General features: G+C 46.6%; 53 protein-coding genes (2 of these 53 running past the window's edge). 26 read left to right on the plus strand and 27 right to left on the minus strand.

Going from position 1 to position 57671, the window contains the following annotated elements; translation table 11 throughout:
* The 11 genes from ileS to AC1RR2_RS09650 all read left to right on the plus strand — a co-directional run.
* On the plus strand, window positions 1–2483 hold the 3' portion of the coding sequence (gene ileS / locus AC1RR2_RS09600; RefSeq protein ID WP_493222031.1) for an isoleucine--tRNA ligase. The gene continues 397 nt to the left of window position 1, outside the view; 2483 of the gene's 2880 nt are visible here — the last part of the coding sequence; the start codon falls outside the window, past its left edge; the stop codon is at window positions 2481–2483.
* A 534-nt stretch (window positions 2484–3017) separates the two neighbouring features.
* Window positions 3018–3536, plus strand: coding sequence for a signal peptidase II (gene lspA, locus AC1RR2_RS09605; RefSeq protein ID WP_493222032.1), 519 nt, complete (start codon window positions 3018–3020; stop codon window positions 3534–3536).
* A 140-nt stretch (window positions 3537–3676) separates the two neighbouring features.
* Window positions 3677–4879, plus strand: coding sequence for a bifunctional phosphopantothenoylcysteine decarboxylase/phosphopantothenate--cysteine ligase CoaBC (gene coaBC / locus AC1RR2_RS09610; protein ID WP_493222033.1), 1203 nt, complete (start codon window positions 3677–3679; stop codon window positions 4877–4879).
* A gap of 91 nt (window positions 4880–4970) precedes the next feature.
* Window positions 4971–5420, plus strand: a complete 450-nt coding sequence (dut, locus tag AC1RR2_RS09615) for a dUTP diphosphatase (RefSeq protein ID WP_423054608.1) — start codon at window positions 4971–4973, stop codon at window positions 5418–5420.
* Window positions 5421–5542: 122 nt separating this feature from the next.
* Window positions 5543–5752, plus strand: coding sequence for a DUF4177 domain-containing protein (locus tag AC1RR2_RS09620; RefSeq protein ID WP_493222034.1), 210 nt, complete (start codon window positions 5543–5545; stop codon window positions 5750–5752).
* Window positions 5753–6384: 632 nt separating this feature from the next.
* A complete protein-coding gene (asnS, locus tag AC1RR2_RS09625; protein WP_493222035.1) occupies window positions 6385–7785 on the plus strand; it encodes an asparagine--tRNA ligase in 1401 nt (466 codons plus the stop codon).
* A gap of 124 nt (window positions 7786–7909) precedes the next feature.
* Window positions 7910–9052: a hypothetical protein gene (locus tag AC1RR2_RS09630; protein ID WP_493222036.1), complete on the plus strand. Its 1143-nt coding sequence runs from the start codon at window positions 7910–7912 to the stop codon at window positions 9050–9052.
* A gap of 262 nt (window positions 9053–9314) precedes the next feature.
* Window positions 9315–9995: a hypothetical protein gene (locus tag AC1RR2_RS09635; protein WP_493222037.1), complete on the plus strand. Its 681-nt coding sequence runs from the start codon at window positions 9315–9317 to the stop codon at window positions 9993–9995.
* 546 nt (window positions 9996–10541) lie between these two features.
* Window positions 10542–11423 (plus strand): BPSS1187 family protein, encoded by an 882-nt coding sequence (locus tag AC1RR2_RS09640; protein ID WP_493222038.1) that lies wholly within the window; start codon window positions 10542–10544, stop codon window positions 11421–11423.
* A gap of 318 nt (window positions 11424–11741) precedes the next feature.
* Complete coding sequence (locus AC1RR2_RS09645) at window positions 11742–12290, plus strand: peptide deformylase (RefSeq protein WP_493222039.1); 549 nt, start codon at window positions 11742–11744, stop codon at window positions 12288–12290.
* Window positions 12291–12799: 509 nt separating this feature from the next.
* Window positions 12800–13606 carry a thioesterase family protein gene (locus tag AC1RR2_RS09650; protein ID WP_493222040.1) on the plus strand — a complete coding sequence of 269 codons (807 nt, stop codon included), beginning with the start codon at window positions 12800–12802 and terminating at the stop codon, window positions 13604–13606.
* Between the two features lie 179 nt (window positions 13607–13785).
* Here AC1RR2_RS09650 and AC1RR2_RS09655 read toward each other — a convergent pair whose 3' ends face one another.
* Window positions 13786–15231 (minus strand): TPM domain-containing protein, encoded by a 1446-nt coding sequence (locus tag AC1RR2_RS09655; protein WP_493222041.1) that lies wholly within the window; start codon window positions 15229–15231, stop codon window positions 13786–13788.
* Entirely contained in the window at window positions 15228–15779 is a 552-nt protein-coding gene (locus AC1RR2_RS09660; protein ID WP_493222042.1) for a hypothetical protein, read from the minus strand. Before AC1RR2_RS09660 ends, AC1RR2_RS09655 begins: the two co-directional genes overlap by 4 nt.
* Before the next feature lie 306 nt (window positions 15780–16085).
* On the opposite strand from AC1RR2_RS09660, the gene AC1RR2_RS09665 reads away from it, so the two are divergent.
* From AC1RR2_RS09665 to AC1RR2_RS09685, 5 genes are all read left to right on the plus strand, one after another.
* Window positions 16086–16652, plus strand: a complete 567-nt coding sequence (locus AC1RR2_RS09665; protein WP_493222043.1) for a hypothetical protein — start codon at window positions 16086–16088, stop codon at window positions 16650–16652.
* A 438-nt stretch (window positions 16653–17090) separates the two neighbouring features.
* Complete coding sequence (locus AC1RR2_RS09670; protein ID WP_493222044.1) at window positions 17091–18158, plus strand: serine hydrolase domain-containing protein; 1068 nt, start codon at window positions 17091–17093, stop codon at window positions 18156–18158.
* 156 nt (window positions 18159–18314) lie between these two features.
* Window positions 18315–18536 (plus strand): hypothetical protein, encoded by a 222-nt coding sequence (locus AC1RR2_RS09675; RefSeq protein WP_493222045.1) that lies wholly within the window; start codon window positions 18315–18317, stop codon window positions 18534–18536.
* A 356-nt stretch (window positions 18537–18892) separates the two neighbouring features.
* Window positions 18893–19384 carry a hypothetical protein gene (locus tag AC1RR2_RS09680; protein ID WP_493222046.1) on the plus strand — a complete coding sequence of 164 codons (492 nt, stop codon included), beginning with the start codon at window positions 18893–18895 and terminating at the stop codon, window positions 19382–19384.
* Window positions 19385–19804: 420 nt separating this feature from the next.
* Window positions 19805–20287 carry a DUF1579 domain-containing protein gene (locus AC1RR2_RS09685; protein WP_493222047.1) on the plus strand — a complete coding sequence of 161 codons (483 nt, stop codon included), beginning with the start codon at window positions 19805–19807 and terminating at the stop codon, window positions 20285–20287.
* A 168-nt stretch (window positions 20288–20455) separates the two neighbouring features.
* On the opposite strand, the gene AC1RR2_RS09690 is transcribed toward AC1RR2_RS09685, so the two are convergent.
* On the minus strand, window positions 20456–20776 hold the full coding sequence (locus tag AC1RR2_RS09690; RefSeq protein ID WP_493222048.1) for a hypothetical protein: 321 nt from the start codon (window positions 20774–20776) through the stop codon (window positions 20456–20458).
* A gap of 301 nt (window positions 20777–21077) precedes the next feature.
* Here AC1RR2_RS09690 and AC1RR2_RS09695 point away from each other — a divergent pair, with 301 nt between their 5' ends.
* The 4 genes from AC1RR2_RS09695 (at window position 21078) to AC1RR2_RS09710 (ending at window position 25091) form a co-directional block, all read left to right on the plus strand.
* Window positions 21078–21671 carry an HD domain-containing protein gene (locus AC1RR2_RS09695; protein ID WP_493222049.1) on the plus strand — a complete coding sequence of 198 codons (594 nt, stop codon included), beginning with the start codon at window positions 21078–21080 and terminating at the stop codon, window positions 21669–21671.
* A gap of 280 nt (window positions 21672–21951) precedes the next feature.
* A complete protein-coding gene (locus tag AC1RR2_RS09700; protein WP_493222050.1) occupies window positions 21952–22701 on the plus strand; it encodes a substrate-binding periplasmic protein in 750 nt (249 codons plus the stop codon).
* Window positions 22702–23013: 312 nt separating this feature from the next.
* Complete coding sequence (locus AC1RR2_RS09705) at window positions 23014–23646, plus strand: hypothetical protein (RefSeq protein ID WP_493222051.1); 633 nt, start codon at window positions 23014–23016, stop codon at window positions 23644–23646.
* A gap of 32 nt (window positions 23647–23678) precedes the next feature.
* On the plus strand, window positions 23679–25091 hold the full coding sequence (locus AC1RR2_RS09710; RefSeq protein WP_493222052.1) for an SEL1-like repeat protein: 1413 nt from the start codon (window positions 23679–23681) through the stop codon (window positions 25089–25091).
* A 55-nt stretch (window positions 25092–25146) separates the two neighbouring features.
* Here AC1RR2_RS09710 and gcvA read toward each other — a convergent pair whose 3' ends face one another.
* On the minus strand, window positions 25147–26034 hold the full coding sequence (gene gcvA, locus AC1RR2_RS09715) for a transcriptional regulator GcvA (protein ID WP_493222053.1): 888 nt from the start codon (window positions 26032–26034) through the stop codon (window positions 25147–25149).
* Between the two features lie 125 nt (window positions 26035–26159).
* Between gcvA and AC1RR2_RS09720 the strand changes: the two genes are divergently transcribed.
* Both AC1RR2_RS09720 and AC1RR2_RS09725 read left to right on the plus strand, forming a co-directional pair.
* Complete coding sequence (locus tag AC1RR2_RS09720; protein WP_493222054.1) at window positions 26160–27059, plus strand: DMT family transporter; 900 nt, start codon at window positions 26160–26162, stop codon at window positions 27057–27059.
* A 226-nt stretch (window positions 27060–27285) separates the two neighbouring features.
* Window positions 27286–27693 carry an SRPBCC family protein gene (locus AC1RR2_RS09725; RefSeq protein WP_493222055.1) on the plus strand — a complete coding sequence of 136 codons (408 nt, stop codon included), beginning with the start codon at window positions 27286–27288 and terminating at the stop codon, window positions 27691–27693.
* Between the two features lie 221 nt (window positions 27694–27914).
* Here AC1RR2_RS09725 and AC1RR2_RS09730 read toward each other — a convergent pair whose 3' ends face one another.
* Both AC1RR2_RS09730 and AC1RR2_RS09735 read right to left on the minus strand, forming a co-directional pair.
* A complete protein-coding gene (locus tag AC1RR2_RS09730; protein ID WP_493222056.1) occupies window positions 27915–29336 on the minus strand; it encodes a M56 family metallopeptidase in 1422 nt (473 codons plus the stop codon).
* A complete protein-coding gene (locus AC1RR2_RS09735; RefSeq protein ID WP_493222057.1) occupies window positions 29333–29704 on the minus strand; it encodes a BlaI/MecI/CopY family transcriptional regulator in 372 nt (123 codons plus the stop codon). The genes AC1RR2_RS09730 and AC1RR2_RS09735 overlap by 4 nt, the downstream gene beginning before the upstream one ends.
* A gap of 359 nt (window positions 29705–30063) precedes the next feature.
* Between AC1RR2_RS09735 and AC1RR2_RS09740 the strand changes: the two genes are divergently transcribed.
* On the plus strand, window positions 30064–30987 hold the full coding sequence (locus AC1RR2_RS09740; protein ID WP_493222058.1) for a class I SAM-dependent methyltransferase: 924 nt from the start codon (window positions 30064–30066) through the stop codon (window positions 30985–30987).
* A gap of 43 nt (window positions 30988–31030) precedes the next feature.
* Here the strand turns inward: AC1RR2_RS09740 and AC1RR2_RS09745 are convergent, their stop codons facing one another.
* Both AC1RR2_RS09745 and AC1RR2_RS09750 read right to left on the minus strand, forming a co-directional pair.
* Window positions 31031–31810, minus strand: a complete 780-nt coding sequence (locus AC1RR2_RS09745) for a transporter substrate-binding domain-containing protein (RefSeq protein ID WP_493222059.1) — start codon at window positions 31808–31810, stop codon at window positions 31031–31033.
* 42 nt (window positions 31811–31852) lie between these two features.
* Window positions 31853–33196 carry a sensor histidine kinase gene (locus tag AC1RR2_RS09750; RefSeq protein WP_493222060.1) on the minus strand — a complete coding sequence of 448 codons (1344 nt, stop codon included), beginning with the start codon at window positions 33194–33196 and terminating at the stop codon, window positions 31853–31855.
* Window positions 33197–33501: 305 nt separating this feature from the next.
* Between AC1RR2_RS09750 and AC1RR2_RS09755 the strand changes: the two genes are divergently transcribed.
* The gene (locus AC1RR2_RS09755) at window positions 33502–33903 is read left to right on the plus strand and encodes a hypothetical protein (RefSeq protein WP_493222061.1); all 402 of its coding nucleotides are present in this window, start codon (window positions 33502–33504) and stop codon (window positions 33901–33903) included.
* 143 nt (window positions 33904–34046) lie between these two features.
* Here AC1RR2_RS09755 and AC1RR2_RS09760 read toward each other — a convergent pair whose 3' ends face one another.
* The 4 genes from AC1RR2_RS09760 to AC1RR2_RS09775 form a co-directional block, all read right to left on the minus strand.
* The gene (locus tag AC1RR2_RS09760) at window positions 34047–35747 is read right to left on the minus strand and encodes an MFS transporter (protein WP_493222062.1); all 1701 of its coding nucleotides are present in this window, start codon (window positions 35745–35747) and stop codon (window positions 34047–34049) included.
* Window positions 35748–36634: 887 nt separating this feature from the next.
* On the minus strand, window positions 36635–37576 hold the full coding sequence (gene lhpI / locus AC1RR2_RS09765; RefSeq protein ID WP_493222063.1) for a bifunctional Delta(1)-pyrroline-2-carboxylate/Delta(1)-piperideine-2-carboxylate reductase: 942 nt from the start codon (window positions 37574–37576) through the stop codon (window positions 36635–36637).
* Window positions 37577–37594: 18 nt separating this feature from the next.
* Window positions 37595–38701 (minus strand): M24 family metallopeptidase, encoded by a 1107-nt coding sequence (locus tag AC1RR2_RS09770; protein WP_493222064.1) that lies wholly within the window; start codon window positions 38699–38701, stop codon window positions 37595–37597.
* 5 nt (window positions 38702–38706) lie between these two features.
* Window positions 38707–39750: a proline racemase family protein gene (locus AC1RR2_RS09775; RefSeq protein ID WP_493222065.1), complete on the minus strand. Its 1044-nt coding sequence runs from the start codon at window positions 39748–39750 to the stop codon at window positions 38707–38709.
* Between the two features lie 281 nt (window positions 39751–40031).
* Between AC1RR2_RS09775 and AC1RR2_RS09780 the strand changes: the two genes are divergently transcribed.
* The gene (locus AC1RR2_RS09780; RefSeq protein WP_493222066.1) at window positions 40032–40973 is read left to right on the plus strand and encodes a collagenase; all 942 of its coding nucleotides are present in this window, start codon (window positions 40032–40034) and stop codon (window positions 40971–40973) included.
* A gap of 104 nt (window positions 40974–41077) precedes the next feature.
* On the opposite strand, the gene AC1RR2_RS09785 is transcribed toward AC1RR2_RS09780, so the two are convergent.
* The 8 genes from AC1RR2_RS09785 to AC1RR2_RS09820 all read right to left on the minus strand — a co-directional run bounded on the left by AC1RR2_RS09785 (window position 41078) and on the right by AC1RR2_RS09820 (window position 47233).
* Complete coding sequence (locus AC1RR2_RS09785; RefSeq protein ID WP_493222067.1) at window positions 41078–41431, minus strand: YggL 50S ribosome-binding family protein; 354 nt, start codon at window positions 41429–41431, stop codon at window positions 41078–41080.
* A 190-nt stretch (window positions 41432–41621) separates the two neighbouring features.
* Window positions 41622–42866 (minus strand): NAD(P)/FAD-dependent oxidoreductase, encoded by a 1245-nt coding sequence (locus AC1RR2_RS09790; RefSeq protein WP_493222091.1) that lies wholly within the window; start codon window positions 42864–42866, stop codon window positions 41622–41624.
* 75 nt (window positions 42867–42941) lie between these two features.
* Entirely contained in the window at window positions 42942–43904 is a 963-nt protein-coding gene (pip, locus tag AC1RR2_RS09795; protein WP_493222068.1) for a prolyl aminopeptidase, read from the minus strand.
* A 14-nt stretch (window positions 43905–43918) separates the two neighbouring features.
* Window positions 43919–44305 (minus strand): fluoride efflux transporter CrcB, encoded by a 387-nt coding sequence (gene crcB / locus AC1RR2_RS09800; protein ID WP_493222069.1) that lies wholly within the window; start codon window positions 44303–44305, stop codon window positions 43919–43921.
* A gap of 1 nt (window position 44306) precedes the next feature.
* Window positions 44307–44774: a molybdenum cofactor biosynthesis protein MoaE gene (locus AC1RR2_RS09805; RefSeq protein ID WP_493222070.1), complete on the minus strand. Its 468-nt coding sequence runs from the start codon at window positions 44772–44774 to the stop codon at window positions 44307–44309.
* Window positions 44775–44782: 8 nt separating this feature from the next.
* Window positions 44783–45040, minus strand: coding sequence for a MoaD/ThiS family protein (locus tag AC1RR2_RS09810; protein ID WP_493222071.1), 258 nt, complete (start codon window positions 45038–45040; stop codon window positions 44783–44785).
* Between the two features lie 13 nt (window positions 45041–45053).
* Window positions 45054–46298, minus strand: a complete 1245-nt coding sequence (locus AC1RR2_RS09815) for a molybdopterin molybdotransferase MoeA (RefSeq protein ID WP_493222072.1) — start codon at window positions 46296–46298, stop codon at window positions 45054–45056.
* Between the two features lie 26 nt (window positions 46299–46324).
* Window positions 46325–47233 carry a PhzF family phenazine biosynthesis protein gene (locus tag AC1RR2_RS09820; protein ID WP_493222073.1) on the minus strand — a complete coding sequence of 303 codons (909 nt, stop codon included), beginning with the start codon at window positions 47231–47233 and terminating at the stop codon, window positions 46325–46327.
* A 151-nt stretch (window positions 47234–47384) separates the two neighbouring features.
* Here AC1RR2_RS09820 and AC1RR2_RS09825 point away from each other — a divergent pair, with 151 nt between their 5' ends.
* Window positions 47385–47588 (plus strand): hypothetical protein, encoded by a 204-nt coding sequence (locus AC1RR2_RS09825; protein ID WP_314862833.1) that lies wholly within the window; start codon window positions 47385–47387, stop codon window positions 47586–47588.
* A 341-nt stretch (window positions 47589–47929) separates the two neighbouring features.
* Here AC1RR2_RS09825 and AC1RR2_RS09830 read toward each other — a convergent pair whose 3' ends face one another.
* The 7 genes from AC1RR2_RS09830 to AC1RR2_RS09860 all read right to left on the minus strand — a co-directional run.
* The gene (locus AC1RR2_RS09830; protein ID WP_493222074.1) at window positions 47930–49312 is read right to left on the minus strand and encodes a NarK family nitrate/nitrite MFS transporter; all 1383 of its coding nucleotides are present in this window, start codon (window positions 49310–49312) and stop codon (window positions 47930–47932) included.
* 672 nt (window positions 49313–49984) lie between these two features.
* The gene (locus AC1RR2_RS09835; protein WP_493222075.1) at window positions 49985–50752 is read right to left on the minus strand and encodes a Crp/Fnr family transcriptional regulator; all 768 of its coding nucleotides are present in this window, start codon (window positions 50750–50752) and stop codon (window positions 49985–49987) included.
* A gap of 416 nt (window positions 50753–51168) precedes the next feature.
* Window positions 51169–51816, minus strand: coding sequence for a response regulator (locus AC1RR2_RS09840; protein ID WP_493222076.1), 648 nt, complete (start codon window positions 51814–51816; stop codon window positions 51169–51171).
* Between the two features lie 28 nt (window positions 51817–51844).
* Window positions 51845–53785, minus strand: a complete 1941-nt coding sequence (locus AC1RR2_RS09845) for a type IV pili methyl-accepting chemotaxis transducer N-terminal domain-containing protein (RefSeq protein WP_493222077.1) — start codon at window positions 53783–53785, stop codon at window positions 51845–51847.
* Between the two features lie 32 nt (window positions 53786–53817).
* A complete protein-coding gene (locus tag AC1RR2_RS09850) occupies window positions 53818–54546 on the minus strand; it encodes a carbonic anhydrase (RefSeq protein ID WP_493222078.1) in 729 nt (242 codons plus the stop codon).
* A gap of 20 nt (window positions 54547–54566) precedes the next feature.
* The gene (gene moaA / locus AC1RR2_RS09855; protein WP_493222079.1) at window positions 54567–55583 is read right to left on the minus strand and encodes a GTP 3',8-cyclase MoaA; all 1017 of its coding nucleotides are present in this window, start codon (window positions 55581–55583) and stop codon (window positions 54567–54569) included.
* A 191-nt stretch (window positions 55584–55774) separates the two neighbouring features.
* On the minus strand, window positions 55775–57671 hold the 3' portion of the coding sequence (locus tag AC1RR2_RS09860) for a two-component regulator propeller domain-containing protein (protein ID WP_493222080.1). Its footprint extends 2192 nt past the window's final position; only the last 1897 of its 4089 coding nucleotides appear in the window; the start codon falls outside the window, past its right edge; it ends in the stop codon at window positions 55775–55777.

Below are 57671 nucleotides of genomic sequence, written 5' to 3' on the forward strand. Positions count from 1 at the left end.
AAAAAGCGCGCGCGTACGCCGAAGTACAAATCGAGCGCCAAAAAGCCGACTTCATCCGTTTGGGTGTCTTGGGTGAATGGGATAATCCTTACAAAACCATGGCCTTCGGCAACGAAGCCGATGAAATCCGCGCGCTCGGCAAGTTATTTGAAAAAGGCTATGTGTATCGTGGCTTAAAGCCAGTGAACTGGTGTTTCGATTGCGGCTCTGCTTTGGCAGAAGCAGAAGTTGAATACGAAAACAAACGTGATCCATCCATCGATGTCGGCTTCCCTTTCGCTGAGCACGATAAATTGGCCAAAGCTTTTGGCTTGGACAAGTTGCCATTAGAAAAAGGCTACTGCGTGATCTGGACCACGACCCCGTGGACCATTCCATCCAATCAAGCTTTAAACATGCATCCAGAGATCACTTACGCTTTGATCAAAACCGAGCGTGATGGCGAGCCTTGCCTGATTTTGATGGCAAAAGACTTGATCGAAACTGCCTTCACCAATTGGGGCATGCAAGCGGAAATCATCGCCACTTGCCTCGGTGAAGTGCTGTCTGAAATCAAATTCAAACATCCTTTGGCGGCGATGCACGAAGGCTATGATCGCTTTTCACCTGTGTATTTGGGCGACTACGTCAGCACAGAAACCGGTACCGGCGTGGTTCACTCTGCACCATCTTACGGTATCGAAGATTTCCAGTCCTGCAAAGCGCATGGCATGAAAGATGACGACATGCTCAACCCTGTGATGGGTGATGGCCGTTATGCGTCATGGTTGCCGTTCTTCGCTGGCATGACAATCTGGGAAGCGTCGAAACCGATCTGCGACAAATTGCGCGAAGCCGGTACTTTGTTCTCACTGAAAATGTTTGACCACAGCTACATGCATTGCTGGCGTCATAAGACACCGATCATCTATCGCGCGACTTCACAGTGGTTTGCGAGTATGGATAACACACCCGCCGATGGCGGTGCCAGCTTGCGTGAAACCGCATTGAAAGCGATTGACGAAACTGCCTTCTTCCCGGGATGGGGCAAAGCGCGTTTGCACGGCATGATCGCGAATCGCCCTGACTGGACTTTGTCACGTCAGCGTCAATGGGGCGTGCCTATGGCATTTTTCTTGAACAAAGAAACTGGTCAAATTCATCCACGTACACCAGAGTTATTAGAGTTGGTTGCCAAACGCGTAGCAGCAGAAGGCATAGAAGCCTGGCAAAAAATTACCGTAGAAGAAATGCTCGGTGACGAAGCGCCAATGTACGAAAAGAATCGCGACACGTTGGATGTGTGGTTCGATTCTGGTACGACCCATTTCACGGTCTTGCGCGGCTCGCATAAAACGCAATCGGCCTACCCTGCGGATTTGTATTTAGAAGGTTCAGATCAACATCGTGGCTGGTTCCATTCGTCTTTGTTGACGGCCTCCATGCTCGACGGTCATGCACCTTACAAAGCCTTGCTCACGCACGGTTTCGTGGTCGATGGCGAAGGCAAAAAGATGTCCAAGTCTTTGGGCAACACCTTAGCGCCGCAAAAGATTTTTGATACTTTAGGTGCGGACATCTTGCGCTTGTGGGTGGCGTCTTCTGACTATTCTGGAGAGATCTCTATCTCTGACGAAATCTTAAAACGCGTCACAGAATCGTATCGCCGCATGCGCAATACTTTGCGCTTCCTGTTGGCAAACACCTCAGATTTCGATTTCAGTAAAGATGCGGTTGCCGTCAATGAATTGATGGAGATCGATCAATACGCGATTGCGCACACTGCAGCTTTGCAAAAAGAAGTATTGGCGCATTACGAGGCGTATGAATTCCACCCTGTCATCAGCAAATTACAATCTTTCTGCTCAGAAGATCTCGGTGGTTTCTACCTCGATATTTTGAAAGACCGCTTATACACCAGCGGCACGACCTCATTCGCACGTCGCTCAGCACAAACAGCGATCTGGCACATCACGCAAAGCTTGCTACGCTTGATGGCACCAACCTTGTCTTTCACCGCAGAAGAAGCTTGGCAAAGTTTTGCCAGCGCAGAGGCCTTTGCTGGTAGCGACGAAACCATCTTCACGCAAACTTATTACGAGTTGCCAGCGATTGCCAACAGCGAAACACTGGAAGCCAAGTACGCAAGTTTGCGTGCCGTACGTGCAGATGTGACTAAGCAATTAGAAGAAGTCCGTGTCTCTGGCGCGATTGGTTCTTCCTTGCAAGCCGAAGTGGTGATCAAAGCCAGTGGCGATAAATTTGGTGTGTTGAGTAGCTTAGAAGACGACTTGAAATTTGCCTTGATCACTTCTGCAGCGAGCGTGGAACAAGTAGCTACAGAAGCAGATGAAACCGTAGTCGTCAGTGCATCAAAATATCAAAAATGCGAACGCTGCTGGCACTATCGTGCAGATGTCGGTGTGAATCCCGAGCATCCAACTTTGTGCGGTCGTTGCAATAGCAATTTGTTTGGTGCGGGTGAAACTCGTAAATACGCGTAATGTAAGACTGTAGGGCGGGTGAAACCCCATAGGCGCTAACCAAATTCTAAAACCACTAACCACAGAGGCTCAGAGACACAGAGAAAGCACAGAGGAAATGTCTAGCTGAAGAAAATTGGATAATATTAGCCTTCTCCTGCCTTTCTCTGCGCCTCTGGTGCGCAGCATGCTGCTTACCTGTGTTGAGAGGTTTTGGTTTTGACTTTCTGATTTTGGTTAGCGCCTATGGGGTGAAACCCGCGCTGCTCAAGTGCTCAATGGCTTGGCGGCGCGGGTTACACCCGCCCTACAAAAAATCCGTTGTCATTCCTACGCAGGCAGGAGTGACGACAAAAATCCCCTCTCCCGCAAGCGGGAGAGGGTTAGGGTGAGGGAGTTTCAGAAACTGCAAAGTCTAAAATGAGTCAATCAGTGAAATTAATTACATAAAAAAACGATGCCTCAATTGACTTTATCCGAATCTGAATCACCCTCAACCCCAACCCTTCTCCCGCCTGCGGGAGAAGGGAGTTAACAACGAAAGCTGTCAAACCTATGGCCACGAAAAAAACCAATACTTTCTCAAGCAAACCCAAATCCTCAGGTGGATTATTCGGCATTTGGCTAGGCCTCGCCGCCATCGTCATTTTGCTAGACCAAGTCACTAAGATCACGATAGAGAAAGCCTTTCACTACGCTGAACTATATCCAATAACCTCGTTCTTCAATTTAACTTTGGTCTACAACAAAGGCGCGGCTTTTAGCTTTCTCGCCAATGAAGGCGGCTGGCAACGTTACCTCTTCACAGCGATTGGTGTGGTCGCTTCCATCGTGATCACCGTGTTACTCAAAAAGCACGCCACGCAAAAGCTATTTTGCTGGTCACTCGCCCTCATCATGGGCGGCGCGATCGGCAATGTAATTGATCGCTTGTTGTATGGTCACGTCATCGACTTTTTAGATTTCCATTACAAAGACGTCTATCACTTCGCAGCATTCAACTTAGCCGATAGCGCGATCTGCCTGGGTGCAGCTTTGTTTATTCTCGATGAATTACGAAGAGTGAAGAAATAAGAAACTCAAAACCCCTCAACACTGAGACGCAGAGACGCTGAGGAAAAACAATGAGGAAAAGCAATTTCTCTTTTTTAAGGTTTCACTCTGCGTCTCAGCGCCTCGGCGTTGAGGGGTTTTAAAAATCAAAAGGACAAATGATGACATCCCGACTCGCTGGTAAAAAAATCGTCCTCGGCCTGACAGGTGGCGTGGCCTGCTACAAGGTCGCCGATTTATGCCGTTCTTTAGGCAAACTTGGCGCGACTGTACAAGTCGTCATGACACAAAGCGCCACGCAATTCATTACGCCAGTCACGATGCAAGCCTTGTCGGGCAATACTGTCTACACCGATCAATGGGATGCGCGTATTGCGAACAACATGCCGCATATTGATCTCACCCGCGACGCCGATGCCATCTTGATCGCGCCATGCAGCACCAATTTTATCTACAAATTAGCGCATGGTGCTTGCGACGATTTACTCTCAACACTGTGCATCGCCCGCCCTGCACACTTACCTTTGTACATCGCTCCGGCAATGAATGTAGAAATGTGGAGCAATGCCGCCACACAACGCAACGTCGCACAAGTCAAACAAGACGGCATACAAGTCTTTGGCCCTGCGGCAGGCGAACAAGCTTGTGGCGAAGTCGGCATGGGCCGCATGTTAGAACCTGCGCAAATTTTGGCAGAACTCGAAGCGGCATTTCAAAAAAAATCCTTAGCTGGCAAGCGCGTGTTAATCACGGCGGGGCCAACCTTCGAACCTATCGACCCCGTGCGCGGCATTACGAATTTATCGTCTGGCAAAATGGGCTATGCGATCGCCCAAGCCGCTTGGGAAGCGGGTGCCCACGTGACATTAGTCTCTGGCCCAACGGCTCTAGAAGCACCCTACGGCGTACAGCGCCAGCAAGTACAAACCGCACAGCAAATGCACGATGCGGTGATGGCACAGGTCAACACCCAAGACATCTTCATCGCAGTGGCAGCCGTTGCCGATTGGCGCGTTGCGAATGCCAGTGATCAAAAAATCAAAAAGACCAGCGACAGCGATACGCCACAACTGCTATTCGCGCAAAATCCCGACATCCTCGCCAGCGTCGCCGCACTAGCAAAAGCGCCCTACTGCGTCGGCTTCGCAGCGGAATCAGAAAACCTACTCGAATACGGCGCCGCCAAACGCATCAAGAAAAACATCCCACTCTTAGTCGGCAATATCGGACACCAAACCTTTGGCAAAGACGAAAATGAGTTGGTGTTATTTGATGTGAATGGACATCAGGCTTTGCCTAAGGCGGATAAGCAGACTTTGGCGAATCAGTTGGTGGCTGAGATTGCGAAACGAATCAAGACCTAAACCTTTTGCCGCAGAGGCGCGGAGTACGCAGAGTTTTTATTAGATTTACTCTGCGCCTTCTGCGTACTCTGTGGCTAACAATAAATTAAATATGAAAAACATAGACCTAAAAATCCTAGACCCTCGCATGAAAGACCAACTTCCCGCCTACGGTACACCGGGCAGTGCTGGCCTTGATCTGCGTGCGTGCATAGACGAAGCAATCACCATACAACCAGGTGAAACCGTCTTGATCCCAACCGGCTTGGCGATCCATATTGGTGATCCAGGCTACGCAGCCATGATTTTGCCACGCAGCGGTATGGGTCACAAAAACGGCATCGTACTTGGCAACTTAGTTGGCTTGATCGATTCCGATTACCAAGGTCAACTCATGATCTCGACGTGGAATCGTGGACAAAATGCATTCACCTTAAATCCGATGGAACGCTTAGCACAACTGATCATCGTCCCAGTGCTACAAGTCGGCTTTAACATCGTTGACGAGTTTGGCGATAGTGAGCGCGGTGAAGGTGGTTTTGGTAGCACAGGCAAACATTAATCTGATTGTTTAAGAGATTTTGTAGGGCGGGTGAGACCCGCGCCGCCAGCCTGTCAAGGATTTGAGCAGAGCGGGTTGCACCGATCCCACGAGGCTGAAGAAAAGAACTCGGAGAATTCAATATGAAAGAATACAAAACAGTTAATCTGGAATTTAGAAACGGCTTTTTTACAAAGCACGATCCAGACATACAAACCGCACTCAATGACAATGCACGTGAGGGTTGGGAGCTACGGCAAATTTTAGAACCCGCAAAACCTTTTGGAGAAACGAGTAAATTTATTTTGGTTCTCGAAAGAGACATGGATCACTATCTGCAGTCACGTAGTTAAGAGACAAATAATGGAGGACAGTTTTTGTAGGGCGGGTGAAACCCGCGCCGCCAGACACTCAAACACCTGAGCAGCGCGGGTTGCACCCGCCTTACGATACTGGATCGACAAACTTATGAAGATACAGACAGCACTCAAAATTACGCTAGGTGTATTTCTTGCGCCTATTTTTTTATGTGTAATTTATAAATTCCTCATAGATCAATCAATTGGTCCCGTGGTATTTTTTTACAGTCTAGTTGGCGCAATTACAGTAGGGGTCGTTTTGAGTATTTCACTTTCGAATAAGTACAAGCAAAACCTCGCTTTGATCGGCATCATTCTTGCTCCCATAACGTGGATCATACTTATCAACTACTTTATGGTGATCACATACGTATTTGGAATTAAAGACTATGGAGAAATTTGACTTTCCAAATTACACCAAGCGCCAAAGAGAAATTTAATGCATTCAGTATCAGAAGTAAGCAACACACTAGCCCCACTCAATACGAACTGAGGCAAATCACACACCAACAAAATTGGTTTTAACGGCGCAAACGGCTATCATATGCGCCACTAGAGAATTTCGAGAAATAGCATTACGGAATGCCTTTTCAAAAATCCTCGTCGAAATATTGGAGAAATAAAACATGGCAACTTTCAGCGTTAAAGACGTCCTCAACGGCAAAGCCCCAAGTGACACTAGCGTCACCGTCCAAGGATGGGTTCGTACCCGCCGCGATTCTAAAGCCGGCGTATCCTTCCTGGCATTAACCGACGGCTCTTGCTTCGGCACTTTGCAAATCGTGGTACCCAATACTTTGGGCAATTACGACAGCGAAGTTTTGCATCTGACAGCAGGCGCATCTTTTTCAGCAACCGGCATGGTCGTGCCATCGCAAGGCGGCGGTCAAAGTTTTGAAATGCAGGCAGAAAGCGTGCAAGTATTTGGCTTGGTCGAAGATCCAGACACTTACCCAATTCAACCAAAACCACACAGCATGGAATTCTTACGTGAGAACGCCCACTTACGCGCACGTACTAACATCATGGGCGCTGTGGCTCGTACTCGTCACTCGATTGCACAAGCGATTCACCGCTTCTTCCATGAGCAAGATTTTTACTGGGTTAACACCCCTATCTTGACCGCATCTGATTGCGAAGGTGCAGGCGAAATGTTCCGCGTTTCCACATTGGATATGATGAACTTTCCTAAGACACCAGAAGGCAAGCCAGATTTCAGCAAAGACTTCTTCGGCAAAGAGACCTTCCTCACCGTGTCTGGTCAGTTGAACGTAGAAACCTATTGCATGGCCTTGTCCAAGGTCTACACTTTCGGCCCCACCTTCCGCGCAGAAAACTCCAACACCAGCCGCCACTTAGCGGAATTCTGGATGATAGAACCTGAAGTTGCCTTCGCTGATCTCAAACAAAATGCCGACCTCGCAGAAGCGATGTTGAAATATGTCTTCACCGCCGTCTTGAACGAACGTGGCGACGACATGGCCTTCTTTGAAGAGCGCGTAGAAAAAGGCGTGATCGCCAAATTAGAAAACATGATCGCCAAACCTTTCGTGCGTATGGACTACACCGAAGCGGTCAGCATCTTGCAAAACTGCGGTCAGAAATTTGAATACCCAGTCGCATGGGGCACCGATCTGCAATCCGAACACGAACGCTACCTCGCCGAAAAACACGTAGGCGGCCCTGTGGTTCTGCAAAACTATCCTAAGGACATCAAGTCCTTCTACATGCGCATGAATGACGACGGCAAAACAGTCGCTGCGATGGACATCTTGGCCCCAGGCATAGGCGAAATCATCGGCGGCTCACAACGTGAAGAACGTTTAGATGTGTTAGACGCACGCATGGAAGAAGTCGGCCTCGCGAAAGAACCGTACTACTGGTACCGAGACCTGCGCCGCTATGGCACCGTGCCACATGCCGGTTTTGGTTTAGGTTTTGAACGTGCTGTTTCTTACATCACTGGTGTGGGTAATGTGCGGGATGTGATTCCGTTTCCGCGTACGCCGGGGAATGTGCGGTTCTGATTTTTGTTGGATGAAGAAGGCGGCTTGTTGGTCGCCTTTTTTTGATTTAAGTGAATGGAAGTATTTTTTTCATCCAACGTTAAACTTCAATTTTCTCACATTACGCCACATTGGGTCTTAGAGCATGCCAATTCAGATCGAAACCATAAGACGCATTGCACTCGCACGCCACCTCTTCGAACTCGCCGAGGGAAGTTTGCGCTCCAAGAACGACCTTCATCTGTTCTCTGCGGTTAACCTTGCACAAGACTCAGTTGAAATCTTTCTAGTGGCTTTAGCAGACCACGTTCAAGTTACGTTTAGCAAGGACACTAAATTCGATCAGTACTTTGTACTCATCGACAAAATGATTGATCCCAAAAAGTTACCATTCAAGACCGCCATGTTACGGCTAAATGCCCTTCGCGTTAATTCTAAGCACCAAGGTATACAGCCTGAGCGCGGGGAGTGTCAACGACTCCTAGACAATGCCCGGGAATTCCTAGATGAAGCCACATTGGCCAATCTTGGTGCGCCATTTTCAACAATTAGTGCCATTGATTTACTTGAGGATGGCGAATGCAAACAAAACTTAGAAGATGCTAAACAAGCACTTGAATCGGAAGACTACGAAACGTGCGTAATTTCCTGTCGAAAGGCCGTGTACCTTGAGATCGAGAGACACTACGACATATCTGCCTATAAAGACGAAGAGCCGCGTGGACTTCTTTCCGGATCAACTAGTGCCCCATATTACGCACGAAGCATGAAATACATAGCGGAGAACGTCAATCAGCCAACAGATTTTATCGTATTAGACCACGCAGCAGTTGACCGTGATCTGCTCATTAGCGGTGCCGCACCAACTGATTTTTGGAACGTTTGGCGGCTTACACCTGCACTATTCAGAAGCAAATCTGGGAAATGGTACGTAAAGCGGGAGTTTTCGAAAATTCAAACTACTGAGTTGAAAGAGATTAGCGAGTACGTCTTCAACACTTCTCTTGACATCATTTTAACCAGACAAACCAACCGTCGTGCAACACGGTGGAAACAGTCCGGCAACTTTTATGTCGATCTGGTTATTCCTGGAGCCTCTCTGCACATCAAAGCCGATAGGAACTCCCCCATCAATAAAACTCTTCCGCTCCAACTGACACGGGTTGACACTGATTACGAAGTTGAAGGACTTAACGAAGACGGCACTTACTACCATATTTGCCACTTCGATGAAAAGGATTTTTACTTCGGATTTATACATTACGATGATGTTCATGGCGTGACATAAGCCATGTAGGGTGGGCACGCTTTTTGTGCCCACGCGAATCGCTTCGTATACCGGCTAAAACCTCGCTTTCCTTTTTATCTTTTTCACCTTTTTCAACCGTAACGCGTGGGCACGATGAAGCTGTGCCCACTTGCCTCAATCTACTGCTTTGTGGCACATTGCTACGTATCAAAGCAAATTTTACTAGCTTCTAAAAACCTCACAGATATCGGCCTTGATTGGCTGATTCTTGGAGTGTCATACAGCTTCATTAGGCCACTATATGATTCACGCCATCATCACATCAATTGCACTACTCGCTCTTGCCACAAGTGCTATCGGACAAGAAGAGAAATCCCGCCCATCCCCAAGCTTACCATCGACTGGAAAATCCGTGGACGCGTTCGTTCCTAAGGGCTGGGAAATCGAAAGGAGGTCAGACGGCGACCTTAATCAAGATGGGCAATCCGATACTGCTTTCGTATTACGGCAATCTGACCCTTCGAACATAACCAACGACAGAAATGAAAATCCACGTATGTTGGTTATCGCGTTCGCGAACAAAAAACAGGGCTACGAACTACTCCTTAAAAACGAAGTGCTAATCCCAGCTAATGACAACCCAAACATAGAAGATCCATTAGGAAGTATAGAAATCCACAATGGGAACCTGCTCGTAACTTTTCATTATTGGAGCAGCGTCGGATCTTGGACCACGGGCAATGCCACACTCACCTTTCGGTTTCGCGACGGCTGTTTTCGCCTAATCGGTTATGACGCAAACTCACTGCATAGAGCTACTCTAGAAGAGTCAAGCACGAGCGTTAACTACTTGACAGGAAAAAAGATATATTCAGTTAGAGATGAGAACGACCGTAGAAGAAAAAAAACGACTAAGCTTCAGCTGAAGCCGCTGAAATGCATAAACGATATTCCAGATGGCATGGGCTATTATGATGATTAACGCTGGTAAGAGCGTCCGGTCAAATAAGTCAGTCATGTAGGGTGGGCACGCTTTTTGTGCCCACGCGGATTGCTTGGAATACTGGCTAAAACCTCGCTTTCCTTTTTATCTTTTTCACCTTTTTCAACCGTAACGCGTGAGCACGATGAAGCTGTGCCCACCCTAGGAACCCAAGGCACAATCTATTCGCAAGGCGTCAATAGCCGCAGGCGTATTGCGCCGTATGGCGGTTGATCATGGCGAACAATTATTTTCTTTGGTTTTTTTGATTTGAAATAAATTGCTTCGCTGTTGATCGGTCGACTTTCGGACGGTGCAATACGCCTTTGGCTATTGCACCCTACTTACGGCGCGAATATTTTCCTTTGTCGCTTCAACGAAATAACTTGGCAAGGTACAATCTCGATTTTTCACATCCAACAACGGTAACGCGTGGGCACGACGAAACCGTCCCCTCCCTACCCGAGTAGATGTTTTGCGCAAAGCCCCATCCCGACGCCTGTTCATCATTCAACTAATTACAAATTCTTGGAAGAGACCTTCACAATGAAGAATTTAATAGCAGGCTTGATCTTCGTGATCATGAACTACGCTCAAGCTGAAGTGGTGCGCGTGGATGTGCGACCTTCAACGACTGCGCCTGAGATCAAGGCGGCGGATGCGCCGCATATTGTTCTGCTTGATTCTAGCAGCGTGGGGAGCGATCTTTTGTTATGGATGCCTGGTACTTTGGGGCGTCCGCATCTTGGTACGCAATTGGATTTTCCGCAGTTTGCGGCACAGCAGGGCTATCGTGTCATTATTTTATCTTACATCACTGATCAGGCTGTATCGGGCATTTGTGTTGGTAAGAACCTGCGTGGCAACCGATCTTGTGCGGAAGATTTTCGGCGCAAACGTATTTTTGGTGATCAAGGATTTTCGCTTATCGATGACCAATCACAAGATGCGATTCAGTACCGATTGACGCAGCTTTTGCGATATTTAAAAGACACACGCCACGATGAACATTGGGATCAATATCTCAACGCCGATGGCAGTCCGCGTTGGGAGCGCATCGCAGTCGGCGGTCAATCGCAAGGCGGTGGACATGCCGCATTTATCGCCAAAACCAAGCCTGTGGCGCGAGTTATCATGTTGTCGGGAGGCTGGGATATGAGCGCCCCCGGTGAGATTGCAGACTGGTATGCCAAGCCCAAAGCAACACAGCCCGAGCGCTGGTTTGCCACCTACCATGTTGAAGAGCCCACTGCAAATGTGATGGCAGAAATTTACCGTACTTTGCGAATTCCAGCGGCGAATGTGGGTGTCTTAGATAAGCCTGTTCGTGGTGGTAAAGCGCATGGTGAGGGATTGACTAATTCTGCCTATCAATCATGGTGGAAATTTGCACTTGGGCGTGCCAGCTCGGCCTCAGAATCACCTTGAGCCATCTTCGTGAAGTAACAGCATTCGCGCCGTACTCGGGACAAACCAAGTTGAGTAGCGCCACAAATGTCATTCTTAATTTTTATCCGAAAAAAGGGGCGATTCTTGACATGCCACATTTTAAGCCACGTAGCGAATTGGGTAATAAGCGCTTAGAATCTTTTGCACTCTCGTTTTTTTCACAATCAACGAACATAAGGCGTAGGCTCGATGAAGCGGTGCCGCCCCTACCAATAAGCTGGAATCGGTAGGCCGCCGCTAGAAGCTCAGCTTCTTTCGGTGCCGTCTATTTCGCACATTTACTTTAGGAAACCCAACATGAGTGATCGAGTTCTTTCCCTAGAAGATCCGCGGCTTAGAATTATTTGTGCACCTATCCAAGACATCACAAATCCCGAATTCATCCGAGAGAACGAAAGACTTAAAGTCGCCCTAAATGCCTTTCGGGCAGAACGTGGCTTTGGTCGAGGTATTGCCGCGCCTCAGATTGGCATCCTCAAGCGCTTCATTGCTGTCAATTTCGGTGAGGGCACCTACTCTATGATTAATCCTGTAATCACATGGCGCAGCCAAGAAACCTTCACGCTTTGGGACGATTGCATGTGTTTCCCAGATCTCATGGTGAAAGTGCGCCGCAGCCTCTCCATCTCCATCACATTTATTAATGAACAAGGGCAATCGACGGTGTTGGAAAAAGTGAGTCAAGCTGAGTCTGAGCTATTCCAACATGAGCTCGATCACCTTGATGGCGTCTTGGCCACCGATCTTGCATTGGATTCTCAAAGCATTATCAATCGTTCTGCCTACGAGGCAGACCCAAGCTATTTCCATAGCCAAGTAGATTACGTTATCCAACCCACTATCTGAACCTAGCGAGCCCTCAATTAAAGGGCACGATGAAGCTGTGCCCACCCTGCGAATTACCCTATGAATTCGCAACAATTTTGCGCACCATGTAAGCCATGTGGGGGCTCTCAATTTTGCGGGAATCAACCCGGTAAGGCGCAATCTTTTCGTAAGGCGTCAATAGCCGAAGGCGTATTGCGCCGTATGTCGATTGATCATGGCGAACAATTTTGTCCTTACATCATTTAATCGATAAATTAATTTTTTTGCCGTCGATCGCTCGCCCGTCGGACGGTGCAATACGCATTTGGCTATTGCACCCTACTTACGGCTCACCTTTTTTTTAACCGTAACGCGTGGGCACGATGAAGCTGTGCTCACCCTACAAATTATCCTATGAATTTGCAACAATTTCGCGAACCAGATAAGCCATATGGGCGTGCCCAATTTTATGGGAATCCATTCCGCCTACAAAAGTTTGATAAACTTAATCCAAGATAGATAGTTTGAAATGACTAAGAGAGATTTTGATGAGTTTTGAAACCATGTTAGTACAAGCCGAGCAATCTTCGCTCGTGCAGATGGAGTCGGGTTGGGGACAAGGTCGCGCCATTTTTGGTGGACTCTTGGGTGCTCTGGTTGTCGCGCATATGCAAGCACGCCTGACCGGTGATACCAAACTGCGTGCTCTGACCATTTCATTTGTTGCGCCTGTCGAGGTGGGTGAAATTGAATTTAAATGTGAGGTGCTACGCGCAGGGAAATCGGTCACACAAATGCAATGCCATTTACTGCAACAAGCTAAGGTCGTAGTAAGCGCGCTTGCCAGTTTCGGTGTCGCACGTAGCTCGCAAGTCGTCGTCGCGAGTGAGACCGCTCCCGATTTTGGCGACATCAGCGATGGCTTGCCCTTCCCTTATCTGGAAGGAATCATCCCCGAATTTACCCGTAAGATCGACTTTCTTTATAAGCATTGTGATCTGCCGTTCAGCGCTTCGTTCAAGTCACATATCAATGGCTGGATGCGTTGGAACGAATGTGCTGAGGTGAGCGCTGCATGTGCGCCGCTGCTGAGTTTGATCGCACTCATAGACGCTTGGCCACCAGCGATTCTACAAATGCTTGACCGCCCCACCCCCGCCAGTAGCTTAACTTGGACTTTAGAATTTCCCAGCATAGACGAGACAACGATATCGCAACAAGCGAATCCATGGTGGCAATACCGGGCACACACCGATGCCGCACACAAGGGCTACGGCCACATCGCAGCCGAAGTCTGGAATGAACATGGCCAACTAGTCGCGATTAGCCGCCAGACAGTAACGGTGTTTGCTTAAGCTGAGACCTCTGCACAACCGTAGCGAGCGGTTGAAGTTTGAGTTGAGAAGCGCACCTGTGCTAGAGCACAGCGAGCATCGCAAACTCAAAATTCGGCCGCGCAGTAGGTTGTGCAGATGTCTCAAGCTTGGAGTGATGCTTAGATTGGCAAATAATGAAATACGCGGTACCGCGTATTTCATCCATAGTTTTTCTTAAACCAAGCGTAATAGTGCTTGAGCAGCGCATCCTCAGGTGTGTTTTTGAGCAAAGCCAGATAGTGTTTTTCTTCAGCGTCGATATCCGTGGTGTTGGCGTAGATGTCGATTAAGCGCCAGTGCAACTCGTTTTTTTGCGGCGCCAGCGACAAGGCTTTTTCATACATCTCCGCCGCAGCTTGTATCCAATACATATCGAACTGAAGAATTTCTGCCACATCTTGATAGGCTTGCGCATCCTGTGGATGCTGTTGAATGCGCGCTTCGGCAGCTTGTAAGCGATGTTTGACGGTGCTGTTAGCGCTGCTCGCATCACTATTCAATTTTGGTGGAACGATACGATCGTAATACACCGAAGTCTGATCGCGCCTAGCGAATGCAAAAAGTCCAGAATCAAATTTTGGGTGACTACTGCCATCTTCATATAGATGAAAATAAGCCCAAGCTTTTGCTTCATCGATCAGCCACAATCCATCCGCATTTTTACGCATGAGTATCGGTTGCACTGGCGAATTAATAGGAAATTTCACTACCGCCAAATCTTCTTTTTGCAGAATCTGATACGGCATCGATTTTTGATAGTAACGATACATACGTTGCAAATAAGCGGCCGTATGAGGTTTATTCATACGAAAAAACTGACTGCCCTCACTCAATAGAGGTAAGCGGGGTGAGCCTATGCCCAAGCGCAATGAATCGAGATAGCGTTGCAATACGACATTGAGCGATTGATCAGGCTGCATGCTGTGCTCAAGTTCGGCCGACAAAGCAGGCACTGCCGCTTGCACTTGCTCCAGGGTCTCGGCGTAATGACGTCCAACGATACCAGCACCGCCAGAAAAGTGCTGACTCATCGATGCTAGGGGTGACAGGCTGGGAATCGCCATATCATGCACTTGGCCGCTCTTTTGAAAATCCAAATAATCAATGCCCATAGTCACGATGATTTCTGTCAAAAAATCACGCTTGGCAAATGGTGCGGACGAAAGCATAAAAGTACGTGCGGCTTGCTCTAGTCGACGGCATAAGGCATCAGGAAACACGCCTTCCAATTGATAACTGACTTCTATCTTGAATAGATGCTCTTGCTCTGACCAAATCAAGAGCAAAGCCGCTTGCTTGGCAGATCCTAGTGTGGCAAAGCGTTGCGCCGCTTGCTGCTCGATACTCAGTCCTGTGGGTAAATGATCTTGCAAAATCAATCCCAAGCGAATTTGTGTACGTTCTTGAAAAAAACGTAGCGAACTACGCAATGCCCTATCGTATTGATGATCACTAGAGGTATTGATCAAGCCATCTGCCGGAAACGTGGAACCCGAATTCGCTTGCGTTGACGATGACAAGTAAGTCGTCTTGAACATGACAAATCCTAGCGCCGCAACACCCAAGACTATGAGCAGCAGTCTACGCTGGCCGAAACGTATCATAGAAAATCCAATGCGCACAGGTAGTCAAAAAATGCTTGTCGGTTTCTGGCGTTTTCTTGAGGATATTGTTTCAACAAATCGGCGTAGGCTTGATGCAATTTTTGACTAGCCTGATGCGCTTCATTACTTAAACTCCAAGCTTGCCGACCGATTTCTTGTTGCTTACGCACATAGAATCGTTGATGATCTTGCACAGCCGCCACGATCAAATTACGTGCTGCAGTTAATTCGCTAGGAATCACCAGATCCTGCAGGCCTTTGATTAAGAACGTATACCTTTGTACAAAATAATCGAGACGCGCTTTATCACCGGCTTGAAACGCACGCATCGCTTCTACCTTTAACACGACGCCTTGATCGCTCAAGGCAAACAAGCGCTTAAGCCCATCTTTTTGTTGGCTTGTCAGTTTGGACTGCTCGACATTAAACACAGTACGTGCATGCGGAATCGCGGCGTAGGCTTGTTCTGTGGTCAAATTTTGCGCATGGCCAATTTGCCATAGACAGATCAAAGCGCAGGTGAGCATCAATCGTTGAACCATCATCATAAGCACCCCTTCTTGAACTGAATATTCGTAAAAAAACCGCTACGCCACACAGACTTAGCTAAGCATTCCAATGTAAACCATTCGGCATCATAGCGCTTACTTACACTCGACACTCACAAATTAAATTTTGAAACTTTCTAATATTTTCTGTATAGAATATTATCTTAAAAAGAAATTTCTTTTTAGCTCAAAATTGCGGCGACCTCCCTATCTACAATAGAGCACCAAACTATTCGCTGCCGATTCGTTGAACATGTCAAATTAACGCTTTTAAGCCAAATAAAGCACAAATTAGAAAGAATCTAAATGAATACCCTCTCTAAGATCGGAATATTAGTTTTTACTTTGTTTTCTTATGTTATCTGCCCACCTATCACTTTGGCCTCGCCAAATACTCAAGCGACAAAAAAACAAACACAAAGACCTGTCGCAGCTTGCGCAAGTGATAGTGCGCCCTACCGCGATTTAGATTTTTTAATCGGTGAGTGGGAATTCTTCACTCAAGATGGAAAAAAAATTGCAGATCAAAGCTATAGTAGTCGGGGTCAAGCATGCTTGATACTTGAAGACTGGAAAGAGCTATCAGGCGCTACTGGCACAGGAATGAATTTTGTTGATCCATCCACGGGAAAATGGCGTCAAGTTTGGATGAGCGGGAGCTTTCATATTGATTACTCGGGTGGATTGAGTGAGGATGGCAGCTTTGTTTTGGAGGGACGTATATATCCCAATAGTGGTGATCCAGCATCCGCATTTAAGGGAGTTTATTCTAAGCAGGCCGATGGGTCGGTGACGAAGGAATTTCTCATATTTGACGAGAAGTCCAAGAAGTGGCAGCGATTTTTTATCGGTGTCGCGCGCCGCAAGAGTTAGTCTATTATTGTAAAAGGTTTTCAGAGCCTTAAGATGCAAGCTTTCTGTAAGTTGCCAATCTCCGCAGCCGTATTGCGCCGTATGACGCTTAATCAGGGCGAACAATTACTTAGATTACTTAGATTGATCGCCAAGTAAATTTCTTTGCTGTTGATCAAACGAGTGTCGGATCGGGTAATGCGTCTTTGAGCCACACCCAACATTAATCCGAAATAACGCGTTCTTGTGACCATGCGGATAATGAGCATCGCAAATCACTATAGGTCCATCAACGATTCGCGTGATTTCCCTTGATTACAATTTATCGCAGATAAGAAAAGATGCATTCTTGTCGATTTCAAAATAAAATAATCAGCTAAAGGCGAGCAAAATTTTCAAGCCTGATCAAGATCGCTGAACCATCTTTAGCACACCGAGGCAAACTAAAAAGGAGATTGCATGAAGCCGATATTTTGGATAATTAGCTTACTCAGTACGCTGATCACCACACAGGTTGCTCACGCCGATACGATTGATGAGCTAGTGCTAAGTGAAATGCAAAGGCAGCAGATTCCAGGTGTCAGCATCGCTATCGTGCATAAGGGAAAAATTATCAAAGAAGAAGGCTATGGTTACGCAAATCTCGAGCATCAAGTCAAAGTCAGCCCGCACACTATTTTTCAATCAGGCTCCGTCGGCAAACAATTCACTGCGGCACTGATCCTTTTATTGGCACGCGATGCGAAGCTCAACTTGCATGATACGATCGACAAGTATCTCGATAAGCTTCCGAGTGAATGGAAAAATATCACGATCCACCAGTTGCTCACGCACACGTCGGGCTTAGATGATCCTTATCGCATACTGGATTTCAGAAAGAACTATACCGACCAAGCCCTCATCGAACTAGAAGCCACGGTTCCCATGTTGTTCAAACCAGGTGAAAAGTGGTTGTATTCAAATATGGGTTATCACATGCTGGGTTTTATTGCGAATAAAGTTGGTGGCCAATTTTATGGCGATCAGTTGCGGCAGCGCATTTTTGAACCACTAGGGATGAAAACGCGCATCATCGATGAACGTACGATCATCCTCCACCGTTCCGCTGGCTATGATCTGGTTGATGGCGAATGGAAAAATCAAGCCTGGGTGTCTCCAGCATTGAATCGAACTGCAGATGGAAGCCTGTATTTGACAGCGCATGATTTGGCGCTGTGGGATCTCGCGCTTTACCAAGATTTTCCTTTGAGTGCCCAGGAGAAAAATCTCAGTTGGACGCCTGTTAAGCTAAACAATGGGTCTAATTCTCCCTATGGTTATGGATGGTTTTTGTCCGAAACCAATGGCCACAAAAACATTGAGCATGGCGGTGCCTGGCAAGGATTCACGACGCAAATTAGCAGATATGTCGATAACCAACTAAGCGTGGTTGTGCTGACCAATCGATCAAAGGTAAATCCAAAGCGGATTGCCGATTTGATCGCTGGAGAAATCGTGCCGGCACTCAAGCAAAATTTAAAACCCTAAATCAATTGACTCTCGTCAGAAAATCAGCCATGTGGGCACGATGATGCCGTGCCCACTCTACACACCAGTGAAATACGATAAATAGTCATTAAAAATTCGCAAACTAGCTTATGATCAGTTCTCCACAAATACCATACGACAAAAAGGAACGGAATCATGAATGCACTCAAAATACTCGGCATCATTTTAATTATTGGCGGAATAGTTGGTTCAGCTTTTGGCGGATTCAGCTATACAAAAGATACTACTGCCATCAAGCTCGGTTCGATTGAACTGTCTGTCAAAGAGAAACAAACAGTCAATATGCCACTTTGGGCAGGAATAGCATCCATAGTCGCCGGTGCCGCCCTGCTTCTATTTGCCAGCAAAGGTCGATAGTAAAAAAGCGGCAAACGATTAAATCTGGACGCAGCTAGTTTAGCTTCGTTGCACGTACACTTTTTTCCCAAACGATGATCAATAAGGAAGATGGTTAAATTTTTTAAGTACCTGATGGCGCCTAGCCAATAAATCATTCCATCGATTATTAAATTTATTCAAGAATTAATTCCTACTTTTTATACACAGACATGCAGATACTCGATCTCCCTGTATTTTTTTTGGGTTATATGGCAATCTGGATTTCATTCTGTCTGAGCGGCCTACTCGTTCTATGGATTGAACGAAAATACTTGTTTCACAAATGGCGCGATTATTATGCGTTTCTGTGCATACCGTGGAAGCTTTCGATATTCGTGCCAGCATTTCTCTTTGTCAGCTTTGCTGGATCCTATACCAATGATGAGACTTGGGATGTAGTAAGCGGATCTGGAATGTCGCTACTTACCTTCGCGACGGCACCGTGGTCGGTTGGTTTAATCTACCAAGTCTTCAATGGCAAACGGCCTTTACGCTACTTAATTATTGCCCTTGCTTTACTCTTTTTTTCAAGTAGCTGGTTTTATGATGCCTATCTCCTGTGGCGCGACGGTAGCTATACAAGGCGGTGGTTTGGCAATTTGACCCTGTCTCCTATCATCTATTTGGCCGCTGGCTTATTGTGGAATCTTGAAGCCAAGAGTCGCCCTAACTATACCGATCGCCAGCATGTTTATTTTTCATTTGTTCGCAACGATTGGCCAAGCCGCCCAATAAATACGCAATTTTCTCCGCTGTTTCCAGCGATACTACCGCTGGTTCTGATTGCTGTTTTTGTGCTCGTCGCTTTTGTACGTTGGCATTTTTAAAAACGATAAGCGTTTATGGCGCCCTCAATTCAAAACGCGCAATGAGAATCAGGTCGCTTCTTGATAGGAAAAATCTTCGGCCACGTAAGTTAGGCAGGTTCTTTGTGCCCATGTGGATTGGATAACTCCCAACTAAGACCCTCTAACGACTATGAAAAAAGAATGCACTCTCGATTTTCACATTTAATAATGTAACGCGTGGCCACGATGAAGCCTTGCCAACCCTACCGATTCGCATCCAATTTTTGTGAGGAAATAAGCTCTTACGTCCAAGCTCCAAGCGGGTTTAAAAAGGCTTGAAACAAATTGCATTTATTTTTGCATTCGGCTATCTTTTGACTACAAAAAATCAAAGCGAGCACTTTCCTAAAACGTCTATCCTAAGCATCGTTCGTTCATCACCACTAAAGGAGTGAAATCATGCAGATCCCTGAACCACAAACTGAACATCTTTGGCTACAACAACTCGTCGGCGAGTGGACTTTCGAATCCGAATGCCTCATGGGGCCAGATCAGCCTCCTATGAAAACGACAGGAACAGAGGTGGTTAAGCCATTGGGCAATTTGTGGACTATCGGTGAGGGAACTAGTGATTCACCCGAGGGTGGGCCATGGAATTCGGTTATGACACTGGGCTACGACCCGCACACACAACGCTTTGTCGGAACCTTTATCGCATCCGTGATGACGCATTTATGGCCCTATATAGGCACACTCGATGCGTCGGCGAAAATTCTTACCCTTGACTCCGAAGGCCCGAGCTTCGCTGGTGATGGCACGATGTCGAAATATCAGGATATTATCGAATTCATTACACCAGATCACCGCACACTCACTTCGCGTATGCAAAGCGCCGACGGTGCCTGGCATCAGTTCATGAGCGCGCATTATCGGCGCAAGTGATAAGTAATGGACACTAGGCCCAAGGGCGAGTTGCAATTATTTCGCTTGTGATCCAATTAACCTTGGTTGGTGCAATATGCCTTTGGTTGTTGCACCCTATTACGGCTCAATTACGTTTCTTCGCCGCTAGGGCATCTGAGAAAATGTATTGGAAGCTTTTCAACTTGATTAAAAATTCTTAGGATGCGTTTGCGTTTGCAGTTGTTCAGACAATTGCCCGATCAAATCTTGATCTGCCAACGCTTCACGGCGAATAAGTACGAGTTGCACAAAAGCACGTGATCGGCTCAAACCATTGAAAATATTCGCCAAGCTCATGTCGCGTTGTGTGACGGTTTTATAGTTTAAGAGATAGCGTTCATGCGGTAACAATTCGCTTCTATCAGCGATCGCCTTAAATTCAGCCAGACACTGCAAACAATATTTTTCTAAAGCGCGTTCTTTAATTTGCTTGAATACCTTCCAATCGGCTTCAGATAGGTAAGCCATGATGAATCACTCCTTCAAGATGAATGCGAAACTCATTTCCAATCGAAATAGCGCTGATACGTATGACACGATGGTGGTCATGTAAAGGCTTCAGCGCATGGACACGCTTGCAAAGTATCACACATAGTTTATGTGCATCAAAATGAGCGGTCAAGACTAACTCCCTTATAAAATATCGACGAAGATTTCTTGGCTAACTCCGCGCAAACATCTGATTACGCATAGAATCACGACCTTACTTACTTGAATGCATGGAAACGAACATGCATCGCCAATTTTCCTCACTTTTCTCAAAACATTCATGCAAGAACTCTCCCAACAAATCGATTTCATCCTCGAACTCGACAAACTCAAAGCGGTCTATCGTAAAGCGTTGATCAAAGGTGATAACAATCGTTACGAAAATAGCGCTGAACACAGCTGGCATATTTCGCTGACCGCCCATGTCTTGGCACCCTATGCGAATGAGGCCGTCGATATTGCACGTGTGACTTTAATGTTGCTGATTCACGATATTGTGGAGATTGATGCGGGTGATACGTTCGCGTTTGATCATCAGGCTGTATTAGGTGAACAAGCGGCCAAAGAAATGGTGGCTGCCGATCGTATTTTTGGGTTATTGCCTGCATCGATGCGTGAAAAATTTATCGTGCTCTGGCATGAATTTGAGCAAGCTGAAACGCCCGATGCGCAATTTGCGAAGGCGATGGATCGAATACTTCCGCTAATTCAAAACATGCAAAACGAAGGCGGTAGTTGGGCACAAAACAAGGTATTAAGACATCAAGTGGTGCAACGCAATCAATACCTCGAAACCTCGGCACCACAACTTTGGATCTACGTATTGACGCAAATAGACATCGCTACAGAACGAGGTTGGTTAAGAACAGAATGAAGCGAATTGAATTGGGCTCTTTTTATCCGCAGCCGAATTACAGAGGTGGCATGTACGTTCGTATTGCCCTTAATATTTTCACTTTTTCCAACTTCGAAACCTGAGTGCGCCTATGCCCTGCTCTCTACGATCTGCAACAAGTTGCAAAGCGGCGAACAATATTTGACCCAAGTACACGCTTGAATTATGCTGACCACTAAGGTGGCTTGAAACACTGCCGATTCCAGTCATTGGCCCTAAGTTCTCTTGCTTATCGGAACACCACTTTGGCACGCTTAACATGAGAAAAACGGGATACTTCGAGCGCTTCTTGATTTGCTTAGTATTTTCTGGCGCATATAGCCAGGCGAGCATGGCTCAAACGAAGCAGGCCTCAATCAATATCACTACAGAATATCACTATCCTCTCAACTTTTCTGACAAAGAAGGTGGCGTCATATACGGTCAGTCTGCCGATAAAGTACACGCATTATTGAAGCGCAGTCATATCCCCTATCAAATGAAAATGATGAGTTGGAACCGGGCTTTTGAATTAGCGCGGAATAACTCAGATACCTGCGTCTTTTCAACAGCGCGCACCAAAGAAAGAGAAGCTTGGTTCCATTGGATAGGGCCGATCTCTACTGGCAATTGGGCTATTTTCGGCAAGCCCGACAAATTAGGCAAAATCACTCGCCTGGAGGACATCAAACAATCACTAATCGGCACTGAGGCTGGCAATGTGTCTGTTTCCTATTTCGCAGAAAGAGGCTTCCACTTAGTGACCTCGATAGAATCCGAGACGACCTTCAAAAATGTGGCTTTAGGTCGAATTGATTATGCGACTGCAGGTGATATTCACGGCAAAAAAATCATCAAAAATGAAAAACTTGAAGGCAAAGTCGCGTGGCTATTCAATTATGCGACTTCGGACTATTACTTAGCATGTAATCCGAAAATGAGCCTTGAGACCATCTCCCTCCTGAATTCGAAATTAAGAGAAATGAAGATGGATGGAAGCTATAAGGCTATCGAGAATAAATATCGATAATTCATTCATCAAAATGAGCGACAGGCAAAATATCAAGGCCATCACGCTGCTTTACCTAGGGCGTGTTTTAAGAAAAGCGACAAGCTAAATAATTTTTAGTTTTTAGGACTTACGCAAAATTGCGCTGACTAGGCGGAGCGCCGAAGACAGTACAAATGTACGGCGAGGCGAATCCAACGACGCCAGCGTCTGTTTTGCGTAAGTCCTATTTTTTTAATTTGTAGCACTTGTGGCAATATCTTAAATGCACCATACTCTGTGTCAATTTGCGTTGTAGAACGCATCAACACAAAACGCTTCGATAGCCACCCCATGATTTATCTTTCTCGTTTTTCCTTGAGCCATTTTGGGCGCATTCTTTTGTTCGCCCCCATCGGTCTGCTAACTGCCTGTGCCAGCATGGCCCCGGCCAGCTACCCACCGGTCAATACTCATATTGGTGAAATCAAAGAATGGCGTATGCCGCTTAATCGCGAGCCTGGAAATCTGCAATTTGACTTGCACATTCCACGCAATGGAAGCACGCAAATCTCCTTATTTTCAGCGCAGCGATTAGGCGAAAGCCCGATACGCATCAGCTTCGCAGGTAACGACTGCGCAAGCGGTCCGGAAGCGCACATCAAGTTTTATACTAGTGATACGGAATCCCACTTTAAATACTTCCGCGCTCCCTTGCAGTGGGAAAAGGAAGTGACTGTTACTATTGCTTGGGATAAAAATGCACAGACTTCGATTTCGGTGAACGGCGAAATGATCACGGTACAGCCGCACTTGGCTTTTGAAGAAATTCAAATCAGAAATAATAAAGAGGCGATCAAGATTAAGCGGCTGCAATACACCGCATCGCTCATGGCAAAGATGATACCGACTAGTGCAATACAAAATCAAACACAAGATCAAACACAAAATCAAACACAAGATCAAACACAAGGACAAATACGATGAGGACAGTATTGCTAAGCACGTCGGTAAAAAAAATGACAGGTACTTTTTTCCGCACCTGTTTTTTTGCTACTGCACTCTCACTTTTTGGTTTCAGTGGTGCCGCTCATGCTGATTTTGAACTGGGTCTGAAATACTATGAACAGTCTAATTTTGAAAAGGCGTTTCACGAATTTCAACAAGCTGCAAAATTTGGCGACCACTCAGCCCAATTTAATCTTGGTGTCATGTATTTTCGCGGCGAGTTTGTTCCTAAAGATGCTGTTCAGGCTTATGCGTGGCTCGCCCTCGCTACCCAAGATACAGAATACAAAGAGCGTGGTTTGCATCTGCAAATTTATAAGAGCTTGTCCGATGAACAGAAAAAATTGGGCGATCGAGCTTATCAAGCGCTGTACGCAGAATTTAATCCCGAAGCGATCAAGAAAAGTATGTTGCCTGTTTATGCTGGCGCGACTTCCTTAACTAGCCGTTTGCGCAGTATCAAAAATGTGAATCCTCAATATCCACGCTCAATGTTGCGAACTGGTAAAGTGGGCTGGGCCGACGTCTTTTTTACAGTCACCAAAGAGGGCGTGACCAGAGATCATCTTGTGTATTACAGCTCCGACATCGAATTGACCAATGTCGTGCTAGATGCGGTGCGCCAGTGGCAGTATGAACCTATGATCATCGCGGGAAAAGCCACAGACATACACGGCGTCAAAGTCCGTTTTAATTTCCTTATAGCCGATACCCAATTTGACGAGAAAAAGATAGAACGTGCCCTATTAAAACAAAAAGAAAAAGCAGATACTGGCAATCCCGAAGCCCAATTTGTTTATGCCTACTATCTCGATGTTTTACCCTCTTTTACCAAATACAAAGCCAAACCGGAATCCGATGAGAATGCCAATAAATGGTATCAATTAGCGGCATTGAATGGCAGTGCGGTGTCTAGTTTTTTCTTAGGACAAAACGTCTTGAATGGGAATATGTGTATGCCTGATCCCAACAAGAGTTTGGCATGGCTATTGAAAGCTGCTGCCCAAGATGTCGTCGATGCGCAATATTTACTGGGACAAGAATTACTTAGCGGCACACGCCTTCAAAAAAATGAAGATCAAGGTATGTACTGGTTAAACAAAGCCGCAAAGTCAAATTCAAAAGCAAATATTGCCCCCAAACTCAGACTTGCCTGGATACTCGCGACACATCCAGACAAAACCATGCGCGATGGCGCCCTGGCGCTCAATTATCTCAATTCCGTGGACCCGGACCATAAAGATAAACAAACCTATTACCGAACAGCTGCCGCCGTGTATGCTGAAAATGCTGATTTTAACGCTGCCGCACAATGGCAGGAAAAAGCGCTCAAAGACGCGCAAGCGCTAGGACTCCCGCTCAACACCCTGAACGAGCAACTACGCAACTATCAAAACAAGCAGGCTTTACGCGAAACTTTGTAGTTAAACGCATCAGAGAAAAAAGGCGTACGACATTTGCCGCTAAGCTCACCCGCCATCATTGTGTGGCAAAAGCCTGAGCCTCTTTCTTTAGCCATTGCTCGAACGCCAGCAAAGCCTCGTTCTTTTGTAAGCCTTTGGGTGTTACCAAATAGTAGCTGTAGTCTGATGGCGCGATCACGTCGAATAGGCGCACCAAATTGCCGGCCGCGATTTCTTCAGCCACCAGGCTATGGCGGGCAACTGCAATCCCTTGCCCTGCTTTGGCGGCGGTTAGCATCAGATTACTGTCGCTGTGATGAGTTTCATGTTTGAAGTGGCTGATATCGACACCCGCAAACTGGCTCCAATTTTGCCATTCACGTCCATTCTCTACGCACAAAATCCGATAATTCCCTAGTTGTTTGGGATGACTTGGAAAACGTCTACCATTAAAGTCCGGGCTACAAACTGGATAAAGCTGATCATCAAGCAATCGTTCGGCATCATAATTGTCCCAACTACCAAGCCCAAAACGAATCGCAATATCAGTCTTGGTTTTATCCAGATTAACTAAGCCTATCGCCGCCTGAATATGAATCGCCAAGTCCGGATAAGCCGCTTGAAACTTGCCTAATCTTGGTAACAGCCAAAAAGTAGCAAATGACTGTAACGTGGCAACCCGGATTGCGGGGGCACGTTTTTCGGATTTCACATGTGCCAGAGCACGCGAGATTTGGCGCAATGCTGGCTGAATTTGTTTGAGCAACTCCTTACCTTCTGCAGTCAGTTGCATTTGCCTGCCTTTGCGTTCAAATAAGGCAATACCTAAAGAGGCTTCCAGCAAACGCATTTGCTGACTCACGGCACTGTGCGTGATGTGTAACTCAGTGGCCGCCAGTGAGTAGTTTTTATGACGCGCTGCTGCTTCAAAAGCGACCAGCGAATTTAAGGAAGTGGGTAACATGCCGTATTGTTAGATTTTCTTACAGTAACTGTCAATAAGTATCGTTCGCTTTTTTTAAGCTTGGCGACTAGCATGTTGCTCTGAACTTTCTCCTCCCCCATTTCACTTTAACCAAGAAAACTGTTATGTCATCATCCAATTTGATTCGACTCTTGTTACTGGCTCTCATCTGGGGCACCAGCTTTATGTTAATGCGTATTGCATCCCCGGTTTTTGGCCCCTTCCTGACGACGTTTGGTCGTGCCAGTTTGGGTGCCTTGGCGATCTATCTATTTGCCCGCCATCGCGGCGTCGAATTTCATTGGAAAAAGAATGCCAAAACCTATCTGATTATTGGTCTTGGTAACACCGCTATTCCGTTTAGCTTGTTTGCTTGGTCCGCTTTGCATATCCCATCGGCTTATATGGCAACCATGAATTCACTGGCCCCCATTTTTACAGCAGTCTTCGGTTTCATCATGCTAGGCGAACGATTAAGCTGGTTACGTATTTCGGCATTCATCTTGGGTCTATTTGGCGTGGCGGTCTTAGTCGGAATTGGCCCGGTCGCGGTGACACCTCTGGTGATTGCAGGCGTGCTGGCAGGTATGGGGGCATCCGTCAATTATGGCTTCGCCGCGACCTATACCCGTATGTATGCGAAAGAAATTCCTTCGCTGGCAACGGCAGCAGGTAGCCAGTTTGCTGCCGCGCTTGCACTATTACCCTTTGCATTACCTTCAGTACCACACGCAATTGAACACGGCACATCGAGCGCACTGGTATCGGTCATTATTTTGGGTGTTGTCTGTACCGGTATTGCCTATGCCTTGTTCTTCCATTTAATCTCGACTGAGGGGGCTAGCAAAGCAGTAACGGTCACCTTCCTGATCCCTGCCACCGCGTCTGTTTGGGCCTATTTATTACTCGACGAACCTATCACCCCTGGGATTATCACCGGCATCCTGATCGTCTTAATGGCAACGGCAATGTCTTTGGGTCTCTTGAAAAAACCTGGATTTTTGAGCCGGACTTTGAGTCGATAAATTTAATTTGTAAGCTGAACACAAAGAGGGTATGCATCATTGCATTCCCTCTTTTTTTCAATTCATACTTCGATTTATGCTTGACGATGTTTGATTTCAAAACTCAAAATCTGAGATATTCAGAAATTACATCTATTGTCGCTGATGTTAAACTTATTGAAAATCAGTTAAATTAATTTGTAATTCCCATCACGCCTCAATCGTAAGTCGCCCCAAGGAGAAAAAAATGAACATCACCGTCGAAACCACCGTCGCAGCGCCCTTGGCAAAAGTTTGGTCGCTCTACAATTCCCCTGAGGCTATCAAACAATGGAATGCTGCATCAGATGATTGGCATACGACCGCCTCCACCGTTGATTTACGTGAAGGCGGTACGTTTTCTTCTCGTATGGAAGCGAAAGACGGCAGTATGGGATTTGATTTTGCGGGCACGTTCACGAAGGTAGTCGAACACGAATTAATCGAATATAGCTTCGGCGACCGCAAGGCGACGGTTCACTTTTCGGATACGCCTGCTGGTGTCAAAGTCGTCATCACATTTGAAGCGGAAAACACTTATCCTGTTGAACAACAACAGCAAGGTTGGCAGGCGATTTTGAATAGTTTCAAACGTCATGTTGAGGCAGCACAGTAATTTACATGTTAAGGACTTACGCAAAACAGACGCTGGCGTCGTTGGATTCGCCTCGCCGTACATTTGTACTGTCTTCGGCTCTCCGCCTAGCCAGCGCAATTTTGCGTAAGTCCTAATGTTGTAACTCCACCGTGCGGAGATCACTTGATCAAGAGTTTATTGCTTTGTCAGCTTACTTTGAGATCAAGCATGGTGGACGAAGGCTAATGGTAAGCGATTTTCTATTTGAGCTTTGCATCAAACTCCGCCACTGCCCCCAAAATTTCTAAGCAAGTCACATCTTTCATATCCGTACTATACAAAGCACTGGGATTTTTCAGCGTGATATTGCGGAAAATCGTAGGACATTGCTGCTTAAAAATCGCCAAGGCGGCATCAAATTGTACGTCGGTAAACTTCATACCAAACCGCTCCTCCATATCAGCAAAAATAGCAGCGACATCGGCACAAGCGACATTGGCAAAATTGACGTTCACGCTCATATCGGGCTGACGTAATTTAACTCTAGCCGTACTACCAGGGCATGCACTTTCGGCCTTATGCAAGAGCTGCTTGAGTGGCAAATTTTTTGCACTTAAATTGACTGTAGCCCTACTGTCAATTTGCATCCACGCATAGGCAGCCGTCGTGATGCCCATACTTAGAAGCAGAGTTGCACTGATCACTCTGTGAACGCGGTTAATGTTCGTTTTTTCTGTTAAAAATAATCTTTGTATTCTCGGCAGTAACATGTTTTTCCTTCCGGTAAGGGCTGTGGTATTAGATAAGAAACGCGTGTGCATTTCAGCAAAGTGCTGCAAGGTTTTAGCGTACAACAAAGGGTCACTACATATGCCAACAGCGATGTCGTCACAGGCATTTTCGCGTTCCTGATCAAGCTTGGCGCTGATCCAGAATACAAAAGGGTTAAAGAAAAACAGTGCTTTCAATACACACTGCAGATTCGCCAGTAAAACGTCATGCCGCTTGATATGAGCCAGCTCATGCAGGACTATGACCTCAATTTGTTGCGGGCTCATACCGAGTAGTAGGCTGGCCGGCAACAGAACGACCGGTTTAAAAAAAGCAAAGACGCTTGGCACCTTGATCTTGTCAGATAAGCGGAAGCGGACAGGTTTACGTAAGCCCATGCTCTGTGCTAACCGAACAAACTGAGCTTCCCAATGAACCGGCAGGGCTTCGGAATCTCGCCGTAGTAAGCGCTGATCAGCGCGCCAGCTCCATATGCTCTTACTACCAATCAGAACAAAACCTAGGCTCCAGCAAAATACAATGAGCGACAAATGTTGATTCACGTAAGTACTGAAAAATGCCAGTGTATGTGTGTCTCGCGTAAGAGGTATATAAGTCGCCACCCTGCCCTGCGTGCTAAAACTAAGGATCAACACACTTTTTTGAAAATAAGAAAAGAATGTCGCAATGCTGAGCGCAAAGCAGGTAAAGAGACCCAGAGCGTAAATCTTATAACGCAAAGCCGCCTGCCTATTTTTTGTCAAAGTGATGAGCACAGCCAAACACAAACTCACTAAGCCAACTTGCCACAACGAATGCAAAAGACTCCATGCAAAAGCATGCAATGCGTCGATGCCAAAGAGGTCAGATAATTCGACAAACTTAGAGACTTGAATTGAGGATTGACTCATTTGTCTGACTCAATTTTTTGCAAATAAGCTTTAATCTCAGCCAACTCTTGCTTAGTCACATTGTTGTCTTCAAACAGGCGCATTACCATGCTTGATTTTGAACCGCCAAAAGCGGTTTGCAAAAGTCTATCTACCAATGAGGTCTGCGTAGTGTGTTGCTGTTCCAATGGGAAGTAGATATGACTCTTGCCATCCTTCTTTCGCCCCAGCAATCCTTTTTGTTCCATGATTTGCATAGTCTTTAAAGTAGTGGTGTATCCAACTGGCCTTAACTTGCAAAGTTCATCATTCACCGCCTGAATTTTGCTCTCGCCGAGACGCCACAAAATAGCGAGGATTTCTAGTTCTGATTGAGTGGGATTTGCCATGATACTTTTCTCATTTCTATTACAACACTCATAAATAAATCATTGTCACGCGTCAATCTACGAAGATCTCCGTAGACAACCTCAATATATACGAAGATCTTCGTAGTTTCAACAATAATTTATTTTTTAGAAAAGTAAAAGCAACAGTCACTTTTGACAAAGCACGAATTGAAGCAGAAATACCACGCATCTCGGCTCTTTGTTTCTACTAAGAAATCCGATAATCCTTACATCGGCGCTTAGTCTTACTATACTGAATAAGGCGGATCGCTGAATAGACTATCGATACGCTAGATCCAGGGTTGGATGTTATAGACCCTGAAGTCTTTCGATCTCACACCCATTCAGGAAGGAAGACCATGTTAATCGAACGCGAAGCTGAGAGCTGCTACTTAGGCCAATTTATCCCGCTGCAATACCATCACAATATGTTGATGGATGCGAATCGTATGGACAATTTCAAAGCGGCGATACAGCGACAAGTATTTGAAGGCGCCAAGGTATTGGAGCTCGGTGGCGGCACTGGTGTCCTATCCTGGTTTGCAGCGCAAGCAGCGTCAAAAGTCTATTGCGTGGAATTTAATCCTGACATGGTTGCCGAAGCGCGTCGTCTGTTAGCGATGAATCAATATGGCGACCGGGTCGAGGTCATTCATGCGGATGCCTTCGAATATCTGCCGCCTGAACCCGTCGATTTTGTCATTTGCGAAATGATTCATGTCGCCATGCTGCGCGAAAAACAAGTTGAAGTCATAGAAACCTTCAAGCTACGTTATGCAGAAAAATTCCCTGGTCATATGCCCATCTTCATTCCTGAAGCCGTGGTCATGGCAGTACAGCCACTGCAACAACGATATGACTTCTCAGGCTATCAGGCACCGATTATTCAATTTCAGTTGCCAGGTGCTTTCAGTTCCGACACCGTGGAATTGGCACAGCCAGCCTTGTACAAGATCATCGATTTTAATCAAGCCAATGACTTATTGATCGCATGGGAAGGTCAATTCACCATCGAAACAGCGGGCCAATTAAGTGCATTGCGCTTCGTGACCAAAAATATTTTGGCCATTGTGATGGAAAATAATTCAACGATAGATTGGCTCAACCACTACATGGCTTTGCCTATCCCTACACCCATAGATGTGATGCCGGGCGATATCGTACAGGTGAGCTTTCAATACCGTGCTGGCGGCTCCATAGAATCGCTGCAAAATGCGATGCGTGTCAGCGTGAAGTCATCTGCAAAATTGCGATCTAAACATTTGTCCTTAGCGGCAGGATAAACACCCGCAACGACCAACCGGGAGAGCCTTCCGGTTGGTGTCTCTATTTAGTGTGTGAAGCAGGTTTCGATAACTGACGAATCGCCTCATTGATTTTTGTCATCGTGACAGGAGCGACATCCTTGCTACATACGATATGACTATCCAATCCTTTGGGGATACCAGAAATCTCAACTATTCTGGTTTGTTGAAAATAAGTATCTGAATCTTTCAAAAAATCCCAAGCAGCTTTTTCTATCAACATAAATGAGGCACGATTCGCGCCTATCATACGCGCCATGATCATAGGTAAAACGCTGTGCCTCTCTTGCTTGTTTTTGCTCAATTTAATCATTGCTTCCAGCTCGGGACCATAACTGGCAGAATCAACCATCCCAAATGTCAGGCTGCTGTCTGTCAAGAGCGATTTTAAGTTCTTGTGTGCAGCGACTTTGTCATATGAATTGATATTTGCCAGTACCGAGTAGCCTGTGTTTTTTTCTAACGGAATACTAAATTGCACCAAGGCTTCACGCTCAGGTAAGCGATACCAATCGAAGGAACAATAATTTTTCACACCAGCAGCATATTGATTCCAGATACGTTTGGGCGGCTCTTGCACCAAAGAGAACGGAATTTGCGTCATGTTCAAAATCTGCTTAACCCTCTCCAATCTGGCGCCCTTTTCTACGCCATTTTCCATGTATTGAAAAGGCGGTCGGGCATTCCATGCAACCACTATAGGAAGCTCTGCAAATGCATCTGCGCTTAACATCAACAAAAAAAACAAACCAGATAGCAAACCAAGGTCGCTACCTGATTTCAAAAGAATCTTTATAAACATCATTCAAATTATCTATAGAAAAAAGCTTTCGAAATTTAACGTTCAATTCAACACACCAGGCACACGCAAAAACCACTTTGCACCTTGCCCAGGCGCAGTCTCTACCGTGATACTGCCCGCTAATAACTGTGTCACGATATTGTAGGCAATATGCATGCCCAGTCCATTGCCGCCCTGCCCCAACTTAGTCGTAAAAAAAGGATCGAAGACATGGTTTGCCACATCCTCGGACATGCCACAACCATCGTCAGAAAATACAATTTCGATATGCTGATCCTCAATTGCATGCGCGCTTAAGCACATGTGTCCACCTGTCGTATTTTCAAACGCATGAATCAAAGCGTTATTGATAAAATTCACGATAATTTGTGTCAATGGCCCCGGATAACTATCCATCTGTAAATCGCTCGCCACATCGATGTCTAAATGATGACCTGAACGTTTGAGAATAGGTCCCATCGCCAACAACACTTCATCTATCACTTCACGCAAAATAAACTGGCGGCGCTGTTCAGTTGCGCGGTCTACCGCCAATTGCTTAAAGCCTTGCACTAGTTTCGCCGAACGATTTAAATTGGAGACCAGAGCATCACTGCCTTTAGTCACAAAATCAATGTGCTTTTCTATCAAGCTACGAGTAACTTTCTGCTTAAATTGCGCTTCAAAGCTATCTATCTCTTCTTGCATCGCAGTGCCAACCAAGAGCGCATTACCAATTGGCGTATTGATTTCGTGTGCGACACCCGCCACCAAAAAACCTAGCGATGCCAGTTTTTCGCTTTGCACCAACTGCCGCTGCGCACCACGCAAATCTTCTAATGCTCGCTCCAGATTTTGATTGGCTAGCAGTAAATCCTGAGTACGCTCCTGTACCTTATCTTCCAACTCAGCCATGATGCGCATTTCTGCCTCGGCTAATTGTTGTTCGGCACGTTTACGTTCACTAATATCGAGCCGAAAACCAATCACGCCACCATCGGCCGTTTTTCTATCTGAAGCCAAAATCCAACTATCTGGCCCCATCAGGTATTCATTGTCAAAAGCGTCGGGATTACGGTGTTGTTTGACCCGCCGCTCTACATATTCTTGTTCAGTTTCTTGTGTACGCTGAAAAAATTCACGTTGATAAAACGTTCGTGCGATGTGTTCATAGGCGACACCCGCCACCAAAATATCTGCGATCTCAGGATAAATTTCTTTAAAGCGCCGATTGCAAAATACCAACAAATCATCTGGACCATACAGCACCAAGCCAGACTGTAAATGATCAAGCGCTTGCAAGATATGTGTTTTCCAGGCTTTGGCTTGAGTGAGTTCCGCTGCTAGCTGGCTCAACAACTCCGCTTCAGACGACGCCGCCATCTTATTAGAATTGATATCAGACATAGAACGCTCCACATCTTTGAACACGATAGCAAACTTCAAACAAGTTTTAATGAATAGCGAGGCGCACTTGATTTGATGCCTGCCTACCATCACAAGCGATCAGCCTGCCTGCATAGAAATGAACATTTATTTGCGAACTATTTGAATTGTTTACCTTCAGCAATAATTAAGTATGCCTTATTTCATACCAGGCTTACATAGAAAAATCGGATAAACTTCGCATTACTTTCTATTCGCTTCAAAAAAACAAAAATCAAGAACGATTTATCTAAACTTTTTACCATATTTATTATCGAATTTTTACTATGGCACGCCGAATTATTTTAGTACTTTGTGGTCTGGGCATACTCTTTTATGCTTATAAAATCTATCAATTAAAGAACGCGATCACCCTGTTTCCAAGTGCGGCGAGTGCACCGGCTAAAACACCCGGCACAAATAATGTGGCAGCTGCAATGCGTTTGAAATTTACTTTAGAAACCGACGATGTCGAGCTGATGGAAACTTGTCGCAAACTTTTTAAGAACGAGCAGGATGTGTTTGCACTTAAGCCACATCCCAAGGAAGAAGGTAAAGCGATTTTGACGATAGAAAGATTATTTCCGGTAAGCGATTTACAGTTAAGCTTGGACCTCAACAAAACACTCAAAGCACGGGGTTGTCTGAATGGCGACAAAGATGTATTTGCTTTAGAGACGGTCAAGTAGTAAGTTTCGAGTTGCTAGGAAACACATCTAGATTAGAACTACATGTGTTTCTATGTACTTATTTTGCCCGCATAATTTCATACTCGCTGACACAAATCAAGATGCTATTTGCTGGTCTTCGCATTGAGCCAGACATCACGAAACTATGACCTAGATTTAAGCCAATTATTAAAAATAAGCAAACCCAAAGCCGTCACCACACCTATCGCGGCAAACAAGCCCCACATCAAGAGCGGTTGCTGCATATCCTTGGCGATTGCGGTGTAAGCCCAGCCCGATAATAATCCTGCAAACAAATTTCCCAGTGCTAGAGAAACAAAGTAGTAACCCATATACATCGCGGTTTTACTCTTAGGTGCAATCGCTGCAACGTATTCCTGACTTTTCGGCGATGCTACCATTTCACCTATGGTGAAGACGACGACAGCAAAGATCACCGTAAAACCACCCAAAGTCAAACTCGCGCCCAATCCGCATAAAGCGATACCGGCACTCAAAATCAAAGTGCCAAATACTAAAATGGGCAATGCCTTCCAGCGTTGAATATAGGCGCTGAATCCGATCTGACACAGGACGATCATGCCGAAACCAACATTGACAATATATTCGGGATTCACCTGACGATATTGCTGCGCCCATGTGTCGGCCAGTTGTTTGGCCTGCACACTTCCCGCCTGCAACTCAGCTAAACCAACTCGCAGTGCGGCATCGGGGACCATGACTTTATAATTCACCAGCTCAAAACCGATTTGTCGCAATGCCGTCGCGTCTATACCTGCGGAATATTTTTGTGCCAAAACAGGCAATGCTGCGCTCAGTTGATCCACATTCACCCCTGCCACAAATTCAAGCCAAGACGGCACATACTGCTGCACAGCGGACACCACATCCTTGGTATCAACGAAGTCGCGGATAAACACCGGCAAGGTCGTAAACAACTGAAAATAAACGACCCAAAAACCAGTCAAAATCAATAAATACAAGACAAAAGGCAGATTACCGACTTGCACTGATTGTCGATACCAAGCAAGTGAATTTGATGCGCCAAAGGACTTGCTTAAAACCGTCCACATGAAATTTAAACCCAACCACACCACGACACCGAGTAAATAGTGTTGAAATGAGATTCCCATACGCGTTGTCACCATCAAGGCGATAATGGCCGGTATCACCATCAATGCCAGACGTCCATTACCAAGCACTTCCTGCACTTCCAACAACACCAATTTCAAACTACGTTGATCCTTGTGACTATCATGCTCAGGCTCTTGGTAGAAAAACAGCGCAGGAATAAAATTAATCCCTATCCAGATCGCCGACATAACAAATACCAAATCCCAGCTCACAGCACGGACATAGCCAGCGACAAAAGGACCGATAAATCCCCCGATATTCACCATGGTATAAAACACACCAAAACCAAGCCCACGATTCGTATCATCAGTAGAACGCCCTATCGTTCCCACCACCACAGGTTTAAAACAGGCCGCACCCACCGCCACCGCAAAGAACACCAGGAAGAAAGTCCAGAAACTATGTACCTGTCCCAGCAAATAGTAGGAGGGACACATGATGATAAAAGAAATCAGAAACATGCGACGATACCCAAAGCGATCTGCTAAGGCGCCGGTAATCACGGGTAAAAGGTAGAGCAGGAAAGGAATCATCCCCTGCAAAAAACCACGCTCCTTATCGCTAAAACCCAAGCCTCCTTGTGCAGTCGGACTGGTGATATAGAGGGAAGATAAAGTAAAAAAACCATACCAGGCGAGGCGTTCAAAAATCTCCATGGTGTTGGCGACGTAGAAGGCTCTGGGGAAAGGTGTGCGGGGGAGTTTTGTCATGTTGATTGTCTCTTTTGTTTTGTGTTCTATTTAGAAATTTTAGTTTCTTTTTTTGTTGCTCTACGTTTGCAGGTCGGGTGTGGCCCGACAGCCAATCACCTTTTTTGCTTCGCCAAAAAAGGTAATCCAAAAAAGACGACCGTAGACTCGCCCCTACGGGGTGCTTACGCTACGCTCCAGCATAATTTGTGCATCACAAAAAATGGGAAAGTGTTGAAACTCGCCTTCGGCTCAGACAGCAACACTTTCTTATCCATTTTCTGTGACGCACAAATTACATCGTCTCAAACGGGGGTAGGTCAAAGTCAAAAACAACGACCTACAACTGCTATTAGAAAAATACATGTTTGTCGAGACTGATTGTGTTGGTGTTGCTTTTTGACTTTGCTTTTGACTTTGCTTTTGACTTTGCTTTTGAATTTATGCCGTTCCACTTCTGACACTGCCAATTGTGCAGGACAGAAAATGGATAAAGAAAGCTTCGTTGTCTGAGGTTAAGCAGGGGTTTCGATGTGCATGCACATCGCCTGCGTACGGTCTTCGCGTGCTAGCGAAGATGCGCCCTGCAAGGGAAGCGAGTTTCGAAGCTTTCCCATTTTTTGTCCTGCACAATTGGGAAGCCGAAGGCCAGTGGCAGCGTGGTCACCTTTTTTGGGTTACCTTTTTTGGCGAAGCAAAAAAGGTAAAGACTGTCGGGCCACCCCCGACCTACAGACTCAAAAATCGCGACAATACTTCACCAAGAGACGAGAAAAAAGCCAACCCAAAACACAAATCACGCGTGGGCACAAAACCCGTGCCCACCCTACGCCTATCCCCGGCCAACAAACTCAAAAATCACCACAAAAGGTCACCATACGACGAAAATAAAAACCACTCAAACAAACTCAGCCCACTCTATCCAACACCAACTTAGCACAAATCAAATCACTCAAAGCCGTCCCTACCGATTTAAACAAAGTAATCTCATCAACCCCAGTTCTCGAAGAAACGCCGCGGCGGCACAACTCTGCCAGATCCGCTTTCACATCCGATGCCGCAAATGCAGCCTCGCTGATGGGAATCAACAACTCCCCTGCTTCCTTCAATACATTATCCCTGTAATCCACATAGACTGCGGATTTTTGAATTAACTCTGTGTCACATTCACGTCGATCAGGGCTGTGATTTCCCAATAAATCGACATGGCAACCAACCGCGACATCCTTACCAAATAGTAAGGGTTGAGCCGCACCGGTTGCGCTGACGATGATGTCAACTTTTCCTGCAAAGGCAGCGATGTCATTTGCCTCAATAAATTCCACATGAGGGAATAACTGTTGTGCTTGTTTTAGTAAGACGTTTACTTTGTCCTCGCTTCGCCCCCATACCGCAACCTGAGCAATTGCATGCTCGGCTAAGTGTGCGCTAATCAATGGAAGCGCTAAATTGCCCGTACCCAGTAAAAGCATGCGCATGGATTCGGGTCGTGCCAAATAACGGCTGGCGAGCGCAGAGACTGCGGCTGTGCGCCAATAAGTCACCGCGGTGCCATCCAACATCGCCAGCGGCAGGCCATTACTGCGCTTGAATAACAATATTTTGGAAAACAAAGTCGGCAATTGTTGCGCACCATTCTCAGGAAAATAGGTGAAGGCCTTCACACCAATTAAGTCTTCATTCCATGCAGGAAGTACCGCAAACCCATCATGATTGTCCGGCGCGGTCGATAAGGAAAATACCTGGCGCTGCGGCATACCAAACTCTTGCTTAAATCCTGCATCTAAAGCATTGATCAAAGTCGGAAAGTCCAATACCTGATTGACTTCCTGTGCGCTGACTGTTTTCATAATAAGTTCACGATGCATTTATAATGCGAGTTCAAATTCTTTAGGTGCATGGGTCAGTAATTGATAGCCATCATCAGTAATCAATACATCGTCTTCTATGCGTATGCCGCCATAGCCGGGAATATAAATACCCGGCTCTATCGTCACCACATAATCGCGCCCCAGATATTCACGACAGACGGGACTAATAAATGGTTGTTCATGCAGTTTGATTCCTACACCATGCCCCAGGCCAGGACCGGCAAACTCCGCAAATGCGGAAGCCTGCAATACCGCACTGGATGCTGCGTTCACATCGACTGCTGCTACACCCGCCCTTAACGTCGCAAACGCAGCTTGTTGAGCCGCAAACACCGCATCGAACATCGCACGCTGTTGAGGCGTTGCTGGACCAGCCACAAAACTGCGCGTCATGTCAGATCGATAGCCATTCACTACCGCGCCAAAATCCAATACGACAAGATCACCGGCTTGTAACTTTCTGTCTGAGGGTATGCAATGTGGCAAAGCTGATCGTGCACCAAAACCTAATATAGTTGTAAACGACACGCCAGCCGATCCACGTTGTTGCATTTGATAATCAAGTTCCAGTGCCAGTTCTGCTTCACTCACTCCAAGCCGCATTTGCGGCAAGACAGCCGCGAGAGCTTGATCCGCGATGTTGGCTGCCGCCTGTATTTGCGCTATCTCCCACGCATCCTTGGTTTTCCTTTGTTGTTCCAATATGGCTGGCGAGGGCGTCAATACATAGGACAATAATTCTTGCGCTATGCTTTGCCACATACTGACTGTCACGTGCTCAGCTTCGAACCAAACATGACGTAGCCTATTTTTTTGCAACAACTCAGCCAGCGCAGCACCTAAACTCTGCCGGTCTCTGTCGCGGCAAATCACGCTAGTCGCGATTTGTTCATTAACGCACTCCTGCTGCGCTTGCTCTAAAAAACGATAGTCCGTCACCAGATAAAGCGCATCGGCAGTCACTACACCATAAGCAGCCTCGCCTGTATAGTTGAATAAGTATCGTAAATTATCTAAGGAAAAAATCAACGCTGCTTCTTGACTTGCATGCCTCATGCTGGCGCGAAAATCATGCAGACGTTGTTGGAATTGAGCTTGTACCATTGGTGTCACCTGAAAAGAAATCCCTGCTTTAAAGGATCTTGCGGATCAATATAAAAAGTGTGTTGCCCCGTCACGTGAGCAGTACCATAGACACGCGGTATGACTGCTGCGATACCGCCATAGTTTAGCGTCTGCAGCACACTGACTTGAAATTGCGATCCCAAAATACTTTCTATCGTAATACGCTCGCCTACGGCCAATAAGCCACGTGCAGACAAAATGGCGGCCTGCCCTGAGACGCCACTACCGGTGGGACTGCGATCTAATTCCCCATCAGCGAAAATACAGACATTGCGACTATGCACACCTGCTTGCGCAGACTGTGCCGAAAAAATGGTGCCGTATAAAAAACTCAAATCGGCTTCAAATGGATGCGCTATTTGTGGATTCGCCATCACTGCCTGCTTAATACGGCGACCATAGTCAATAATTTGACGGTGATTGTCGGGCTCCAAAGATAAGCCAATTTGCGCTGCATCCACATAGGCGTAAAAAGCACCACCATACGCCAAAGTATAAGTCACCAGACCTATGCCCTCGACTTCTATGGTTTGATCAAGCGCAGTGACAAAAGAAGCTACATTGTCAAAATAAATGCCCTGAATCTCGCCTTCTCTCAGCTCGGCGTAAGCATTAATTTGGCCACAAGGCACGTCAATTTTAAGCGAAGTCAATGGTTCGACCTTGGGTACAACACCCGCTTCAATCGCCGTTCGGGTCAAAGCGATAATAGCGTGTCCACACATTGTGCTATAGCCCTCATTATGCAAAAACAAGGCACCAAAATCGCTATCGGGTCGTTCCGCTTTGGTGATTAAGGCACCGTACATATCAGCATGCCCACGCGGTTCAAACATCAATGCGGTGCGCAAGTGATCGTGCTGGCTCAGGCAATCACGGCGCATGGCCAACATACCGTCACCCATCAGAGCTGGGAATCCAGAAGTAATAATACGCAAAGGCTCACCGCCCGTATGGCAATCTAAACTAGTGATCGCTAGCCAGGATGCGGGTGCCCGCCAGGCAGAAAAGCGGTTAGCGTTAGTCATACTTTTTTAACCTCTGACATGAATAAAAACGGGAACTGAACCAATAAAATAAAAATATACCACAAATATACTATAAATATATCTATAATTATAGGGGTAGATGTGTGCTTTTTTACCTGCTCATCTCACTTTATTTAAGTTTAGGATTTACGCAAAACAGACGCTAGCGTCGTTGCAGTCACCTGATCGCACAAGTGTACTGTCTTCGGCGACGCGCCTAGCTAGTGCAATTTTGCGTAAATCATTAGTTAACAACGATTACTTTTTTTACGAGGAACACTGTGGGCGAACGCTTCCAATTATTTCGATTTTTCAGTCTCAATGCTGCCAAATCCTTACTCACTTATTCCCTGCTCATGATCAGTTTTAACGCGGCGAGTCAACTACCATCAGATGCCAAAGTCGATCAAGTACTGACTCGCGAACACACTTGTAGTGCTAGTTTAAGCCTACGTTCGCAAGCCATGACTAAAGAAGAGCAAAGCGCAGCCTGTGAACAACTGGGTGCACTGGAGCGGCAATTTCACACCTTGTTTGCGGGAAAAGGACAAACACTGACACCCGTAAAACATGATCACAATCAGTCTTTACGAGCGAATATTTATAAGGATCAGGCGAGCTTTGCGCAATACGCTGGACAGCACTTTAATATGCCTGTCGACAATGGCGGCATGTATCTGGAAGGCCTACCTGATCAAGCGCAAAATCATGCAGAATTTGTCGCTTATCAAAAAGAACAAGGCAAAGTACATAACTTAGGTCACGAATATATTCATTATCTAGATGGACGCTTTAATCTCTATGGCGACTTTTGTGCAAATCTGCATGACTCGCACGCAGCACCAGAAAATTGTCCCAAACCCGCACCCGCGGCACCCTATCTTGTTTGGTGGGGTGAAGGATTGGCAGAATATATTGCAAGAGGTAATCAGCATCCGCAAGCTGCACTGGTAGGCGCGCAGAAGACCTATCGCTTAAGTCAATTATTCGATACCGCCTACGAAAAAAATAATGGCACAATCCGCATTTACACTTGGGGCTATCTGGCAGTGCGTTTTATGTTAGAACGACATCGTGAACAGATACAACAGATGCTGATATTCACACGGACTGGCGATTATCCGCGCTACCAGTCACTGGTTCGCTCGTGGGGACAGACTATGGATACAGAATTCGACGACTGGCTGGACACGCTGGCGCGGTCAGCTGCATCGAATCCTTAAAATAAGTGATGGATAGGTGATTCCAAATGCCCCAAAAAAAAGAGAGCCGAAGCTCTCTTTTTTGAAATTCTACACAGAAACCGTTTGAGAAAGTCTCAAGCGTCTTATTCTGCGAATTCGGTATCCATAGGTGAATACCAAGCATCTTTCAAAGCACCAACTTGTACGTTTTTAAACTCAGGACGTGCCGTCATCCACGCTTTTAAGGCTGCGCGATCTTCGTCTGTTGCAGAGCCGGGGCCGAATTTGCAGACAAAACCCGTCGTCAACCAGCCACTCAAAGCCAGGTCACGTACTTCAATTAACTCTTCCAAAAAAGTATGAATTAACTGCGCTTCTTGATCGGAGCTCAGTTCTTGGGTCAATTCTGCTTGGTATTCAAAACCAAATTCTTGGAATTCGCCTACGTGCAATTTTTTACGTTGGCGGGCATTACGGGATTTATTCGATGGAGTCATTATTTTCTTTACTTAAATTGAGTAGACGGTATTACTATGATTTGTACAAATAACTAAAAGCAATGGGATGCTTCATTACGAACCAGAGCGCATTGTAGAGAGATTGCTGCGGATACACAAACGAAAAACCATGTTGGCGCTGTGTGGCTTTATCATTTACGCAATTAATAGGCTCGCCACTAAATGCTCACTACTGACGCCACCAGTCACGCAATTCAAAATACCAATAGCTAAATTGCGCGGCCATGAGTCCGGCGTAAGAATAAGTACCGGACAAGCCATATTGATCAAAACCCGCTGGGAGAGCCTTTTTATAGGCTATCGCTTGCGCCATCACTTCGCCCGCCAAAGTCGTTGGTGCCACGCCGTGTCCGCCAAAGCCTAGCGCGTACCAAATACCCTCGGGAGTTTGTCCCAGTTGCGGCATTTTGTGTCTGGCATAACTCATCAGTCCACTCCAGGCAAACTCCAGTTTGACATCAGCCAGTTGTGGATACACTTTCAGCATATCGGCATACAAGAGGCGCTTTACCTGCTCCGGCGAGCGCTCTACTATCGAAATCCTTCCGCCCCATAATAATCGCTGATCAGCGAGAGGACGATAATAATCAAATGCAAATCGAGTGTCATAGACAGCGGCAGAGGTTTGCATCGCCATTTTCAGCTTATCGCCCAAAGGCTCAGTCGCTGCAACATAAGTCGCAATCGGCAAGACGGCACGGGACAAACGTGGCACCAGTTTCTCTATATAGCCACCACAGGCAACCACCACATGCTGCGCCGTGACACTGCCGCGCTTCGTCACAACCCTATGCGCGGCACCTTGCGCTTCTATCGCGAGGACACGACTGGTTTCAAATATTTTTCCACCCGCTCGCTCTATGGCTAATGCACTGGCTTGCGCATACAACAGAGGATGAAAGTGAAAGGCATTCGCCTCATGTAAGGCACCGAAATAACGCTCAGTATGCAATTGCGCCCGGGTTTCCTCCCTGCTCAGCAGTCGCCAGTCCACCTCAAACTCGCGCAACATAAAGTCAAGAGTACGCCGCAAAATGCGCTCGTCATCGAACCAATTCGCGAGCAAAACCCCGCTGTCATTGCGCTGACAATCAATCTGGAAATCATATTGAAATTGCGTCGTACGGCGGCGTATCAATTTCACTGCATCCAGCGTCAATTGATACATAGCGCGTGCATGTTGGCGGCCGCATTGCTTTAGCAAATCACGGTTATCCAAACTAAAACCACCAAACACAAAACCGCCATTGCGACCAGAGGCACCGAATCCGACTTGCTCGGCCTCAAGTATCACCACATTTTTCACACCACGCTCTAACAATCCTAAGGCAGTGGCCAAACCAGCATAGCCAGCGCCGATCACGCAGACTTCCGCCTCCAGATGCTGTGCTAGCGCAGGCCGCTGTTCAAGCATTGCAGGAGTACGGTGCGACAAAGCCGCAATACTGGCCTGATAGTAAGTGGTTTCTACATCGTGCATAAGAAGCGCTTACAAGAACTTCCCGTGTGTTTTAAATTGTTCTGTCGCGCGCACCAGTTCGGTCGCAATACCCGGCTCCATTGCGGCGTGTCCAGCATCGACTATCATATGCATCTTGGCAGATGGCCAGGCTTGATGTAATCGATAGGCGGACACTGGAGGACAAATCACGTCATAACGCCCTTGAACTATCACTGCGGGCAGATGACGAATTTTATGGATATTTTTGATCAACTGATCTTCATCCATAAATGCGCCATTTAGCATGTAATGCGCTTCGAGGCGACCTATACCTAAGCTCACTTCATCAGACTCAAAATCCTCTATCGCTTGTGCCTGCGGTTCCAAAAATAAACAAGAACCTTCATAGCGACTCCAATGGCGCGCGGCTTCTTTATAGATCGCAGGCTCATCACAGAACAAGCGTTTCACATAAGCTTGCAATAAATTACCGCGTTCAGAATGCGGGATCGCTTCGGCGAAGCGTTGATGAACTTCAGGATAAAAATGATTGATGCCATTCACAAACCAATCGACTTCTGCCTTGGTACATAAAAAGATACCGCGCAAGACAAAACCCAAACAGCGATCCGGATATTCTTCACCGTAGGCCAAGGCCAAAGTAGAGCCCCAAGAACCGCCAAACACCAGCCATTGTTCTATGCCCAACATGGTGCGAATTTTTTCTATGTCTTCGATCAACAAAGCGGTTGTGTTATTTCTGTACTCGCCTAACGGTGTCGATTTACCTGCACCACGCTGATCAAATAGCACGATACGGTAATGCGCAGGATCAAAAAAACGTCTATGCGTTGGCGAAGTACCACCGCCCGGTCCACCATGCAAAAACAGCACAGGCTGACCGTCAGGATTGCCGCACTCTTCCCAATACAAGCTGTGCATTGCATCGACTTCTAACATGCCGTGACGGTAAGGTTCGATCGGAGGAAACATCAAAGTATTTTCTGACATATTTTTATTTTTACTTAGAGAGATTGAAGAAAACGCCAGCTAGCAAAACCAGCAAAACAACAGGCAATAGAACCAATTAAATGCAAAGCACTATGTGCAAACGCCCATATCCACTCACCTTTTTGCAATAAATCCATAGCCTCTGCGGAGAAGGTCGAAAAGGTGGTTAAGCCACCCAGAAAACCCGTGACAATCAACAACTTCCATTCTGGTGACAACTGCGGATTCGCCGAGAAAAAACCGACACAAATACCGATCACATAGCCGCCACCCAAATTGGCCAGCAAGGTGCCCAAGGGCAGACTGGACATGACAGGATTTAACCACAGACCGAGCAACCAGCGCACACAAGCACCGAATGCCGCGCCGACACCGACCGCAATCACAGCGAGACCGTTCATACTAATTCACTTCTCCGGCGTTCTGCCACTTACGCATGGCAGTCTCATCGGTCACACGCGCATCGACCCAGCGCTCGCCTTCGGGCGTGGTTTCTTTTTTCCAAAACGGAGCTTCGGTTTTTAGGTAATCCATCATAAACTCGCAAGCGGCGAAGGCTTCACCACGATGCGCGCTGGCTGCGGCCACCAAGACGATTTGATCTAAGGCGAGTAAAGCGCCAACTCTATGAATGATCAGACAGTCGATCAAATTCCAACGTTGTTTAGCTTGGGCTGCGATCATTGCTAAGGACTTTTCCGTCATGCCAGGATAATGTTCTAACTCCATCGCCCTCACTTGCAGCCCTTCATTTAAATCACGAACCAGTCCCACAAAACTCACCACTGCACCGATCGCGGGATTGTGCGCACGCATCTTTGCAATCTCCGTGCTCAAATCGAAATCTTCAGTCTGTACCGAAATCAACATACTCATTCCTAACCGCCCGTCACTGGCGGAAAAAAGGCAAGTTCGCCGCCATCTTGCAATGGCGTATCGCCATGTATCATCTGCTGATTATACGCCATGCGCAAAGCACGATCAGGTGCCAACACTTCGGCCCAGACACCACCCCGGGCGATCAATAAAGCGCGTACCTGACTGGCGTTTATGACCTCGTCGGACAGTTCTAATAGTTCTCCTGAACTCGCTAGTTTTTCACGCACACTGGCAAAAAAACGTAATTGAATTTTCATGTCTGATTTTTTTCTAATTAAGCACCGCACTAAAGGGAATAAATTTGACGAATTCTCCTCGACTGATCGTTGAACCTGCCGCTAAATCGATCAAGCCGTCACCCCACACCGTCGACGTCAATACGCCCGAACTTTGATTAGAAAACAAATCCAAACCGCCCTGAGTATTGATTTTGGCACGTAAAAATTCATTACGTCTATCCGCCTTAGTCATATCGAAATCGGCACGCATAGGAAAAGACTGCGGCGCCACATCTTGCACGCCTTGCAATCTGAGAATAAAAGGACGAACGAACAATAGGAAGGTCACGAAACTAGACACGGGATTCCCGGGTAGTCCAAGAAAAAATGCGGTATCGCTACCAACGTCGCGCCTCACTTCACCAAACGCCAAAGGCTTACCCGGCTTAACAGCGATCTGCCACATCGCAATCTTGCCCTCGGCTTCTACCGCTGGACGAATATGGTCTTCTTCTCCGACCGAGACACCACCCGAAGTAATAATCAAATCATGTTCACGTGCAGCCGCCCGCAAAGTGGCGCGAGTTGCCTCTAAACTATCCGGCACGATGCCATAATCGCTGATGGTACATCCCAGATTTTGCAACAGACCGGTTAGCAAAAAACGATTTGAATTATAGATAGCACCGGGCTTCAAATCCTCACCCGGCATAGTCAACTCATCCCCCGTAAAAAATACCGCCACACGCAGAGAACGCACCACGGGCAAACTGGCTAAACCAACGGAGGCAGCTAAACCCAACTCCTGAGCACGCAAACGCGTACCCGCACTCAAAATCTCAGCACCCGCCCGAATATCCTCACCTTGTCGACGTATCCACTCACCGCTTTTCGGTGCATGCGCGACCGTGACAAAAGTCTGATCGCCTACTTGCTCGACCGTGCATTGTTCTTGCATCACCACCGCATCCGCACCTTCTGGGATAAACGCTCCCGTAAAAATACGCGCGGCAGTACCTGCTTCCAGCTCGCGTCCTAGCACGCCTGCCGGTATTCTTTGCGAAACTCTTAAACGTGCATTACCACTTACGCAGTCAGCCGAACATACTGCATAACCATCCATTTGCGTGTTATCCATAGGCGGCACATGCAGACTTGAGCGCTGAGATTGCGCCAAAATCCGGCCATTCGCCGCCAGCGTGTTTATCTGTTCTACTTCATGGATAGGTCGCACCGCTTGCAATAAAGTTTGCAGTGCTTCTGCCACGCTCAACATCGTTTTTTTCTCTGTCGTCATTTTCTTTCTTCTGCTTGGATAAGGTTTCAGGTATTTTGGATTTTCCCTAAGTTTATCACCCCACGTCCCAATTCAAGCACGCGCCCGCCTACCTGTATCGCATATTCTGGACTGACATCTAAATATAGACGACTAGGCCTTTGTACTTGCTCACCCTGACTTATTTGTATACGCACCGGTAAGGATCTGTGCTGCGCAATCCACCAGCCGCCCAAATTCGCACAGGCCGATCCGGTACCGGGATCTTCGGCCACACCACCACCTTGTTTAGTAAAAAAATAACGCGAAGTGATCGCTAAGCGTTCATCTGTGTTGGAAACATGATTATCGCAAGCAAACACATAAGCCGTTTTTCTCCCTAAACTACTAGGCGGCCAATCCGCTAAGCGACTGCTATCAGGTTGAGCACGCTGCACCGCTTCGATTGTGCGCAGTGGCACCAATAATTGATCGGTGCCGGTATTCACCCACAAGGGTTCATCGAGTAAATCGCTCGCATGTAAACCCAACATCGCCGCAACTTCAGCCCCAGGCAAAGCACACTTCGCAGTCACAGGTAGTCCTTGCACAGGCGCTGTAAATGTCCAAACATCAGGAGCATCAGACTCGGTCGAAGCAGCTTGCACTGGTACGATACCCGCTTTGCACTCCAAGCTAATCGTATTCCCCGTCTTCAACAGTTGACGTACGACGTGCGCTGTCCCTAAAGTAGGATGCCCAGCAAACGGCATTTCATAACCCGTAGTAAAAATCCGCATACGGGCAGTTGCTCGCTCAGACGGCAAAATAAATACTGTTTCAGATAAATTAAATTGCAAGGCAATCGCTTGCATTTGCGCATCGCTTAAACCCCGTGCGTCTTCAAACACGCAAAGTGGGTTTCCCCCAAAAGTCGATTCGGCGAACACATTTACAAGTCGATAATGAAAATTCATAGCGTAGTACCATATTTAGTTTAATCAGAATGATGCGGCGATAGTACGGATCAAGTAACATGATAATACTTCGTAGCCGATATGGTGCTATGTAAGCGCAACAATTCAAGACAACGCAATTAAGACAACTAACCAAGCAAAAGGAAACATCATGGCAAAGAAAAATGAAGAACTCGATGAAGAAACCATGGCTGTGATCAATTGGTGTATAGAAGTCGAGGGTTTCCTGGTCAAAGGCGGCGCGACTCAAGCGCAAGCTCAGGAATTTATTGAAGAAGAAATTGAATTTTTGACCGATCAATTTTATGACGGTTTGACGCCTGAAGAAGCGGCTAAAGTTGCGCTCAGTGACTAAGATCAAATCTCAAACTTAAAAAAGCCCCTCTACTAGCGGTAATGTCGTACGGTGATGCAAACAAGGCAGTTAATTATGCTCAAAACCCCTCAACGCCGAGACGCAGAGTCGCTGAGGAGCGCAGAGAAAAGCGACGATCTTTTAGGTTTCTCTGCGTATCTCCGCGTCTCAGCGTCTCGGCGTTGAGGGGTTTTCATTCTTGTCCAGCGTCACAAAGTTAATTCGGATAGCTATCTCGCATTTCCTCACTGATATTTTCCCATATTCGACTTAACTGAACGGCATTAGCACTGCTCGCGGGGCTTTTTCACATCGGCTTAATCCTGCGTTGCTTCCCTTTCTTAACAAGGCATCTCAGCATTTTTACGAGAATAAAACCACCAGGTAATAATCATACAGCTGACATAAAACCCGATGAAGGTATACAAAGCCATATCAGGTGCGCCCGTGATCTTGATCGAGGTACCAAAGCTTTGTGGAATAAAAAAACCGCCGTACGCACCAATCGCACCAGAAAATCCCAAGACGGCAGCGGACTCTTTCGCCGCATCCAAACGCGCTTGCTTAATCGCAGCCTCGCCTTTACCAGCACTTGCACGTTCTCTCTCAGTTTGAAAAATGATAGGGATCATGCAGAAAGTTGACCCATTGCCCAAACCCGTCAAAATAAACATACCAATGAAGGAGAACAAAAACACGTTAAATTGATGCGCATGTAAACCAGGCAAAATTCCGAACGCAATCACGGCAGACATCGCACCAAATACCCAGAAGGTCAAACGTGCACCACCTAACTTATCCGACAAGATACCCCCAACAGGACGTGCTAAAGCGCCAGCCAAAGGACCAAGAAAAGCAAACTTAGCTACATCCACTTCAGGAAACTGTGCTTTGATTAACATCGCAAAGGCAGCGGAAAAACCAATGAAAGAACCAAATGTACCGATGTATAACCAGCACATCAGCCAATTGTGTTTGCGTTTAAAAATAATCGCCTGATCAGAAAATGAGGCCTTAGCAGACGCAATATCATTCATGCCAAACCAGGCCGCAATCGTCGCCGCCACAATAAATGGAACCCAAATAAAACCCGCATTGGATAACCAGAACATTTTATCTGTATTAGTTTTAACGTTGTGATACAAGAAACCATCACCAGAAATGGCAGCACCAAACACGGCAGAAGAAATCACTAAGGGCGCGACAAACTGCACTACAGACACACCAAGATTGCCGATTCCAGCATTCATCCCAGTGGCATAGCCTTTTCTTGATTTAGGAAAAAAGAAACTGATGTTCGCCATGCTGGAACTAAAATTACCGCCACCCAGTCCACACAACAAAGCTAAGATCAACAAAGTGGAATAACTGGTGGTCGGATCTTGCAACGCAAAGCCCATACCGATAGCAGGAATCAACAGACTGGCTGTAGAAAAAGCAGTAAAGCGGCGACCGCCAAACACAGGGACCAGGAAGGAATAAAAGATACGCAGAGTAGCGCCTGATAAGGCCGGCAAGGCGGTCAGAAAAAATAACTGATCTTTGGTGAATTTGAAACCGGCCTTATCCAAATTCGCCGCCACCACACTCCATAACATCCAAACCGAGAACGCCAACATCAAACAAGGTATAGAAATCCACAAATTGCGATTCGCAATGCCATTCCCCTCCTTGCTCCAAAACGCACTGTCTTCCGGTTCCCATCGACTTAATACGTGACTCATTTTCATCTCCCTAAAAAATTGATACCTGCATCGCTAAACGCATGCCATTGAACCGAGATTTCCATTAGGATTTGAGATGTCGAGGGATGCACTTTTCGAGACAGTTTTGGTGCGAATGAGGCGCCAATAGCGAGCTATTGGCAACGAAGAGCAACAAAAATGACCGAAAATTCGCCCTCGGCGCTCAAATAGCGCCTTCAGCGCGCCTAATGGAAATCTCGGTTGTATCCTAGATACCATTCAGCATGACTGACAGAATACGGAGTCGCTGTCTATTTGAAAATTCTTCATCTGGGTGGAAATATGACTGCAGAAGTAGGTGTGACCTAGCCGAAAGAACTAGGGCAGCTCAATAAGGACTTGCGAACAGAACAAATATTAAGAATAGATATGGTAAGGCAACCCCATAGGTGCCAACCAAAATTCTAAAACCACTAACCATAGGTACGCAGTATGCTGCGACCAGAGATACAGAGGTAGCACGGAGAAAAACAAAATGAAGGAAATCGTAACATTTTTATTTCCTCGAGCCTTTCTCTGCGTCTCTGTGCCTCTGTGTTGAGAGGTTTTAGCTCTAGGGCGGGTGCAACCCGCGCCGCCAAGCCATTGAACAGCTGAGCAGCGCGGGTTGCACCCGCACTACGAGATTCAACTTAACTTTGCCTACCGAGATTAACTGAGTGGAACTGAGTTATGTGTTGTACTCTTTTTGTGCGATGCGCTATGCGCAGTCAATTTGCCGCTATGGTGCTCAGACTCACTATGAATTTGCGGATAGGCTTTGAGTGCAGGCAAAGAACTAATTGTAATTCGCGATGCGCTGACACTGATCAGCCCCAACTCGCTCAAATGATGCAACATACGCGAGAAGGTTTCTGGCGTTAAGTTGAGCAGCGAAGCTACCACATTCTTCTTTAACTCCAGCCGAATCTCGTTACTCTCTTGCGATAAAGCGGTCTGTACTAAATAGTCAACCACACGTTGCATCGCATTATGCGAGGATTGACGTTCTACGCTACGGATAAAACCTAAGAGGCGATACGATAAACCCGTCATCATCTGACGCGCAATTGCAGGCGATTGATCTAATAATTTCAATAGAGCGTTCTTAGGCAAACGGAGTAGTAAAGAAGCTTCCAAGGCTTCTGCATAAAACGGATATGGTTCTTCCAAAAACATCATCGCCTCGCCAAAGCATTGCCCCGGGCGTATCAATTCAACGATCTTGTCACTGCCGTTCGAAGCGGGAATTGCCAACTTGATCAAGCCATACACCAGAATAAAACACCCATCCGCCATATCGCCCTTCTGGAATAAACTTAAGCCTTTTTCCAACTCTAGCTTAACCACTTCTTTTTTTAGGCTATCTAATTCAAACGGCGAAATATGGCGAAATAAAGCTTGATTAAGCAATAAGCCATCCAGATTAATCTTACTCATCACGTCTCCCCATCCTAATTAATTAGGTTTGAAGTGTAAGTGGCGTTTCGTGATGGTGCTATACGCCATTAGGCGTAGATCGCTGCTGCAAAAGACTGAGAAACTAGACTAGATGCGGTTTTAAAGAAAGTTGAAACATTTGTCTTTTGTTAGAAAGGCAAAGTAACAGCAAGTCTCGTCTTTCCTGCGAAGGCAGGCATCCGTTGTTCAACAAAAGACGCTGGACTCCTACCAACGCAGGAGTGACGCTTAATGGATTTTGCGCTTAGTTCGACTTGTATCGATATCTATGACTTCAAGGGGGAAGGAGCTAACAGCATCAATTCCAAACATCAAGACTCAAGCTAAGGCCTACGGGACTAAGCAAAACTGAACTGCATTGAAGAGCAGCGGCTATCTTTTTCGAGACCATAGCACTAAGCCTTATCCATCCCATGCTCCACCGCATACACCGCAATTTGCACCCGACTAGTCAGATTCAATTTCTTCAAAATATTCTGCACGTGAATCTTGACCGTACTTTCCGCTACGTCGAGATTGCGGGCGATTTCTTTATTGCTTTCACCGCGTGCCAGACACACCATGGTTTCGCGTTCACGTGGGGTGAGTTTTTCGCGTTCGGGTGTGGTACTGACATTATGGCCAGCGCGAAATTGCATGACTAATTTTGCGGTCATGGACTCGGCAATCACCGGCTCACCTGCCGCGGCGCGTTTGATCGCTTGGGTTAGATAGTCGGCTTCTATGTTCTTTAATAAATAACCGCGTGCGCCGTTCTTTAAGGCCGTAGTCAGATCTTCAGCTTCTTCCGACACGGTCAGCATCAGCACTGCGGTTTCAGGTAAATCTTCGACGATCAATTGCATCGCTTCCAATCCCGATAAGCCGGCCATATTGAGATCCATGAGCACCACATCGGGTTTTAATTGTTTAGCGCGTTTCACGCCCTCTAAACCATCAGCCGCTTCGCCTACGATTTCAAACTCGGGATTACGTTGCAATAGCAGACGAATCCCACTGCGAAACAGGCTATGGTCATCGACTAGCAAAATACGAATACTCATGTCTCTACTTTCTATTTTTAGACTAGCTTTAAGCTACTAAGCGTTCCTGTCGTCGCAAATGCAGGGCTATCGTAGTGCCATGACTGAGGCTACTCTCAATTGAAAACTGCGCAGATAGACGTTCAGCCCGCTCTTTCATAATTCTGAGTCCTACATGGCCCTCGCCTTTGTCGGCGACGGTCTCCATATCAAACCCCAGGCCATCATCATGCACACTCATGGAAAAATCACGCACATTATCTATCCTGACTTGCACTTCGCTGGCCTGCGCATGTTTGCGCACATTCGATAAGGCTTCCTGCAAAATAAATAGTACCTGCAATTGCTGCTCCGGTGCTAATGGCGCACCGTTACCGGCAAACTGAATCTCGCTATGCACACCCGTCTGACGCTGAAATTTGGCCACCACATTACGCATTTCTGATTCCAGATTACTGTCTTGCAAACGAGTACGAAAATTCAGTAAGAGTTCTCGTACATCTTCATAACTTTCTTGTACCCCGGCACGCAACAAAGGCGCGATTTCACGAATTTCTTCGACCTGGTCTCGTTTTAAAGAATCTTCCAGCATTTGTACTTGCAGGTTTAAAAAATTCAAGCCTTGCGCAATACTGTCGTGCAGACCCTGGGCCAATAAATTGCGCTCCTGCGACACGGCAAACTCTTTTTCTTTTGCGATCAATCGTTGATTTTCTATCGCTGACCCCAGGTTCTTCCCGAGAATTTCTAATAAACGCCGTTCTTCACTGGTGACCACACGTTCTTTTGAAAAATGCAGGGAAAAACTCCCTATCACCAATTCACGAGTCACGATCTGAAATACCGCCAAGGAGACATAGCCCTCTTCCTGACAACGATAGCGTTTTTGCTGATCTAATAAACGGAAATCGCGCACTAAAATAATCCCTTGCTGAGCGGCAGCGCCACACAGGCAATCATCTTTCTTAATGCAATGCTCTTCCTCTATCATTTTTTCAGAGATGCCTTCATGCACGGTAATATGCATATTGTCATTCACGGCATCAAGAATACGTACCGTGCCGCCATCGGCCTGCATACGTTGCATGATTCTATGTAAGAAGCCACGGCAGAGTTCCTCTATCGCATGCGGCCCCGCCAAGAATCCGGCGATTTCATACAATGTGCTCATCTCATGATTTTGCGCCTGCAATTTAGCAGTCTTTTCAGATACCCGCACTTCTAATGTGCGATGTACCGTTTGTACGTGATCTGCCATCTGATTAAATGCCTGCGCCAACACACCAAATTCGTCTTCGGTCTCTACCGGTAAGCGCACACTCAAATCATCCTTACTCATGCGCGCAATCCCCGCCTGCATGCGCGTGACGGGACCTACTATCCACAAATAAAGCAGGTAAAGCAAGGCAACACTGGCGGCCAGGGACATGAAAATTAAGGCGGTCTGACATAATCGCAACCAGGTGGTTTTTTCCGCCAGTTCGACTTCGACTAAGATCACTAGTTGATTAATATTTTGAACAAAAGTAGGCAACTCCTGTTCGTACTGACTCAGGGCTAGGCGACGGGCTGTGGGATCAGTTTCACGCAATACACTTTTTGCGTTCGGCTGTATATTGCGTGACCACTCATCCTGCACTTTTTTCATTTGTTCACGGATAGGCAGTGTTTGTGGCAAAAACAAAGGACGTTTTGGATCGCCCGCCTGCAACTCTGCCAGCGTGCGATTGAAATCGAGTAATTCTTGTTCCACAATCCCGTTCGGCGGCGCCTGCTCCAAAATCATCGCCATACGATAAGAACGCATTCTCAGACTGCCTGCTTCATTGATCGCAGCGCCCCCCCCTTCTAATTGCCAGGATAGCAGCAAGGTGTAGCCAATCGCTACCAAAGTCAAAGCAAGCCCTATCACCGTCGTAATCAGGATACGGAAGGTCAGGCGTTTCCCCATCGGTAAAGTAATCGGTGCTTGCAAATTAGGTGTCGTCATTTCAGTGGTGCTTTTTGAGATAGACCGATCGCTCATGGACTTGTCGCCAGCTCTTGGGATTCATACTGCATCGAAGTGTCGGGCGCTTCATCCTGAGGATGGGCATGTGCAACACCTAAAGGACAGACCATAGGCAAAAACGTATCGGTACGATCCGAGTAGGCTAAAAGCGCACCCTTGGTCATATCGAAATACCAGCCATGCAAAGCGATCTGACCGCGTGCCTCGCGTTCTGCCACCCAGGGGAAACTACGTAGATTATTCAAAGATAAAATAATTGCGCCCAGTTCACAGGCATGATTCTGCACCTCGCTAGAACAATTCGCGAGTTGATGTAAGACCTGTTGCTTCACAGGTTCCACAATACGCATCCAACGTCCTATAAAGTCTATCTTTCTGCTCGGCTGATAGCCTTGCATCAAAGCGCGTATGCCACCACATTTTTCATGTCCCATGACTATGATACGCTTCACGTTCAAGGCCTCTACTGCGAATTGTATCGCCGCACTAACGCCCTGTTGATTGCCTGACTCATTGCAAGGCGGCACCAGATTGGCCACATTGCGAATCACAAAAATATCACCGGGATCACAGTCTAGCAATAAGGCTGGATCAACTCTGGAATCACAACAACCTATCAGTAAAGTGCTGGGATTTTGTCCGTTGTTAAGCTTATTGTAGAGCGGTTTTTCGCCCGAAAAATACTTGCTTTGAAATCGTTGAAACCCCTCTATAAATTGGTGAATATTGCGCACTTCCATGTCATTCTCCACATCGTTTTTTATCCGCCGGTCTGTGACATAAACCGTATGATTTTATGTTTTTGCGTCGTAAATTCATGACGCTCCGGCTTAAGCTCTATCGCTTGCCGTATCGCTTGTTCTAATGCTTCGTCGCTAACACCTGCTCTTAACAGCGGGCGTAATTCAAATTTTTCATCTTGTCCCAGACACATATACAGCGTGCCATCGACCGCCAAGCGTACCCGATTGCAGGTGGCACAAAAGTGCTGGCTCAAGGGTGATATAAATCCTATCGTCGCCTGTCCGTCACGGCTACGCCAATATCTGGCAGGCCCACCGCCCAACTCTTCGGCAGCGGGGATTAAATCAAATTGTCTGACCAATTCATCACGGATAGGACCGATGTCACGATATTGACTATTTTGTCCCGTGCTCCCCATAGGCATCGCTTCGATCAGGCGCAAAATAAATCCCTCGTTAAAGCAAAACTCCGCCATACGCTGTACTTCGTGATCGTTCACCCCAGCCATCACTACCATATTCAATTTGATAGGCTTAAATCCAGCCTGTTTTCCTGCTTGCAAACCCGCCATGATGCTGGAAAAACTATCGCGTCCGGTGATGGTTTGCATGCAAGCCTTGTCCAAGCTATCCAAACTCACATTGATGCGACTAACACCCGCACGATATAAGTCTTGTGCATGTTTGTGCAATTGTGTCGCATTCGTCGATAGAGAAATATCTTGAATCGCAGGTAAAGCAGCCAAGCGTTCTACCAATTGTGGCAAATGCCGCCGCAGCAAAGGTTCACCGCCAGTCAAACGTACCCGCCCTACGCCAAGACGCGCGAAAGCAGCCACCACTCGCTCTATCTCCGCAAAACTCAACCAATTTTCAGGCTCTTCAAAACCCGTAAATCCGGCTGGCATGCAATAGCTACAACGCAAATCACATTTATCCGTGACTGACACCCGCAAATAACTGAGCTGACGACGGAAACGGTCTATCAATCTGGTAGCTGGCTCAGCAAACTGTGATGGAATTGAGTTTTTCATGAAGCCATTGTGTATGCTTTCCTGCACCGACACAATTCTCCCCCAAGCTAAAGACGACTAGTTCTTTTGGGGGATAAAACTTGTTCCAGATCAAATTTGAGCCTGCAGTGCGCCACAAATAAATATCGAATCGGCAACACGTAAGCTTCTCAAACGCTTGCTTTCGATTGGTAGACAAGAACCAGGCGATTTCAACTGGCCTGTTCTAGGGGCGCCACCTTAGGCAAGATCATGGTAAATCGCGCACCATTTGAAATTTCACTGTCAACTTTAATACTACCGCCCAGCACTGAAGTCACCATGTTGTAGCAAATATGCAGGCCCAGGCCGCTGCCGCCTTTGCCCAGTCGTGTAGTAAAGAAGGGTTCAAAAATACGGTCAATATTTTCTTTCGCGATACCTTGTCCGTTATCTTCCACAGTCAAAATCACATTGTCAGGGCCATAAGCGCGACCGCTGATACGAATCAAGCCATGGGCTTTTTCGTGCAAGCCATGCACCATCGCGTTGATAATTAAATTGCTTAAAACTTGACCCAAAGATCCCGGATAACTGTCGAGCTCCAACCCAGCTTCCACTTCTAAATGTAATTCATGACCATCACGCTTAATCCGGTTCGACAAAGTCAACACCACTTCTTCGCAGAAATTCAGTAAATCAAAAGTACGTCTTTGATCTGAAGTCTGATCGACGGCAATCTGTTTAAAACTACTCACCAGATTTGCCGCATTACTTAAGTTGCGCATCATTAAATCGGAAGAGGTCGCGGTGTTATCACAAAATTTTTCCAGATCAGAACGACGCAATTGATTTGAGCGTACTTGTTGCAAAAATTGACGATTCATATCAAGCATGGTGCTCGCCATCAACAAGCTATTGCCTATGGGCGTGTTCAATTCATGGGCGACGCCAGCCACTAGGGAGCCTAAGGCCGCTAGTTTTTCTTGTTCCACTAATTTTGATTGCGTTAATTGCAGACGTCGGTAGGCTTCTGCATTGTCATACGCCACCGCCGTATAGGCAGCTAAGGTACGCAAAATATTCAGATCATCTAAACCAAAGGCTTTTGGCTTCAGGCTTAAAGCACCAATCACCCCCATTACACGTCCGGATAAAATCATAGGTACATAAATGCCCGAGCGCGAATTTTCGGTATCGGTTCCGTTCTCTAATTGGGTGTTAACGTAGCCGACTTTCTCTGCCGTGATTGCATCGAGTTTACGACTATCGTGTCCAATCTCATCGATAATAAACTCTTGCCCACTCAATACGCATTGAGTCGCAGGCTGCTCGGTCGCGTCTAAACTCCGCGAGTACGGCAGGATTTTCTGATCGCCTTGTAAGGTGTAATCAAAATTGATCTGGCGTTTTTCCCAATCGACAAAACCCACACCTATGGTTGAGGCAGAAATCAGTGTGCGTATGTTTGCGTACAAGGTATCTAGTATTTCATTGACCTCTAATGACGCTGTGATCTGCAATCCGATTTCACTCAGTCTGCCTATATCGTGGCGCGCACGTTCGGCAATCTCGCGCTGTATCTCCGCTAATTTTTTTTGCTCCAACACTTCTTGTGTTTGTCGTTTCACTTGCTGTTCGAGATAGAGCTGGCTGGCACGTATGCTCTGTACGCGACGTTGGTAAAACAAGCGCAGCATACCGATCAAAGCCAAGGCCCACAGGCTATACCACCACCTGGTTTTCCAATATGGCGGCGACACGATGACCTCTAACAGCAAGGTGCTTTCGCTCCATACACCATCTGAATTGGCAGCTCGTCCCAACAAACGATACGTCCCGGCGTCAAGATTGGTATAGGTCGCGATGCCACGATCAAACTGTCCAAAAATCCAATCTTTATCGTAACCCTCTAGTTTCCAGGCATAGCGATTTTGCGAACGATTATAAAAATGTAAGGCGGCCAGCTCAAAGCTGATCATAGTCTGTTCGTGATTCAAATGTATCTGCCGTGCCGCGCTCAAGGTACCTGTAATACCCACGCTTTTTAAATCATAATTTTCCTGGCCATGCTGGGCGTTGCGCTGCTTGATGCTATCGATTGCCTCTAATGCCTCCTTATTATTCCAA

Source organism: Undibacterium sp. GW821-FHT11H02 (genome assembly GCF_058808015.1).

What these genes read in the sequence shown, in the direction of transcription:
- AC1RR2_RS09850 (WP_493222078.1), bottom strand. Translation starts at nt 54,546, where the DNA reads ATGGAAGTGCGCAATATTCACCAATTTATAGAGGGGTTTCAACGATTT.
- AC1RR2_RS09790 (WP_493222091.1), bottom strand. Translation starts at nt 42,866, where the DNA reads ATGCTTGAACAGCGGCCTGCGCTAGCACAGCATCTGGAGGCGGAAGTC.
- moaA (WP_493222079.1), bottom strand. Translation starts at nt 55,583, where the DNA reads ATGAAAAACTCAATTCCATCACAGTTTGCTGAGCCAGCTACCAGATTG.
- AC1RR2_RS09690 (WP_493222048.1), bottom strand. Translation starts at nt 20,776, where the DNA reads ATGGCTTACCTATCTGAAGCCGATTGGAAGGTATTCAAGCAAATTAAA.
- AC1RR2_RS09755 (WP_493222061.1), top strand. Translation starts at nt 33,502, where the DNA reads ATGGCACGCCGAATTATTTTAGTACTTTGTGGTCTGGGCATACTCTTT.
- AC1RR2_RS09785 (WP_493222067.1), bottom strand. Translation starts at nt 41,431, where the DNA reads ATGACTCCATCGAATAAATCCCGTAATGCCCGCCAACGTAAAAAATTG.
- asnS (WP_493222035.1), top strand. Translation starts at nt 6,385, where the DNA reads ATGGCAACTTTCAGCGTTAAAGACGTCCTCAACGGCAAAGCCCCAAGT.
- AC1RR2_RS09775 (WP_493222065.1), bottom strand. Translation starts at nt 39,750, where the DNA reads ATGACTAACGCTAACCGCTTTTCTGCCTGGCGGGCACCCGCATCCTGG.
- AC1RR2_RS09685 (WP_493222047.1), top strand. Translation starts at nt 19,805, where the DNA reads ATGCAGATCCCTGAACCACAAACTGAACATCTTTGGCTACAACAACTC.
- AC1RR2_RS09845 (WP_493222077.1), bottom strand. Translation starts at nt 53,785, where the DNA reads ATGACGACACCTAATTTGCAAGCACCGATTACTTTACCGATGGGGAAA.
- AC1RR2_RS09740 (WP_493222058.1), top strand. Translation starts at nt 30,064, where the DNA reads ATGTTAATCGAACGCGAAGCTGAGAGCTGCTACTTAGGCCAATTTATC.
- AC1RR2_RS09725 (WP_493222055.1), top strand. Translation starts at nt 27,286, where the DNA reads ATGAACATCACCGTCGAAACCACCGTCGCAGCGCCCTTGGCAAAAGTT.
- AC1RR2_RS09820 (WP_493222073.1), bottom strand. Translation starts at nt 47,233, where the DNA reads ATGAATTTTCATTATCGACTTGTAAATGTGTTCGCCGAATCGACTTTT.
- AC1RR2_RS09665 (WP_493222043.1), top strand. Translation starts at nt 16,086, where the DNA reads ATGAATACCCTCTCTAAGATCGGAATATTAGTTTTTACTTTGTTTTCT.
- AC1RR2_RS09835 (WP_493222075.1), bottom strand. Translation starts at nt 50,752, where the DNA reads ATGAGTAAGATTAATCTGGATGGCTTATTGCTTAATCAAGCTTTATTT.
- AC1RR2_RS09745 (WP_493222059.1), bottom strand. Translation starts at nt 31,810, where the DNA reads ATGTTTATAAAGATTCTTTTGAAATCAGGTAGCGACCTTGGTTTGCTA.
- AC1RR2_RS09735 (WP_493222057.1), bottom strand. Translation starts at nt 29,704, where the DNA reads ATGGCAAATCCCACTCAATCAGAACTAGAAATCCTCGCTATTTTGTGG.
- AC1RR2_RS09660 (WP_493222042.1), bottom strand. Translation starts at nt 15,779, where the DNA reads ATGATGATGGTTCAACGATTGATGCTCACCTGCGCTTTGATCTGTCTA.
- AC1RR2_RS09705 (WP_493222051.1), top strand. Translation starts at nt 23,014, where the DNA reads ATGATTTATCTTTCTCGTTTTTCCTTGAGCCATTTTGGGCGCATTCTT.
- lhpI (WP_493222063.1), bottom strand. Translation starts at nt 37,576, where the DNA reads ATGAAAACAGTCAGCGCACAGGAAGTCAATCAGGTATTGGACTTTCCG.
- AC1RR2_RS09640 (WP_493222038.1), top strand. Translation starts at nt 10,542, where the DNA reads ATGAAGAATTTAATAGCAGGCTTGATCTTCGTGATCATGAACTACGCT.
- pip (WP_493222068.1), bottom strand. Translation starts at nt 43,904, where the DNA reads ATGTCAGAAAATACTTTGATGTTTCCTCCGATCGAACCTTACCGTCAC.
- AC1RR2_RS09810 (WP_493222071.1), bottom strand. Translation starts at nt 45,040, where the DNA reads ATGAAAATTCAATTACGTTTTTTTGCCAGTGTGCGTGAAAAACTAGCG.
- AC1RR2_RS09730 (WP_493222056.1), bottom strand. Translation starts at nt 29,336, where the DNA reads ATGAGTCAATCCTCAATTCAAGTCTCTAAGTTTGTCGAATTATCTGAC.
- AC1RR2_RS09830 (WP_493222074.1), bottom strand. Translation starts at nt 49,312, where the DNA reads ATGAGTCACGTATTAAGTCGATGGGAACCGGAAGACAGTGCGTTTTGG.
- AC1RR2_RS09770 (WP_493222064.1), bottom strand. Translation starts at nt 38,701, where the DNA reads ATGGTACAAGCTCAATTCCAACAACGTCTGCATGATTTTCGCGCCAGC.
- AC1RR2_RS09670 (WP_493222044.1), top strand. Translation starts at nt 17,091, where the DNA reads ATGAAGCCGATATTTTGGATAATTAGCTTACTCAGTACGCTGATCACC.
- AC1RR2_RS09710 (WP_493222052.1), top strand. Translation starts at nt 23,679, where the DNA reads ATGACAGGTACTTTTTTCCGCACCTGTTTTTTTGCTACTGCACTCTCA.
- lspA (WP_493222032.1), top strand. Translation starts at nt 3,018, where the DNA reads ATGGCCACGAAAAAAACCAATACTTTCTCAAGCAAACCCAAATCCTCA.
- AC1RR2_RS09675 (WP_493222045.1), top strand. Translation starts at nt 18,315, where the DNA reads ATGAATGCACTCAAAATACTCGGCATCATTTTAATTATTGGCGGAATA.
- coaBC (WP_493222033.1), top strand. Translation starts at nt 3,677, where the DNA reads ATGACATCCCGACTCGCTGGTAAAAAAATCGTCCTCGGCCTGACAGGT.
- AC1RR2_RS09630 (WP_493222036.1), top strand. Translation starts at nt 7,910, where the DNA reads ATGCCAATTCAGATCGAAACCATAAGACGCATTGCACTCGCACGCCAC.
- dut (WP_423054608.1), top strand. Translation starts at nt 4,971, where the DNA reads ATGAAAAACATAGACCTAAAAATCCTAGACCCTCGCATGAAAGACCAA.
- AC1RR2_RS09760 (WP_493222062.1), bottom strand. Translation starts at nt 35,747, where the DNA reads ATGACAAAACTCCCCCGCACACCTTTCCCCAGAGCCTTCTACGTCGCC.
- AC1RR2_RS09750 (WP_493222060.1), bottom strand. Translation starts at nt 33,196, where the DNA reads ATGTCTGATATCAATTCTAATAAGATGGCGGCGTCGTCTGAAGCGGAG.
- AC1RR2_RS09840 (WP_493222076.1), bottom strand. Translation starts at nt 51,816, where the DNA reads ATGAGTATTCGTATTTTGCTAGTCGATGACCATAGCCTGTTTCGCAGT.
- crcB (WP_493222069.1), bottom strand. Translation starts at nt 44,305, where the DNA reads ATGAACGGTCTCGCTGTGATTGCGGTCGGTGTCGGCGCGGCATTCGGT.
- AC1RR2_RS09620 (WP_493222034.1), top strand. Translation starts at nt 5,543, where the DNA reads ATGAAAGAATACAAAACAGTTAATCTGGAATTTAGAAACGGCTTTTTT.
- AC1RR2_RS09695 (WP_493222049.1), top strand. Translation starts at nt 21,078, where the DNA reads ATGCAAGAACTCTCCCAACAAATCGATTTCATCCTCGAACTCGACAAA.
- AC1RR2_RS09805 (WP_493222070.1), bottom strand. Translation starts at nt 44,774, where the DNA reads ATGTTGATTTCGGTACAGACTGAAGATTTCGATTTGAGCACGGAGATT.
- AC1RR2_RS09645 (WP_493222039.1), top strand. Translation starts at nt 11,742, where the DNA reads ATGAGTGATCGAGTTCTTTCCCTAGAAGATCCGCGGCTTAGAATTATT.
- gcvA (WP_493222053.1), bottom strand. Translation starts at nt 26,034, where the DNA reads ATGTTACCCACTTCCTTAAATTCGCTGGTCGCTTTTGAAGCAGCAGCG.
- AC1RR2_RS09655 (WP_493222041.1), bottom strand. Translation starts at nt 15,231, where the DNA reads ATGATACGTTTCGGCCAGCGTAGACTGCTGCTCATAGTCTTGGGTGTT.
- AC1RR2_RS09825 (WP_314862833.1), top strand. Translation starts at nt 47,385, where the DNA reads ATGGCAAAGAAAAATGAAGAACTCGATGAAGAAACCATGGCTGTGATC.
- AC1RR2_RS09720 (WP_493222054.1), top strand. Translation starts at nt 26,160, where the DNA reads ATGTCATCATCCAATTTGATTCGACTCTTGTTACTGGCTCTCATCTGG.
- AC1RR2_RS09700 (WP_493222050.1), top strand. Translation starts at nt 21,952, where the DNA reads ATGAGAAAAACGGGATACTTCGAGCGCTTCTTGATTTGCTTAGTATTT.
- AC1RR2_RS09635 (WP_493222037.1), top strand. Translation starts at nt 9,315, where the DNA reads ATGATTCACGCCATCATCACATCAATTGCACTACTCGCTCTTGCCACA.
- AC1RR2_RS09815 (WP_493222072.1), bottom strand. Translation starts at nt 46,298, where the DNA reads ATGACGACAGAGAAAAAAACGATGTTGAGCGTGGCAGAAGCACTGCAA.
- AC1RR2_RS09650 (WP_493222040.1), top strand. Translation starts at nt 12,800, where the DNA reads ATGAGTTTTGAAACCATGTTAGTACAAGCCGAGCAATCTTCGCTCGTG.